44 protein-coding genes are annotated in these 46,991 nt (G+C 63.5%); 16 read left to right on the plus strand and 28 right to left on the minus strand.

Features of this window, described 5'->3' with window-relative positions; translation table 11 throughout:
* Positions 1 to 364: 364 nt before the first annotated feature.
* Complete coding sequence (locus AC0L27_RS36685) at positions 365 to 1,957, minus strand: porin (RefSeq protein ID WP_275169388.1); 1,593 nt, start codon at positions 1,955 to 1,957, stop codon at positions 365 to 367.
* Between the two features lie 501 nt (positions 1,958 to 2,458).
* Between AC0L27_RS36685 and AC0L27_RS36690 the strand changes: the two genes are divergently transcribed.
* Entirely contained in the window at positions 2,459 to 2,938 is a 480-nt protein-coding gene (locus tag AC0L27_RS36690) for a MarR family winged helix-turn-helix transcriptional regulator (protein WP_275169389.1), read from the plus strand.
* A 38-nt stretch (positions 2,939 to 2,976) separates the two neighbouring features.
* Here AC0L27_RS36690 and AC0L27_RS36695 read toward each other — a convergent pair whose 3' ends face one another.
* Positions 2,977 to 4,053, minus strand: coding sequence for an alpha/beta hydrolase family protein (locus AC0L27_RS36695; RefSeq protein WP_473322622.1), 1,077 nt, complete (start codon positions 4,051 to 4,053; stop codon positions 2,977 to 2,979).
* Between the two features lie 992 nt (positions 4,054 to 5,045).
* On the opposite strand from AC0L27_RS36695, the gene AC0L27_RS36700 reads away from it, so the two are divergent.
* From AC0L27_RS36700 to AC0L27_RS36710, 3 genes are all read left to right on the plus strand, one after another.
* Positions 5,046 to 6,110 (plus strand): ketopantoate reductase family protein, encoded by a 1,065-nt coding sequence (locus tag AC0L27_RS36700; protein ID WP_354060110.1) that lies wholly within the window; start codon positions 5,046 to 5,048, stop codon positions 6,108 to 6,110.
* Between the two features lie 520 nt (positions 6,111 to 6,630).
* Entirely contained in the window at positions 6,631 to 7,449 is an 819-nt protein-coding gene (locus tag AC0L27_RS36705) for a CxxCxxCC domain-containing protein (protein ID WP_354205511.1), read from the plus strand.
* Positions 7,450 to 7,550: 101 nt separating this feature from the next.
* Positions 7,551 to 9,062: an ATP-binding protein gene (locus AC0L27_RS36710; protein ID WP_354204970.1), complete on the plus strand. Its 1,512-nt coding sequence runs from the start codon at positions 7,551 to 7,553 to the stop codon at positions 9,060 to 9,062.
* A 16-nt stretch (positions 9,063 to 9,078) separates the two neighbouring features.
* Here AC0L27_RS36710 and AC0L27_RS36715 read toward each other — a convergent pair whose 3' ends face one another.
* The 9 genes from AC0L27_RS36715 to AC0L27_RS36755 form a co-directional block, all read right to left on the minus strand.
* Positions 9,079 to 10,155 carry a HoxN/HupN/NixA family nickel/cobalt transporter gene (locus AC0L27_RS36715; RefSeq protein ID WP_354204968.1) on the minus strand — a complete coding sequence of 359 codons (1,077 nt, stop codon included), beginning with the start codon at positions 10,153 to 10,155 and terminating at the stop codon, positions 9,079 to 9,081.
* A gap of 165 nt (positions 10,156 to 10,320) precedes the next feature.
* The gene (locus tag AC0L27_RS36720) at positions 10,321 to 11,061 is read right to left on the minus strand and encodes an ABC transporter ATP-binding protein (protein ID WP_354204966.1); all 741 of its coding nucleotides are present in this window, start codon (positions 11,059 to 11,061) and stop codon (positions 10,321 to 10,323) included.
* Complete coding sequence (locus AC0L27_RS36725; RefSeq protein ID WP_275169396.1) at positions 11,058 to 11,891, minus strand: ABC transporter ATP-binding protein; 834 nt, start codon at positions 11,889 to 11,891, stop codon at positions 11,058 to 11,060. The genes AC0L27_RS36720 and AC0L27_RS36725 overlap by 4 nt, the downstream gene beginning before the upstream one ends.
* Entirely contained in the window at positions 11,891 to 13,714 is a 1,824-nt protein-coding gene (locus tag AC0L27_RS36730) for an ABC transporter permease (RefSeq protein WP_354060098.1), read from the minus strand. Before AC0L27_RS36730 ends, AC0L27_RS36725 begins: the two co-directional genes overlap by 1 nt.
* A 13-nt stretch (positions 13,715 to 13,727) precedes the next feature.
* On the minus strand, positions 13,728 to 14,885 hold the full coding sequence (locus tag AC0L27_RS36735) for an ABC transporter substrate-binding protein (protein ID WP_275169398.1): 1,158 nt from the start codon (positions 14,883 to 14,885) through the stop codon (positions 13,728 to 13,730).
* A 60-nt stretch (positions 14,886 to 14,945) separates the two neighbouring features.
* On the minus strand, positions 14,946 to 15,530 hold the full coding sequence (locus AC0L27_RS36740) for an alkylhydroperoxidase domain protein (protein WP_354204963.1): 585 nt from the start codon (positions 15,528 to 15,530) through the stop codon (positions 14,946 to 14,948).
* Positions 15,531 to 15,542: 12 nt separating this feature from the next.
* Complete coding sequence (locus AC0L27_RS36745; RefSeq protein ID WP_354204961.1) at positions 15,543 to 16,169, minus strand: CMD domain protein; 627 nt, start codon at positions 16,167 to 16,169, stop codon at positions 15,543 to 15,545.
* A gap of 47 nt (positions 16,170 to 16,216) precedes the next feature.
* Positions 16,217 to 17,251 carry a putative FMN-dependent luciferase-like monooxygenase gene (locus AC0L27_RS36750; RefSeq protein WP_354204959.1) on the minus strand — a complete coding sequence of 345 codons (1,035 nt, stop codon included), beginning with the start codon at positions 17,249 to 17,251 and terminating at the stop codon, positions 16,217 to 16,219.
* Positions 17,252 to 17,387: 136 nt separating this feature from the next.
* Positions 17,388 to 18,182, minus strand: coding sequence for a MetQ/NlpA family ABC transporter substrate-binding protein (locus tag AC0L27_RS36755; protein WP_473322625.1), 795 nt, complete (start codon positions 18,180 to 18,182; stop codon positions 17,388 to 17,390).
* 392 nt (positions 18,183 to 18,574) lie between these two features.
* On the opposite strand from AC0L27_RS36755, the gene AC0L27_RS36760 reads away from it, so the two are divergent.
* Positions 18,575 to 20,362, plus strand: a complete 1,788-nt coding sequence (locus tag AC0L27_RS36760) for a peptide ABC transporter substrate-binding protein (RefSeq protein ID WP_354204956.1) — start codon at positions 18,575 to 18,577, stop codon at positions 20,360 to 20,362.
* Positions 20,363 to 20,409: 47 nt separating this feature from the next.
* On the opposite strand, the gene AC0L27_RS36765 is transcribed toward AC0L27_RS36760, so the two are convergent.
* The 3 genes from AC0L27_RS36765 to AC0L27_RS36775 form a co-directional block, all read right to left on the minus strand.
* Positions 20,410 to 20,595 carry a hypothetical protein gene (locus AC0L27_RS36765; RefSeq protein WP_275169403.1) on the minus strand — a complete coding sequence of 62 codons (186 nt, stop codon included), beginning with the start codon at positions 20,593 to 20,595 and terminating at the stop codon, positions 20,410 to 20,412.
* Between the two features lie 334 nt (positions 20,596 to 20,929).
* The gene (locus AC0L27_RS36770) at positions 20,930 to 21,193 is read right to left on the minus strand and encodes a hypothetical protein (protein WP_354204954.1); all 264 of its coding nucleotides are present in this window, start codon (positions 21,191 to 21,193) and stop codon (positions 20,930 to 20,932) included.
* A gap of 40 nt (positions 21,194 to 21,233) precedes the next feature.
* Positions 21,234 to 21,428 (minus strand): hypothetical protein, encoded by a 195-nt coding sequence (locus AC0L27_RS36775; protein WP_275169405.1) that lies wholly within the window; start codon positions 21,426 to 21,428, stop codon positions 21,234 to 21,236.
* An 85-nt stretch (positions 21,429 to 21,513) separates the two neighbouring features.
* On the opposite strand from AC0L27_RS36775, the gene AC0L27_RS36780 reads away from it, so the two are divergent.
* A complete protein-coding gene (locus tag AC0L27_RS36780) occupies positions 21,514 to 22,029 on the plus strand; it encodes a YciE/YciF ferroxidase family protein (protein WP_354204951.1) in 516 nt (171 codons plus the stop codon).
* A gap of 88 nt (positions 22,030 to 22,117) precedes the next feature.
* Here AC0L27_RS36780 and AC0L27_RS36785 read toward each other — a convergent pair whose 3' ends face one another.
* The gene (locus tag AC0L27_RS36785; RefSeq protein ID WP_354204949.1) at positions 22,118 to 22,975 is read right to left on the minus strand and encodes an SDR family oxidoreductase; all 858 of its coding nucleotides are present in this window, start codon (positions 22,973 to 22,975) and stop codon (positions 22,118 to 22,120) included.
* A gap of 63 nt (positions 22,976 to 23,038) precedes the next feature.
* Positions 23,039 to 24,850: a malto-oligosyltrehalose trehalohydrolase gene (gene treZ, locus AC0L27_RS36790; protein WP_473302312.1), complete on the minus strand. Its 1,812-nt coding sequence runs from the start codon at positions 24,848 to 24,850 to the stop codon at positions 23,039 to 23,041.
* A gap of 335 nt (positions 24,851 to 25,185) precedes the next feature.
* Between treZ and glgA the strand changes: the two genes are divergently transcribed.
* From glgA to AC0L27_RS36815, 5 genes are all read left to right on the plus strand, one after another.
* Positions 25,186 to 26,595, plus strand: a complete 1,410-nt coding sequence (gene glgA / locus AC0L27_RS36795; protein WP_473322627.1) for a glycogen synthase GlgA — start codon at positions 25,186 to 25,188, stop codon at positions 26,593 to 26,595.
* Between the two features lie 74 nt (positions 26,596 to 26,669).
* A complete protein-coding gene (locus AC0L27_RS36800) occupies positions 26,670 to 26,927 on the plus strand; it encodes a DUF3606 domain-containing protein (protein ID WP_354204943.1) in 258 nt (85 codons plus the stop codon).
* Between the two features lie 43 nt (positions 26,928 to 26,970).
* Positions 26,971 to 29,208 (plus strand): glycogen debranching protein GlgX, encoded by a 2,238-nt coding sequence (gene glgX / locus AC0L27_RS36805; RefSeq protein ID WP_354204941.1) that lies wholly within the window; start codon positions 26,971 to 26,973, stop codon positions 29,206 to 29,208.
* A gap of 103 nt (positions 29,209 to 29,311) precedes the next feature.
* Complete coding sequence (locus tag AC0L27_RS36810; protein WP_354204939.1) at positions 29,312 to 29,605, plus strand: hypothetical protein; 294 nt, start codon at positions 29,312 to 29,314, stop codon at positions 29,603 to 29,605.
* Positions 29,606 to 29,755: 150 nt separating this feature from the next.
* Positions 29,756 to 31,027: a DUF892 family protein gene (locus tag AC0L27_RS36815; RefSeq protein WP_354204937.1), complete on the plus strand. Its 1,272-nt coding sequence runs from the start codon at positions 29,756 to 29,758 to the stop codon at positions 31,025 to 31,027.
* A 3-nt stretch (positions 31,028 to 31,030) separates the two neighbouring features.
* Here the strand turns inward: AC0L27_RS36815 and AC0L27_RS36820 are convergent, their stop codons facing one another.
* Complete coding sequence (locus AC0L27_RS36820; protein ID WP_354204935.1) at positions 31,031 to 34,147, minus strand: DEAD/DEAH box helicase; 3,117 nt, start codon at positions 34,145 to 34,147, stop codon at positions 31,031 to 31,033.
* On the opposite strand from AC0L27_RS36820, the gene AC0L27_RS36825 reads away from it, so the two are divergent.
* Complete coding sequence (locus AC0L27_RS36825) at positions 34,146 to 34,361, plus strand: hypothetical protein (protein ID WP_354204933.1); 216 nt, start codon at positions 34,146 to 34,148, stop codon at positions 34,359 to 34,361. The genes AC0L27_RS36820 and AC0L27_RS36825 overlap by 2 nt on opposite strands.
* A 158-nt stretch (positions 34,362 to 34,519) precedes the next feature.
* Here AC0L27_RS36825 and AC0L27_RS36830 read toward each other — a convergent pair whose 3' ends face one another.
* A complete protein-coding gene (locus AC0L27_RS36830; RefSeq protein ID WP_007595982.1) occupies positions 34,520 to 34,780 on the minus strand; it encodes a hypothetical protein in 261 nt (86 codons plus the stop codon).
* 121 nt (positions 34,781 to 34,901) lie between these two features.
* On the opposite strand from AC0L27_RS36830, the gene AC0L27_RS36835 reads away from it, so the two are divergent.
* On the plus strand, positions 34,902 to 35,633 hold the full coding sequence (locus AC0L27_RS36835) for a DUF3750 domain-containing protein (RefSeq protein WP_354204931.1): 732 nt from the start codon (positions 34,902 to 34,904) through the stop codon (positions 35,631 to 35,633).
* A gap of 247 nt (positions 35,634 to 35,880) precedes the next feature.
* Here the strand turns inward: AC0L27_RS36835 and AC0L27_RS36840 are convergent, their stop codons facing one another.
* The 9 genes from AC0L27_RS36840 to AC0L27_RS36880 all read right to left on the minus strand — a co-directional run bounded on the left by AC0L27_RS36840 (position 35,881) and on the right by AC0L27_RS36880 (position 43,461).
* Positions 35,881 to 36,168, minus strand: coding sequence for a DUF2934 domain-containing protein (locus tag AC0L27_RS36840; RefSeq protein WP_354060063.1), 288 nt, complete (start codon positions 36,166 to 36,168; stop codon positions 35,881 to 35,883).
* A gap of 267 nt (positions 36,169 to 36,435) precedes the next feature.
* Positions 36,436 to 36,597, minus strand: coding sequence for a DUF2934 domain-containing protein (locus tag AC0L27_RS36845; RefSeq protein WP_354060061.1), 162 nt, complete (start codon positions 36,595 to 36,597; stop codon positions 36,436 to 36,438).
* A 157-nt stretch (positions 36,598 to 36,754) separates the two neighbouring features.
* Positions 36,755 to 38,476: an FAD-dependent oxidoreductase gene (locus AC0L27_RS36850; protein ID WP_354204929.1), complete on the minus strand. Its 1,722-nt coding sequence runs from the start codon at positions 38,474 to 38,476 to the stop codon at positions 36,755 to 36,757.
* Positions 38,477 to 38,503: 27 nt separating this feature from the next.
* A complete protein-coding gene (locus AC0L27_RS36855) occupies positions 38,504 to 39,319 on the minus strand; it encodes a sugar phosphate isomerase/epimerase family protein (protein ID WP_275169417.1) in 816 nt (271 codons plus the stop codon).
* Complete coding sequence (locus AC0L27_RS36860; RefSeq protein ID WP_275169418.1) at positions 39,319 to 39,975, minus strand: hypothetical protein; 657 nt, start codon at positions 39,973 to 39,975, stop codon at positions 39,319 to 39,321. The genes AC0L27_RS36855 and AC0L27_RS36860 overlap by 1 nt, the downstream gene beginning before the upstream one ends.
* A gap of 14 nt (positions 39,976 to 39,989) precedes the next feature.
* On the minus strand, positions 39,990 to 40,484 hold the full coding sequence (locus AC0L27_RS36865) for a type II 3-dehydroquinate dehydratase (protein WP_473322637.1): 495 nt from the start codon (positions 40,482 to 40,484) through the stop codon (positions 39,990 to 39,992).
* 32 nt (positions 40,485 to 40,516) lie between these two features.
* Positions 40,517 to 41,797 carry a TRAP transporter large permease subunit gene (locus AC0L27_RS36870; RefSeq protein ID WP_275169420.1) on the minus strand — a complete coding sequence of 427 codons (1,281 nt, stop codon included), beginning with the start codon at positions 41,795 to 41,797 and terminating at the stop codon, positions 40,517 to 40,519.
* A gap of 61 nt (positions 41,798 to 41,858) precedes the next feature.
* A complete protein-coding gene (locus tag AC0L27_RS36875) occupies positions 41,859 to 42,368 on the minus strand; it encodes a TRAP transporter small permease (protein ID WP_354060052.1) in 510 nt (169 codons plus the stop codon).
* A gap of 76 nt (positions 42,369 to 42,444) precedes the next feature.
* The gene (locus AC0L27_RS36880; protein WP_275169422.1) at positions 42,445 to 43,461 is read right to left on the minus strand and encodes a TRAP transporter substrate-binding protein; all 1,017 of its coding nucleotides are present in this window, start codon (positions 43,459 to 43,461) and stop codon (positions 42,445 to 42,447) included.
* 229 nt (positions 43,462 to 43,690) lie between these two features.
* On the opposite strand from AC0L27_RS36880, the gene AC0L27_RS36885 reads away from it, so the two are divergent.
* Positions 43,691 to 44,350, plus strand: coding sequence for a GntR family transcriptional regulator (locus AC0L27_RS36885; RefSeq protein ID WP_275169423.1), 660 nt, complete (start codon positions 43,691 to 43,693; stop codon positions 44,348 to 44,350).
* Between the two features lie 34 nt (positions 44,351 to 44,384).
* Positions 44,385 to 45,281 (plus strand): SMP-30/gluconolactonase/LRE family protein, encoded by an 897-nt coding sequence (locus AC0L27_RS36890; RefSeq protein ID WP_354204921.1) that lies wholly within the window; start codon positions 44,385 to 44,387, stop codon positions 45,279 to 45,281.
* A gap of 48 nt (positions 45,282 to 45,329) precedes the next feature.
* On the opposite strand, the gene AC0L27_RS36895 is transcribed toward AC0L27_RS36890, so the two are convergent.
* On the minus strand, positions 45,330 to 46,067 hold the full coding sequence (locus tag AC0L27_RS36895; RefSeq protein WP_007614048.1) for an SDR family oxidoreductase: 738 nt from the start codon (positions 46,065 to 46,067) through the stop codon (positions 45,330 to 45,332).
* A 223-nt stretch (positions 46,068 to 46,290) separates the two neighbouring features.
* Here AC0L27_RS36895 and AC0L27_RS36900 point away from each other — a divergent pair, with 223 nt between their 5' ends.
* Positions 46,291 to 46,818, plus strand: a complete 528-nt coding sequence (locus tag AC0L27_RS36900; RefSeq protein WP_275169693.1) for a winged helix-turn-helix transcriptional regulator — start codon at positions 46,291 to 46,293, stop codon at positions 46,816 to 46,818.
* Positions 46,819 to 46,991 lie beyond the last annotated feature (173 nt).

A 46,991-nucleotide genomic window follows, 5' to 3' on the forward strand; every position in this document is an offset into this window, starting at 1 on the left:
CGCTGCCGCGTCCACCGCAAGCCCGGCTCGCGAACGTGACGACCACAAGATCGCCCCTCAAGGATGAGCCGGGATGACCGACACATACGCCGTTTCCGAATTTCGGTAAAGTAGAATGTTTTTGCGGCGGCCGATTGACAGCCTTTCAGGTGTTTTGCCCGACGGGTGATGAGCGGCCGTCGCCCGAAGCGAGCGCGCCGCAATTCGAGCAAGGTCTCGCGCCGGAAGAGTGGCCGCGGATCACGCTTGCGCTCGGGCACCGGCTTCCGGCTTCCGGCTTCGCCGCTTTACATCATCGGCCGTGCCCAACAAAAAACACCCGGCGGTTTCCCGCCGGGTGTTCGTTGATGTGTTTCGACAGATCTTACCAGTTGCGCTGAGCGCGGAGGATCATGGCGATCGAGTCCTGATCCTTCAGCTCGTAGACCGCGGCCGGCTTGGCGGTCGTGGCCGACGGGGAGATGCCAACCGTGCCAGAGTACTTCTGGTCGAGATGGGTCCAGGAGACATCCGCCGAGAAGGTCAGGTTCTTGACCGGGGTCCATCGGGTGACGACACCCAGCTGGCCGATCGCGAAGTCCGGGTTGCAACCCGTCACACCCGCCAGGCCGCCGAACACGCCGCCGCCGCCGCCAGCACCGCACAGGGTGGTCTTGGCCAGCGTGCCGAACTGGGCCTGAGCGTAGGCACCGTAGAGCGCGGAGTTCCAGTTGGGATCCCAGTTGTGGGTGTAGGCGCCGCGGAAGCCCCAGGTCTTCACAGTTTCCTGCTGGCTCGGCGTTGCGCCACCAACAAACACCGTGTCGGGAGCATTGGCGAAGCCGATGCTGCCGTAAGAGCCAGCAATGCCCGAGTTGCCGTACAGCGCATAGGAGCTGCCCGACAGATTCTGGAAGTTGTAGCGGGTCGCACCATCGGTGTAGACGCCCTGGATGTTGATCGTGTCACCCGCGCCGGTCGGGATGTTCTTGATCGACAGAGCGAGCTGAACCGCCCAACCCCATTTGTCGTCGGGGTGGCCAGTCGGCTCGGTCGCGCCGTAGTAACCAACGTGGTTGTCATGCGCAGCCACCGACGCCTGGAAGAGACCCCAAGCCTGGTCGACACGCACCATAGCAACGAGGTTCGGCGAACGGGTGCCGCCGATGGCGTTGGTGCCGTACGAACCGCCGATCATGCCGCCCGCGGTCGCGCCGCTCATGTTGAGGTTGCCGGCCTGATAGTAGGCCGAGACGTCTTCAGCCGAGAACGCTGCCGTGATGCCCTGACCGAAGTCGGCGGTGTAGGTGAACTGGTTGACACCAGTGACCGTGCCGCTGCCGCCGACGAGGTTATCGGTGATGTTGCCGGGATAGTTGGTCCAGGGCGCGTCGAACTGCGACACGGCCTTACCCATCGTGAAGCCGGCGAACTGGATGAAGGCATAGTACACGCCGAGCGCACCGGCCGAGGTGTTGCCGTCGGTGCCGTTGACGCTGCCGCTACCATTCGAACCGACGAGGGCGGTGCCCGCGGCGTTGAGACCGAGCGCGCCGCTGTACTGGGTGCCACCCGTTGCCGAACCGGTCGGGGTGTAATTGCCGCTCGTCCAGGTGAAGACGCCGTCGAAGAAGGTGCGGACCACGCCGTACTCGGTCGCAGTGCGGGTGTCGATGTTGAGGTCTTCACGAGAACGGAAGGTGTAGTAGTTCATCATGCGGTTGCGAGCACCGGCAGTACCGCCCTGGTTCGGATTGAAGTCCGAGTTGGAGCCCAGCACGGCGTCAGCGCGCATGTAACCGCCGAGCTTGATGCAGGTGTCGGTGCCCGGGATGTAATAGAAGCCGGCGCCGTACAGCGAGCAGATCTTTACGTATTCGACCGCTTTGGCCTTCACGGGGAGATCGGCAGCGAACGCTCCGGATGCGGCCATTAGGCCGGCAGCCGAGCCGAGAAAGAGTGTCTTCGTCAACTTCATTAGTAAACCTCCAGGTCGGTTCAGGGGGCTCGGCTCCCGGAGGAAGCCGCTTTACCCTCTCAATTTCGCTCAATTCAGATCCGCACGAAGGTCCGGACTGAAACGACAGTGAGGTGCCCCCCCTCCGTCGTGGCTTCACATATAGTTTATAAAAACAACTGCCTCAATTTATTGATTTGATTAATCGACAGTTCGAGCCGCGATGTGTCCTAAGAGCAACAGCGGCGATATCCCCCAGAAGAGCCGTTGCCTGAAACAAGAAAAGCCCTCAGGGGGCATCCCGAGGGCTTCTTGGAGGTCTCGCATCGCTGTCCATCGAGTGGGTCAAGAAAGCGAAATAGAGCACGATAGTCGATAATAAAATTAATTGTTCTTTGCAAGTAATAATTTGGTCTACGATTTCTTCCGCGCGGTACCTCCGTTTGGCCGGCGCGCGATTTTCGAGACGCTTCCAAGATATCCCATTAAAGATAGGCAAGGGATAAACGGGGAGGGAGCCACATGATCGAGAAGAAACTCGACAGGGCGATTACGGACTTCATCTGGAACGTCGTCGAAATTCATTCCCAGCTGGAGGACATCCACACCAGCTGGGCTGGACTGCTGGGCATTACCGAGCCGCAGTGGCTGATCCTGATGGCCATCACCGAATTGGACGAAGGGCGAGGTGTCGCCGGAATCGACATCGCGAACAAGCTGCGCGTCCACCCGGCCTTCGTGACCAACCAGACCAAGAGTCTCGAAAAGGGGGGCTTCCTGTCGCGGCGGCCTGCAGAGGACGACGCGCGCTTCGTCCTGATGTCGCTCACCGCAAAGGCGACCACGGAGATCGAAAAGCTCTCCAAGAGAAAGCTTGCCTTGAACTCGACCATGTTCAACGAGCTCGACGAGAAGACCCTGACAGACCTGAATGATGCGCTCACGACGATTGCCAAGAATGCCCGGCTGGCTGCACGATTGCTGGCGATCGACGTGTCCTGATCTTCCGATGTCCTGAGTGGAATGTGCGTCTGTCACGCCTAGAGGTAGGTTACGGGATCGATCCGACCGGCCGTTCCGAGTTTGCTGTCCAGCCACTGGAAGATGAAATCGTCCACGGAGATGAAATTCTCGATCTCGCCCAAAGGGTACGGGATCCGGTTTGGCACGACGACCGAGCAATCGGCTCCGGCGTGCCGATAACCGGCCTGCAGCTCGAGAGCCTCCGCTTCCCGGACCATCGAGCGGCTCCCGACGACCATGAGCAGCGGGCAAGCGATTTGACGCGACGGCAGCAGCGAGCCTGTCGAGGCCCCGTCAAGGACCGTCTGCTCGACGCCGGTCATCCAGTGAACCGACGCACGACGCTTGACCGACGCCAAGAGGCCGCCATCGCACACCGCGGCAGCTATCCTGCGATCATATAAGGCGAGGCGGGATACATCACTGGCGCACATCCCTTCGCCGTAGACCGAAATCCGCTGTCCATCGACATCCGGCCGAGCCTCCAGATAGTCCAGCCAGCACTGCAGGACGTGCTCCGGCTTGAAGGAGCGACGAGCAGCTGAAGCGCGGGCATCGACAAGCAGGAGTGACACATTCCGGCAGAGTGCGGCCGGCCACAATCGGCTCATCATCGAGGCCAAGGAGCCCTCATCGTCACCGACGCAGATGAGTGCGGGTGCCCCAGGCTCACGACGACAAGCGGGCAAAAAGAGGCCCGTCAACGCTTCTTGATCGAAGCCATCGATCTTCACGCGCTCGATCACCTGACCGGCATCATCCTCGAAGCCTCTCAGGCCGATCCCGGCCTTGTCTGCGAGGTCGAGGCGCGTGGAATCTTCCAGACAAGACAGACTTCGTGCGATTTCGAGGGCTGTCAGCGAGCACAGCCACGCCTCGCGTGAAATCCAGACGGAGCCATCGTCCCGCGCGGATTCGGCGAAGATCCGGTAGTCGTCAGCAATCCTCGACCACTCTGAAACCCAGAGATGCCTGTGCGCCTCACGCGCAAGTTCCGTGACGGACAGGTTCTCGAAAAATTCCGACGCGCGACTGCAAGCGTGCCAGATTGCTACCCGCGCCGTCGCGCGAGCAGCGAGACGAATGAGCACCATCCATGTCAGTCCCCTAACGGCGCCGTGAACGCTTGCCCGGACAGGGACTGCCAGAGACTTGAATTGCAAGGATTTGCCGGCTTCGCTTTCAGCGCAGCGCCATGCACAAGGTACGATCGTGGGCGGGCATGATCGCGACCGTCATGCTTGTGTCCGCCGATGGTGCAACGTGCTTTGATCTCTTTCCCGGCCCTTTGGGCGCGCAGCGAAAGGTCACAATAGCCAGTGTGTTCAGTCTGCGCGGCGACGCCCCGAGGCTGACGATCATTCGGTGTTGGCTCCGCACGAAAACCGGCCGAAACGATGTTTGGTTCGAACGAGCCGGTCTCGATACAAAGTCCACGCGGGCTCCCCTCAATCGTCATACCTCAGCTCCGTTGCTGATACACAGTTTAGGCCCCGCACCACTCTGCCATTTTTTGCTGTCCCGCGTTTGTCGTTTTTTGTTGCTGTGGACGACTAAAATTGGAGCTCATTCGGTAACGGAAAACCCATCGCCTGTGTCGGCTTCCATCATGAATTCCTGATGACGCCGATCCGGCGTGCCACCCATCACGATAGCGATAAAATATGCGGCGGGTTGCCGCCTGATCGATGCCGACGGCCTTCGCCAAAGGGACTTTCCGGCTGTTAGTGCCGCAGGAAAACCGGCGCGACAAATCCTCGAAGGCGCTCATCCGCGCCCGGCGCGCGAGACGTGACGAGGTATAATCGCGTTCTGGGCGAGCCCCGGCGATCGGGAACATACAACATTCCTTACTTCGGTAAGCCAGTTATTTGAGCAGCTCAAGCACCGGCAGGACCCGTCGCCGGTCAGGCGTCGACTCGCTTTTGGCGTCAAGCACCACGCCGCGCCGCTTGCCGCGCCTTCTGCGCCTTGTATCCATTATCCCAGTTGCCATTCCCGCGCACTTTGCCTTACATGCCCGCCAAACTCGCCGCGGATGACGGCCGGGGCTCAAAAATCGCACAATTTGTCAAAGGGACGAGACATGGCGCGTAACATCCTGATTCTCGGGGCTTCCTACGGCTCCCTGCTGGGCACCAAGCTGCTGATGGCGGGGCACAACGTGACCCTGGTCTGCCGCACCAAGACCGCAGAGCTGATCAACCGCGAGGGGACCGAGGTGCGCATCAAGTTGCGTGACGAGGCGGTTCACCGCGCCATCTTCTCGCGCGACCTGCCCGGCAAGCTCGACGCCGTGACGCCGGCCAATGTGGACTTGTCCCGTTACGACATGGTCGGCCTTGCGATGCAGGAGCCGCAATACACCAACCACACGGTGCGCGTTCTCATGGTCAGGATCGCCGCGGCGAAGCTGCCGTGCCTGTCGATCATGAACATGCCGCCGCTGCCCTATCTGAAGCGGATCCCCTCGCTCGCCGACATGGATCTCGAGGAGGCCTACACCAATGCGCAGGTGTGGGAGCGCTTCGAGCCCGGGCTGGTCACCCTGTGCTCGCCCGACCCGCAGGCGTTCCGTCCGCCGGAAGAGGCTGCGAACGTGCTTCACGTCGGCCTGCCCACGAATTTCAAGGCATCCGTGTTCGCCGACGAGACGCACAACAAGGTGCTGCGCGAGCTCGAAGCCGACATCGACGCGGTGACGCTCGACGGCCACGACGTGCCGGTGAAGTTGAAGGTGTTCGATTCTCTGTTCGTGCCGCTGGCGAAATGGTCGATGCTGCTGACCGGCAACTACCGCTGCATCACGCCGCACGAGCCGCAGTCGATCCGCGACGCCGTGCACGGTGATCTCGCGCGCTCGCAGACCATCTACGAGCATGTCGACGCCATCGCCCGCCGTCTCGGCGCCGATCCGCAAGACCAGGTGCCGTTCGCGAAATACGCCAAGGCTGCCGAGAGCCTGCTGAAGCCATCGTCGGCCGCACGCGCGGTGGCGGGCGGCGCGCCCTTCATCGAGCGCGTCGACCTCTTGGTGAAGCTGATCTCGCATCAGCTCGGCGCGCCCAATGCAGAGATCGACCGCACGGTCGAGACCGTGGACCTGAAGCTCAACGAGAAGATCGTGCAGGGCGGATCGGGCGCGCTGTAACGGGCGCTTCCATCGCCATCGAACGCGTCGGCGCTTGCGCTCCCAGGACACCGGGGCTGAGCGTCACCATGCCCTACCCGCAAATCATCTCGCGCGGCACTGTTCCCGGTGTGATTCACACTCAACAGGCGTGATCGCAACTCGTCGATCACGCGATCGTGTCGCTTTCAGTTCCCTCCTGCTTTCACCCGCAAATATCACGTCTGAATGACACAGAGCCATGTTGCCGGTCATGTCTCGACGTGGCGCAGCGTGAAAATGCGGCATTTCCGCTCGAACTGAACCAAAGCGCACAATTTCTCGTCCGCCGCGCGCTTGACCGAGGCCGCGCGCTTCGGGCGAGATCCTTCATTTGCGCAAACGCCGCATGCGCGCGCGGCAGGCTCGTTGTCTTGTCTCGCGGCCAGGGCTGAGCAAGATAGCTTTGGAAGTCAGCTGTCTTTCAAGGGTTTTTCAGACAGGATTTGCAGTCTCCCCTGCGTTCGGAATCCAGACCAGAACAATTGCAGAAAAAGAAGTCATGGACCAGGCGATGCTGAGCGTCGTCCGCGCAGTAGAGGCAGGCGCGACGACGATGAAGGGCGTGATCGACGCCACCGGACTGTCTCGTCTCAGAATCGAACGTGCGTTGAACGCGCTGGAGAAGCAGAAGCTGCTGGTCCGCGACGGTCAGGGTTTTCGCGGAACCGGCCCGACGAGGACAACCCAGCCTGCCCGGCAATGCGGCTCGTGCAATGCCTGCTGCGACATCCTCGAAGTGGCCGCCGTTGACAAGCCGGTGAACCAGCTGTGCGGGCATTGGCAGGCCGACACGGGTTGCACCATCTACGAGCGCCGTCCCCAGATGTGCCGTTCATTCGTCTGCGCCTGGCTGCAAGGCCATCTCGACGACGACTGGTTTCCGGCGAAGTCGGGCATCATCGTGCATTTCAGCCAGGACGCCGTGAACGTGACGGTGGACGACCATTGCCCCGATCGCTGGCGCGAGGAGCCCTATTTCAGCAAGCTCGCCGAATGGTCGCTGAACGGGATCAGGCGAATCGGAAACCGCGGCTACGCGACCCTCGTCGTCTCCGGCGCCGACCGCTTCCTGCTGCTCGGGCGCACCGTCGTTCCCGAGCCGACGCTGTTCGGCACCGCGTTCCTGCCGCTCACGGCCGAGACATTTCGATTCTGGCGGGCGAATTCCCCGGAGCATTTGCAGCGGCTGCACGAGCGCATCGCCGAGATCGAGCGGATGAGGCAGGAGTTCGGCTCCTGCGCCGTCCCGGAGAACGAGGACGACGATCCGCAAGCCCCCTATCGGCCCGCACTTCTACGGCAATCGAATCACGCCTGAACTCCGCCGTGGGCAACGACGCATGATTCTCGCCGTGGCGCTCGACGCGCCGCGGCCGGGTTGATAAGCCCCTCTCCGCGAATGATGGGACTTGAGTCGGCATGACGGTTGCGATCGAGATGGGGCAGACCACGGCGGGCGCCGCGGCAGCCATGGACCTCGAGGAACTGCTGGCGACCCGCCTCCTGGTGCAGGGCAATTCGGGCTCCGGCAAATCACATCTGCTGCGGCGGCTACTGGAGCAGAGCGCGCCCTGGGTGCAACAGGCCATCATCGATCCCGAAGGCGATTTCGTCTCGCTGGCGGAGCATTTCGGCCATCTCGTGATCGAGGCCGAGGATCACACCGAACGCGGCCTTCAGGTTGCCGGCGAGCGCGCGCGGCTGCATCGCGTCTCCACCGTGCTCAATCTCGAAGGACTCGACGCCGAGAACCAGATGCGCCGCGCCGCGGCCTTCCTCGGCGGGCTCTTCGACGTGGACCGGGACCATTGGTACCCGATGCTGGTGGTCGTCGACGAGGCGCAGCTGTTTGCGCCTGCGGTCGCGGGCGAAGTCTCGGATGAAGCGCGAAAGCTTTCGCTCGGCGCGATGACCAATCTGATGTGCCGCGGCCGCAAGCGCGGACTTGCCGGGATCATCGCGACCCAGCGGCTGGCAAAGCTCGCCAAGAACGTCGCGGCGGAAGCGTCCAACTTCCTGATGGGCCGCACCTTTCTCGACATCGACATGGCGCGCGCCGCCGACCTGCTCGGCATGGAGCGGCGGCAGGCCGAATCCTTTCGCGATCTCGAACGCGGACAATTCATGGCGCTCGGCCCCGCGCTGTCGCGACGCCCCCTGCGTTTGAATATCGGAGCGACCGAAACCCAGCCGCGCAATTCCACGCCGCGGCTGATGCCGATGCCCGAGGCCACGCTCGAAAATATGCGCGCCGTGATCCTGGCAGCGCCGCCGCCCGATGCCAGCCGGCCGCAGCGCCGGCCCGCGCCCGATCTGCTGGAGCAACTCCGCGCCGCGAAGGCTGCGGCACCGGAGATCGGCCCCGAAATGATCGAGGTCCCGGTCAGTGCCGAGGAGCTCGCAGAGCGGCGCGAGCGCGTGGATCGAACCCTTCGTGCCGTCCTCGCCGCGCCCGATGCCGGTTTCCGCGCGGTCGGCGTGCTCTACCAGGAGTTCGTGGTCCGCTGCCGCATCGAGGGCCTCGGCTCGGCGGTGCCCGACCTCACCGAATTTCGGCGCATGCTGACACGCGCACGCGCCGGGCTCGGCGCCGAGCACGCCGAGGACGACGCCTGGCAGGACGTATCGCTCCGCGCCTCAATCCTGCCCGACGACATGCAGGGCGTGTTCATGATGATCGCGCGCGCCGCGAAGGAAGGCTGGCCCTGCCCCGGCGACGCCGCGATCGCCCGCGCCTACGGCTCGCATTCGCTGCGCCGGGCACAACGCCTGCTCGGCTACATGGAGGAGCAGGGCCTGATCGTCTGTCAGCTCGACGGCGCCGGCCGCCGGATCGTGACGCTGGTGGAACTCGCCTGGGCCACCGCGCCGGGCGATCCCAATGCCGACGACCTGCCGGCAGAGCAGGTCGCGAGCGCGGCGCCGGCTTGAGCCAGCGGATCGTCGTTCAGGCCGCTTCGGTAGCATCGGCGCCGACAAGCGCATCCGCCGCGCGCCGCCGCTCAACCCCAAACATGCGCCGATAGAGCACGACCGAAACGAGCCATGCGATCACGAACAGCGCGATCACGGCGAAGCCGACATTGGCGAGCGAGTCGTTGAGTGCGTCGACCAGGGCCCACACGCCGCCGGACAGGTCGAGCCGATCCGCGATCAGCCCGAGCGCCTCGATGCCGCCGATCAACAGCGCCACCGCGACGGAGGCGCCGGTGATGGTGAGGTTGTACCAGAGCTTGCGCAGCGGATCGACGAAGGCCCAGCGATAGGCACTCACCATCAGTGCCGAGTCGGCGGTATCGACCAGCGCCATACCCGACGCGAACAGCGCGGGGAAAACCAGGACATCGGCAAACGAAGCGCCGCGCGCGGCTTCGCCGGCGGAGATGCTGAGCAGGCCGATTTCGGTTGCGGTGTCGAAGCCGAGCCCAAACAAAAAGCCGAGCGGGTACATGTGCCAGGGTTTTGTCACCAGGCGGAACATCGGGCCGAGCAGCCGCGCCAAGAGGCCGCGATTGGCAAGCAGGGCTTCGAGGCCCTCCGCATCGTGAATCCCCCGCTCCCGCGCCGCGCGAAACGTTCGCCACAGACCGGCGAAGATGACGAGATTGATGGCCGCGATCACCAGCAGGAACAGCGCCGAGACCGATGTGCCGATGAAGCCGCCGATCTCCTTGAGCAGGCTGTCGCCACCGAGGCTGACGACGCCGAGCGCGAGCAGCATGGTCGCGACCACGACGATTGTGGAATGGCCAAGCGCGAAATAGAGACCAACGCTGCGCGGCGAGCCGCCTGCCTGCATCTGCTTGCGCACGACATTGTCGATGGCAGCGATGTGGTCGGCATCGACGGCGTGGCGCAGGCCGAACACCCAGGCGAGCAGCGCGGTCGCCATCACCGTCGGCCTGTCACCGAACGCCGCGAAGGCCCAGGCCCACGCCGCGATGTTGGCCGCGATCAGTCCGCCGAACAGCAGCACCGTTCCGGGCTCGACCGCCCGCAGAGATAATTTCGTCACGACCATCATTCCGTCCGCTGCACGCACCAACGCACGAGCGGTATGATCTTTTCACAGGATGGTCATACTGACCAGACCCGGCGGCCGCCTGATGATCGCATATGCGGATTTGCGGGAGGTCGTCATGCCCGGCTTGTCCCGGCCATGACGATGAGGAGACGTCGGCGCACTGCATCACGCCGCCTCGGAGCCGCCGAGATAGGCGTCGCGAATGCGGGGATCGTCCTTCAGCGCGCGGGCGGAGCCGGAGAGAACGATCTTGCCGGTCTGGAGCACATAGGCCTCGTGCGCGATCTCGAGCGCGAGGCTGGCGTTCTGCTCGACCATGAAGACCGAGACGCCCTCCTGGTTGATGGTGCGAATCAGCTCCAGCACGCGGTCGACATAAAGCGGCGACAGCCCCATGGTCGGCTCGTCCATCACGATCATCCTGGGACGGCTCATCAGCGCGCGCGCCATCGCGACCATCTGCTGCTCGCCGCCGGAGAGCGAACCGGCGCGCTGCGATAGCCGCTGGCCGAGCTTCGGGAACAGCGTGAGCATCTTGTCGAGATCCTGCGCGATCGCCTCGCGGTCGTCGCGCACGAAGGCGCCCATCAGGATGTTTTCGCGCACGCTCATGTCCGCGAACAGGCGCCGTGCCTCCGGCACCGAGGCGATGCCGCGGCGGACGATCTGGGGCGTGGTCAGCCCGAGCAGCGAGGCACCGTCGAAAGTCACATCGCCCGAGCGCGGCTTCACCAGGCCCAAAATGATCTTCATCGTCGTCGATTTGCCGCTGGCGTTGCCGCCGAGCAGGCAGACGATGTGGCCGCGCGGAACTGATATCGACAGATCGAAATGCACCTGGGCCTGACCGTAGAAGGTGTTGACGTCGGTAAGCGCCAGCAGCGCATCGGGCGGCGTGTTCGTCATGCCGCGCTCTCCTGCTTCGTTGTCAGGCCGTGGCCGAGATAGGCCTCGATCACCTTGGGATCGCCGCGCACCTGTTCACCCGGGCCTTCCGCGATTTTCTTGCCTTCATCCATGACGATGACGCGATCGGAGAGGCGCATCACCATTTCGAGCTTGTGCTCGATCAGCAAGATCGTCAGTCCTTCGGCCTTCAGCTCGGCGACAAGGCCCTGCATCTCAGTGGTTTCGGTCGGGTTCATGCCGGCGGTCGGCTCGTCGAGCAGCAGCAGGCGCGGCTTCAAGGCGAGCGCACGCGCAATCTCGACGCGGCGGCGGTTGGCGTAAGAGAGGCTGTAGGCCGGCTGGTCGATGCGCGGCAGCAGCCGCTCGCCGAAGCGCGCGAGAATGACCTTCACATCCTCGCGCAACCGCTCCTCTTCCGCCTTGACGCTGGCGGGGCGCAGCAGCGCCAGACCCAGTTCCAGCAGCGGGCCGATCACCGGCACTGCCGGCCTGACCGCACGCAGCCGCGTGTGGGCACCGATCAACACGTTGTCCATCACGCTGAGATTGCCGAAGACACGGCCGAGCTGGAACGTGCGCGCGATGCCTTCGGCGGCGAGCCGTTCCGGCGAGAAACCCGTGATGTCCTGATCTTCGAAGCGAACCGTCCCGGCGTCCGGCCGGTCAAGCCCGGTCACGAGATTGAACAGCGTCGTCTTGCCGGCCCCGTTCGGGCCGATGATGCTGATCAGCTCGCCTTTGGCGAGATCGAGATCGATGGCGTCGACCGCGGTGAGGCCGCCGAAGCGCCGCGTCAGCCCGCGCAGGGACAGCATGGTCGTGCCCATCACATCGTCCCCAACAGGCCCTGCGGCCTGAACCGCACCAGCAGCAGCAGCACGATGCCGTAGATCAGGATGCGGTACTCCGCCGCGATCCGGAACACTTCCGGCAGGCCGACCAGCGCGACCGCTCCGACGATGGCCCCGACGACATTGCCGAGTCCGCCGAGGATCACGACCGTCAGCGCCAGGATGGATTGCTGCGTATTGAAGGTCTCGTGGTTGATGTAGGAATAGAGATGCGCGGCGATGCCGCCGCTGACGCCGGCCGCGAACCCGCCGAAGATGAAGGCCAGCGATTTGTAGCGATTCAGGCTGAGCCCATAGGCGCGCGCGGCGATGTCGTCATCGCGAATGGCGCGAAAGCTGCGGCCGAGATGCGAGCCGAGCAGGCGTCCCTGCAGCAGCGCCAGCACGACCATCGCGATGAAGCTGAACCAGTAGATCGAAATCGGGCTGACCAGCTCATAGCCAAACAGCGACAGCGGCGGGATGCCGGAGATGCCGATCGGCCCGCGCGTGACGCTCTCCCAGTTCAGGATCACCAGCGAGACGATCTCGCCGATCGCGAGCGTCGCGATCGAGACATAATGCCCGCGCAGCCGGAACGACGGCGAGATCAGCGCTGTGCCGAGCGCCGCGCTCATCAGGCCGCCGCCGATGATGGCGAGGCCGACGGGAACGGAGAAGGTGAGCGACAGCAGCGCGGAGGTGTAGGCGCCGATCGCGAGCAGCGCGGCGTGTCCGAGCGACACCTGGCCGATCGTGCCCGCCACCAGCGTAAGGCTCAGCGCGAGCATGCCGAGCAGCCAGGCGTTGATCAGAGTCTGGAGCACGTAGAACGACACCGGCAACAGCGGCAGGATCGCGAAGACCGCGGTAGCGATCAGCAGAGCCCAGCGCGGAATGCGCACCGGGCGGCTCGGCGCGATGAAAGTGCCGGTGAGCGGCTCGGGCGGCGCCTGCCGTGCGCTGGCGAACAGGCCGTTCGGGCGCAGCACAAGCACCACGACCAGCAGCAGGAACGCGAACAGATTGCGGTAGCTGGTGCCGAACACGGCGACGCCGTAGCTCTCCACCAATCCCAGCAGCAGGCTGCCGATCACCGCACCCGGCACGTTGCCGGCGCCGCCGACGACTTCGGCGACGACGCCCTTGAGCGTCGCCTGCAGGCTCATCGCGGTGTCGATCTGGTTGTAGTACATGCCGACCAGCAGACCGGAAATGCCGCCGAGCGCAGCCGCAATGCCGAACACGGCTTGATTGACGCGGTTGACGTCGACACCCATCTGCATCGCGGCGTCGCGATCCTGGGCCGTGGCGCGGATGGCCCAGCCAAGCTTGCTGTAGCGCAGGAACACGAACAGCAGCAGCGCGCTGGTGATGCCGACGCCGGCGATCAAGAGATCGAGCGGTCCGATCGTGCCGCCGCCGATCTGGAAGCGGACGTCTGGCAGCTGGCTCGGCAGCGCGCGCGGATTGGGGGAGAACGTCAGCATCACGAGCTGATCGAGCACGAAGCTGATGCCGATGGTCGCCAACAGCGGGGCGATGCGCACCGAGTTCTGCAGCGGACGCAGGCCGAACCGTTCGATGATCAGGCCAACCAGCGCCGCCGCCACCGCGACCACGATGATGGTAAGCGGCAGCGGCGTATGCAGCTGCACCACCGCGACCCAGCCGATATAGGCGCCGACGAGGTAGATCGAGCCTTGCGCAAAGTTGATCAGCCGGCTGACGCCGAAGATCAGCGCGAGCCCGACCGCAACGAGGGCGTAGACGTTACCGACGATCAGCCCGTTGATCGTGTAGTCGAGCCAGGAAGACACGCAGGAGATCCCCTCAGGTCGGCTTGCCGTCCCAGAGCGCGAACTGGCCCTTGCGCACGACGAGCTCGGCGTTCATGGCGCCCTTGACGCGCCGGCTCTCGACGTCGAACGTCGCCTTGCCGAAGATCACGCTCGAGACATCCTTCACTTTCGTAAAAGCGTCGCGGATCGCGCGCCGGTCGGTGCCGCCGATCTTGACGACGGCGGCCGCCATGTTCATCGCGTCATAGGCGTAGGCGTTGAACGCGTCGGGCTCCACCCCGTTGTATTTCTTCTTGAAGCCCGCGATGAACGTCTGCACTTCGGGGCGCGGGTCTTCGGGGAAGTAGCGCGTGCCGACATGGACGTCCTCGACGGCCTCCCCGCCGAGCTCCAGGAATTTCGGCGAGTAGACCGAGCTCGCGGCGCAAATCACCTGCTTCAGCCCGACCTGGCGTGCCTGACGCGCGATCAGCGCACCGTCAGAATAATAGGAGATCAGGATCAGCCCGTCCGGATTGGCGTCGCGGACACGCACCAGCGTGGAGCGGAAGTCGCGCTCCTCCGCGATGTAGCCTTCGGTGACCGCGATTTCGGCGCCGTGCTCCTTCGCGGCCTTGACGAAATAGTCGCGGCTGGTGCGGCCCCAATCGGTGTTGAGGTGCAGCACGGCGAGCTTCTTCAGGCCGAGACGTTTCACGGCATAGGCCGCCAGCAGCGGCTGCTCGTCGGCCTGGCTAACCGAGGTGCTCCACATGAAGTCGCCGCCCTTGGTGAAATCGGGATGCGAATTGGTAAATCCAAACTGCACCAGGCCGCCGCGCTGATAGATCGGCGAGGCCGCCATCGAGGCGGGGCTGGAGAAGTCGCCGAGCTCCATGACGATCCTGGGATCGGAGACGAATTTCTGGGCGATCGCCACCGACTGGCGCGGGTCGCTCTGGCTGTCCTCGAAACTATAGGCGAGCTTGCGGCCGTTGATGCCGCCCGCGGCCTGGATCTCGTCGAGCGCGAGATCGAAGCCCTGCTTCCATTGCGTGCCATATTGTGCGTTCGGCCCGGTCAACGGACCGCTGACGCCCAGCAAGATCGGTTCGGACGATTGCGCGAAGGCGGCGCGCGAGAAGGCTGCTCCCGCCATCATGGCGGCAAGCGAGCCCTTGACCAGGGTACGACGATCGATGTTGCTCATGGACGGCTCCATCCTGTCAGGTGTTGAAACAACCAGCAATTTCTATGCCGGTGAGATTGCCTATTTCGAGGGCTCGCCGAGCGACAGCATCAGCCGGTTCGCCCAGTTGAAGAACGACGCGCCGTTGATGACGTCGACGATCTCCGCATCGTCGAGACCGGCACGGCGCAGCTCATCGACATTGTCCGGGCCAAACGCGATCGGCGTCGCAGCCAGCGCCACGGAGGCCTTGACGACCGCATTCCAGCGCTCGCCGAGATCGGCGCCAACGCCTTCGTCGAGCAGGCGCTGCACATCATCGCGGCGCTTGGAATAGGTGCTGGCGAAACGCGCGTGCACGGAGGCGCAGTAGATGCAGCCGTTGTGGCGCGAGGTCGCAGCTGCCGCGAGCTCGCGCTCGGCGCGCGGCAGGCCGTCGGCAACATTGTAGAAGATGTCCTTGTCGGTCTTGGTGCGGGCTTCCAGCACCTCGGGATCGCGCACCAGCAGACGGAAATACTCGGACTTGGAACGGGAGCGATCGACGAGGCCGGCGAAATGCCGCTCGGTCAGCTCGGCTTCGGGCAGCGGATCGATCCACGACACCCAGCCCAGTTCATCCTGGGTGAAGGCGACGGGCGGATTGACATTGCTTGCAGCGGTCATGATGCAACCTCCTTACGCGCCGGCCGCGGCGTTCGCGGTGCGCCCGAGCGAGGCACCGAGCACGCGCAGTGCGGTGACGACGCGCACCTGGAACGACAGGAACGCAACAAGCTGAGAGAACGTGACGATCCCGGTGTTCGACCAGCCGGCGGCGAGCAGCGCCTTCATGTCGGCCGCAGCCGCATCGCGCGGGCGGAACACCAGCAGATGCGCATGCTCGAACGCCACAACGAGCCGGCCCCCGAGATCGGCCTTGCGCTCCGCGCTGACGCGGTAGATCAGGCCCGCCTTGTTCTCGACCGACAGCGGCCCATCCGGAAAGGCACCGTAGGGGCCAGAGGTCTCGCCCCGCACGATTTCAACCTCGATCGCCTCAACCAAGCGTGCGCCGTCGGCGATCGCAGCTAACTTCGCGCGATAGAAGGCAGCTACAGTCGGCTCGCGGTGAAGGCCGATCACGAAGAGCGCGACCGCGGCGCGCTCGACGAGCGAGAAGTCACTGGCGTCGATCGGCTCGAACAGAGAGAGATAGCTCTGCTGCGCGTTGTCGCGCGCCTGCAGGCGGCGCCCGCGAATGGTATCGAGCGCTGAACCCCGTTCGATCCCGGCGAGCGTGTCGATGATATCTTTCGTAGCCATCATTGAGCCTCTTGCAGCCTGGTGCAACGCGATTCCGTTCATTCCGACTATCCCGCCAGCGCCACGTCGGGCGCCGTCCGCGCCCAGCCCAGCGCTGGCGCGACCTTCTCCGCGACCAGCTCGATCGAGCGCAGGATATGGGGATGCGGGGCATCGACGGAATGCGCCTGGAAGACGAGATCGGTCACCCGCTCCAGCGTGGCGTCGGCGCGGAGCGAAGCGATGACGTCGTCGGCCGCGCCGACATGGGTGTCGAAGGCCGCGATCATCTCCTCCAGCGTCTCGCCCGGCTTGGCGTGGCCGCCCTTGAGGAATTGGGGCAGCGCGCGCCGCAGCCCGATATCGGCAAGGCGCAACGCCTCAGTGCGGTCGTCGGCGACGAAGATGGTGCGCGAAGCCATGATGCGGGGCTCGCGTCCCGGCGGCAGTGCTTCGAGATAGGCATCGATCACCGGGTTCTGAATCTCGGCCAGCGTTGCCTTCGGCGCTTCCGTAGTCCGGGGCTGGGTGCGCGACAGCAACAGGCCATCGCCCGCCTTGCCGGCACGCGCGCCGCCCGCCACAGAGAACGTCGCCTGCCAGATCCTGTCGTCCAGTTGCGGCCGCTGCGGATAGAGCGTGTCGCCACCGTCGAGCGGCTTGCCCACCAGCGCCGTGCGGACGACCTCCAGATTGCGCGCAAAGATCTCGTTACGCTGGGCGCTGTCGAGGCCGAAGGCAGCAAAGGCCGAGGGATTGCCGCCGGTGCCGACACCGAGTTCGAAGCGACCGTTGCAGAGCAGATCGAGCACCGCGGCGTCCTCGGCCACGCGCACCGCATTCTCAAGCGGCAAGGTGACGATGCCGGTGCCGAGCCGAATGCGCGAGGTTTGGGCTGCGACGTAACCGAGGAAGGTGAAGGGCGACGGCAGGCCGCCCTCGCGCTCGTGGAAATGGTGCTGCGCGATCCACGCGGAATCGAGGCCCGCCTTCTCGGCGCGCACGATCTGCTCGGCCGCGAAGCGATATCGGTCGGCGGGCGGGGCCTCGTCGAGAAGCCGCGTGAAAAACCCCAGGCGTTTCAGGTTTGCTAAGCGTTTCATACGACCCCTGTCGGACGAGGATGGGCCCCGATGATGTCGGTTGCCGCAGCTCCAGACAAGCGGGCATTGCGCAGGGCTAGTACGCAAGGCTGCCCGCCGGGATCGCCCTGAGCTGGACTTTGACTAGGCAGACTGCCTACCAGCTCGGCAGCACCGCGCCCTTGAACTTGGTCAGGACGAACTCCTTGACCTCCGCCGTGTGGTAGCTGTCCACGAGGATCTTGACCCAGGGCTTGTCCTTGTCGACCGTGCGAATGGCGATGAGATTGACGTAGGGGCCCTTCGGGTCCTCGCGCAGGATCGGATCCTTGACGGGATCGAGGCCCGCCTGGGTTGCATAATTGGTGTTGATCGCGGCAGCGTCGACATCGTCGAGCGCGCGCGGCGCCTGCGCCGCGTCGACCTCGATAAACTTCAGCTTCTTGGGATTCTCGGTGATATCAAGCACCGTCGGCTTGAAGCCGGTGCCGTCCTTCAGCTTGATCGCACCCTTGTCGCGCAGGAGCAGCAACACGCGCCCGCCATTGGTCGGATCGTTCGGGATCGAGACCTTGCCGCCCTCCGGGATATCGGCGAAGGCCTTGCGCTTCTTGGAATAGACACCGATCGGGAAATTCACGGTCAGGCCGACGGCTTCGATCTTGTAGCCACGGTCGGCCTTCTGGTTGTCGAGATAAGGCTGGTTCTGGAACGAATTGGCGTGGATTTCGCCCGCATCGAGCGCGGCGTTCGGCACGACGTAGTCGGAGAATTCGATGAGCTTGATGTCGAGACCCTGCTTGGCCGCGATCGGCTTCACGGCCTCAAAGATCTGGGCGTGCGGCCCCGGCGTCACGCCGATCTTGATGGTCTCGCCCGAAGCGGCGGCCGACCAGGCGGCGAGCACGATCGCGAGGATCAGGGTGGAACGGAACGGCATCTTGGTCTCCATCACTCGGGCAATAATTGGAACCGTATTCGCTTCTCCGCGAGGCGAAATCAATGAAATGGAAATCCATATTGGCCGGCTGACGCGGACGACACTTCTCCGTTCGATCGCATGTGGGGAACGAATGCACCCGCGCAAGCGTGAGGCGCATCACGGCAAAACGGCACGGATCGTTGCCCGTAGTCCGATGGAGCGAAGCCCGACTCGGGACGCCGCCTGCGCGGCAGGACTTATCCTGGTTTGCGCTCGGCTCCATCCGGGCTTCAAACCTCCCCCCACACGTTCGTCATTTCGCCGCAGGGTTTTCTGACCCTGTCGGCATTGCCGCCTCGCCCATGATGAAACATGATGGGCCCTGGCCGGTGACGACTTGTCTGTGAAGTGGGGATCATCCGATGAACGAGAACGAAATCCGCAAGTCCATCGCTGAGGTGAAGCAGGGCAAGCTGTCGCGACGCTCCTTCATGCAGACCATGGCTGCGATCGGGATCGCAGCGCCGGTCGCGAGCCAGATCCTGGTCTGGAACGACGTGGCGATGGCGGACGCCACGCTGCCCTACAAGCCGACCAAGGCCGGGGGCGGCGGCCCGCTCAAGATCCTGCTCTGGCAGGCTCCGACGCTGCTCAATCCGCATTTCGCGCTCGGCACCAAGGATCAGATCGCCTCGCGCGTCTTCTTCGAGCCGCTCGCCGGCTGGGACAAGGAGGGCAATCTCGTCCCCTGCCTCGCGGCCGAGGCCCCATCCAAGCAGAACGGCGGCCTTTCCCCGGACGGCCTGAGCGTGACCTGGAAACTGAAGCAGGGCGTGAGGTGGCACGACGGCAAGCCCTTCACCGCCGATGACGTCGTCTTCACCTGGCAATACGCCTCGGATCTCGCCACAGCGGCGTACACCACCGGATCCTACAAAGACATCACGGTCGAGAAGATCGACGACCACACCGTCAAGGTGCTCTTCAAGGCGCCGACTCCGTTCTGGGCCGACCCGTTCGTCGGTTCGGTCGGTCCGATCCTGCCGAAACATCATTTCGGCGACTATGTCGGTGCGAAGTCGCGCGAAGCGCCTGGCAATCTGAAGCCGGTCGGCACCGGTCCCTACAAATTCGTCGAGTTCAAGCCCGGGGACCTGATCCGGGCCGAACGCAATCCCGACTATCACGTCAAGAACCAGCCGCATTTCGACACGCTGGAGATCAAGGGCGGCGGCGATGCGGTGTCCGCGGCGCGCGCCGTGCTGCAGACCGGCGAATATGACTATGCCTGGAACATGCAGGTGGAGGAGGAGGTCCTCAAACGCATGGAGGCCAGCGGCAAGGGCAAGCTCGACGTCACGCCCTCAGGTAACGTCGAGTTCATCATCCTCAACACGACGGACCCGTGGACCGAGGTGGACGGCGAGCGCTCCAGCCCCAAGACCAAGCACCCGGCGCTGTCCGATCCCGCCGTTCGCCGCGCGATGAACCTGCTGATCGACCGCGAGTCGATCCAGAAGTTCATCTACGGGCGCGGCGGCGTCGCCACCGCGAGCTTCGTCAACGCACCCAAACAGTTCAAGTCGCCGAAGCTGAAATACGAGTTCGACATCGGCAAGGCCAACAAGGTCCTCGATGAAGCCGGCTGGGCCAAGGGCGCGGACGGCATCCGCGAGAAGGACGGCAAGAAGCTCAAATTCGTCTTCCAGACCTCGACCAATGCGCCGCGTCAGAAGACGCAGGCGATCATCAAGCAGGCTTGCCAGAAGGCCGGCATCGAGATCGAAATCAAGGCGGTCACGGCATCGGTGTTCTTCTCGTCCGACGTCGGCAACCCCGACACCTACTCGAAATTCTATGCCGATATGGAGATGTACAACACCACGCAGCCGCAGCCCGACCCGGAGCGCTTCCTGAACCAGTGCGTCTCCTGGGAAATCTCCAACAAGGACAACAAATGGCTCGGCCGCAACGTCTCGCGCTGGTCCGATCCCGAGGCCGACAAGGCCTACAAGGCCGCGCAGAACGAGCTTGATCCGGTCAAGCGCGCCGCGCTGCTGATCAAGGTCGACGAAACCTTTTGCGAGGCTAACGTGTTCCTGCCGCTTCTATCCCGCAACATCGTCAACGCAGGGGTCAACGACCTCATGGTGGACATGTCGGGATGGGACGTTACGACCTGGAATCTGGCGGGTTGGTACCGCAGCTGACGCCGGAGAGGCTGAACGCTCGATCTCCGTCTCGGCAGACCACCAGCTCAATCCCTGCCCGCGAATTGGCGGTCGAGGTTTGACGCCGTGTCGGCGCTTCTCAGCCGTTTCATCAGCTCATCCCTCTCCTTGCCGTCCGGCAACGACTCGGCCTTCTCACGGATGGTCCTGGTGAACTCCGCAAGCCGCTCTTGAAGCGTGGTGGTTTGCTGAACGCGATGCCGCCTGAGCACGATCGGATCTCCATGTCATGGCACGATGCGGTGCCTTTCTGGATGGCCAATGATAAGAGCGAGCGCAGCCATATCTATATCAAATGATATAGTTCAAGCCATTTGGTACCGACGCACTTTGTTCACATGTGAACAGTTCGAGCTGCCTTCAGCTGCGGTCCGGAACGAAGATGACGGCTGTTTCATTGATGCCGTGAGACAACACGGACGCGCCATGGGCAAGATACTGATCAGCACCGCCGTCGTGAGCCTGGCACTCATCATTGCCTTCGCGGTCTATGTCATCACTCTATGAATTGCCGACAGCAGAGCGAATGATGGTGCGGCTCGGAAATCAACCGCGCGCGCAGCAATCGACCAACAGGTCCCAGATCCGCTCCGCATCGCCCGATGCGCGGGTTTCTGGCCCTTTCTCCGGGTTGGATTGCGAATAGCCCGCCACCGGGCGCGCCTCGCGCGGCACGATCCATCTCTGGGAGATCGGGTCGTACCATTTTCCGATCATCATTTCAGTCACGCCGATCGACTCACCGATTTGATCCTGGGCGGAGCTACGGCTCGCGGACTTCGTCGAATCCCGTTGGCCGCGCATCCACATTTTACAAATCGGCTTCTTGCCCGATCGTTCCTGCCGCGACTCAGCCCGGCCGCGCCGGATGAAGCGTACGGGGATGCCTCTCGTGCAGCAGCCGCGCAAGCTCTTCCCGTTCCGCGGCACGTCCCTTCATGGCAGTCTCGAACAGCGCTTCCTGGATGTCGCGCGGCATGTCGCCCCACACGTCCATCGCCGCTCGTCCGAGCAGGCCCGCAAGATGATCCACTCCATCGCTCATTGGGCTCTCCTGATCTGGTCCGGGGATGGAACAGCCGTGGCTTTGCGGCGTTCCAGTTCCATCATTGTGAAAGGAGACATCATTTATGGGATTCTTCACCAAGGATATCAAATCGATGGAAGACCTGCTGCTGCACGGCCTGCAGGATATCTATTACGCGGAACAGCAGATCCTCAAGGCGCTGCCGAAGATGATCGACAAGGCGACGAACAAAGACCTCGTCGCCGGGCTGAAAGCTCATCTGGAAGAGACCAACAAGCAGGTCGACAGGCTCGGCAAGGTGTTCGCGAAGCTCGGCAAGGAGCCCAGCGGAACGCACTGTCCCGCCATCGACGGCATCATCAAGGAGGCCGACGAGACCGCCGGCGAGATCGAGGACAAGGCCGTGCTCGACGCCGCGATCGTGGCCAACGCACAGGCCGTCGAACATTATGAAATGTGCCGCTACGGCACGCTGATCGCATGGGCGGAGGAACTCGGGCACGACGACATCGTGCGCTTCCTCACGACGAACCTGAACGAAGAGAAGGCCGCCAACACCAAGCTGAATACCGTAGCGCTTCGCAAGGGCGTCAATGCCAAGGCGTCCAGCGCCGCTTGATCGAGACGTGCCAGTTAAGACGTGCTGGTGAAGTACTGGACGTGGCGGCCCCGCTCGCGGAGCTGCCACGTTCTCGTTGCACGTTCGGTCAGATGAACGGCTTCCCGCCGGTGACCGCCAGGGTTGCTCCCGATGTGTAGCTCGAGAGCGGATCGGCGAGCATGACATAGGCGGTCGCGAGCTCGGCCGGCTGGCCGGCCCGCTGCATCGGCACCTGCTTGCCAAAATTCTTGACCTTGTCCTCCGGCATGGTCGACGGAATCAGCGGCGTCCAGATCGGCCCCGGGGCGACCGCATTGACCCGAATGCCCTTCGCCGCCAGCATCTGGGCGAGCCCGCCGGTGAAATTCTGAATGGCGCCCTTGGTCGTCGCATAGGCGAGCAGGGTCGGATTCGGCATGTCGGAGTTCACCGACGCGGTGTTGATGATCGCCGCTCCCGGGCGCATGTGGGGCACCGCAGCCTTGGTGAGATAGAACATGGCGTGGATGTTGGTCTCGAACGTCCGCTGCCATTCCTCGTCGCTGATATCAGCGATCTCCTTGAACGTGTCCTGATGGGCCGCGTTATTGACGAGGATGTCTATTGCGCCGAACGCCTGGACGGTGCGGGCGACGATCGCGCGGCAATGATCGGGATTGCGGATGTCACCGGGGATCAGGACGACCTTGCGTCCCTCGCGCTCCACCAGCGCCTTGACCTCGGCGGCATCCTCGTCCTCGTTCAAATAGGCGACGACGATGTCCGCGCCTTCCCGGGCATAGGCGATCGCGACCGCGCGGCCGATGCCGCTGTCGCCTCCGGTGATAATCGCTTTCTTTCCGGCCAGGCGCCCGGCGCCTTTATAACTCTCCTCGCCGTGATCCGGTCGCGGATTCATCGCGCGCGTCGAACCGGGCATCGGTTGCTGTTGCGGAGGATAAGGCGGCTTTGGATATTCGGTCATGAAGCGGCTCCAGAGATTTGCTCCGCTAACGGAAAGCTTTCGGAAGCGTTCCTCGCCGTTCCATCACGCCTCCTGGCCAAGCCGCACGATGATGTCGTTCGGCAATAGGGCTGGCGCGTCGCCGGCACCCAATCGCCATAGGCTCTCGCCCGCAACCAGTGCCGGCATGGGCAGTTCGCGGTCGGCGAAATTGGTAACAATCTGCAAGATGTCTCCCTTCTCCGTCCGCCAACGGGCATCCAGGCCGCCCTTGCGCTGGTCCTCCCCCAGCAACTTGCAATCAGCCGACACGAAACCCCGTTTGATCAGCGGCACGATCTTCTCGCGCCGTATCTTCAGCAATTGGGCTGTCAGGCCGCGAAACCTGGCGCTGGCGGGAGAGCGATCGATGCCGGTCCAGTCGAGCTTCGATGCCTCGAAGGTCTTTTCATCGCACGGATCCGGAATCCTGGCGCGCATGTCAGGCGTCGAGAATGCCTTGAAGTGAGAAAACTCCTTGCGCCGCCCTTCCCGCGTCAGCTCGGCCGCTTCGCCCGACCAATCCGCGAAGAACAGGAACGGCGTCTCGGCCGCGGCTTCCTCACCCATGAACAACATCGGAATATGCGGATTCAAGAGAACCAGCGCCATGGCCTGATCCAGTTTCTCCGCACCGACCAGTCTTGAAAGCCGCTCCCCCAACGCGCGGTTGCCGATCTGGTCGTGGTTCTGGGCGAAGAAGATGGTGGCCTCGGGCGGCAGATGCGCGCTCGGCTCGCCGCGCGGTGCGTCATGCAGCGGAAAGACTTCGCCCTGATAGGCAAAGCCCTCAATGAGCGCTCGCGCGAGATGTTCGAGCGGCCTGTCGGCGAAGGCGCGATAATAGCCTTCGTCCTCGCCCGTCAACAGGACGTGGAGCGCGTTGTGAAAATCATCGCCCCATTGCGCATCATAGAGCCGGGTTGGTCCTTGCGCTCGGTCGAGCAGGCGGGCCTGATTGGCCTCGTTCTCCAGCATCAGATGCACGCGCCGGCCCGGCAGCTGACGGCGAACCGTCTCGGCAAGCTCGACCAGGAAATGGCGTTCGGAATCGTCCTTCAGGGCATGGACCGCGTCGAGCCGCAAGCCGTCGAAGCCATAGTCGCGCAGCCACATCAACGCGTTCTCGATCAGGAACTCGCGCACGAACGCGCCGTCGTGTCCCTCGAGGTTGACCGCAGGCCCCCAGCCGGTGCTGTGGCGCGCGGTGAAGAAGCTCTCTGCATAGAGGTGCAGATAGTTCAGCTGCGGCCCGAAATGGTTATAGACGACATCGAGATAGACCATGATGTCGAGGGCATGCGCCGCGCGTAACAGCCGCTTGAGGTCTTCCGGCCTGCCGTAGCGTGCATTTGGCGCATTCAGCAGCACGCCGTCATAGCCCCAATTGTGCCGGCCGGGGACGTCATTGAGTGGCATCAGCTCGATCGCGGTGATGCCGAGATGGCGCAGATAGGGCAGCTTCTTCTCGATGCCGGCATAGCTGCCTTCCTCGCTGAAGGTGCCGACATGCAGCTCGTAGATCACGGCCTCCGCCCAGGGGCGGCCGGGATAGAGCACCGGATCCCGGAACGCCGCGGTGTCGACCACCTCGCTCGGCGCCCCGACGTCGTCGGGCTGGAAGAACGAGGCGGGATCGGGAACGACCAGATCTTCGTTGATCCTGAACTGATAGCGCGTGCCGACGCGCGCGGTGGGGCTCAACCACTGGTACCAGCCGTCGTCGTCTCGCGTCATCGGGCGGGGCGGCTGGCCGGCTTCGAGCAATTCGACCGAGCGCGCCGTCGGCGCCCAGAGATTGAAGCAGACCCCGTGATCGAGGCATCGAGGACCGTGGTGTCGCGCCTGCCCGGCCATTCCCAATCTGTGACTCAAACCTGGCCGCCTTTACCTGCATGGCTGGAAGTGACGACACGCTTCGCGAGGCTCGATTTTACGATCGCTTAAGCATGCTCAGGACGAATGAAGCCGAGATGCGGGCATTCGTTCCTCAGGCGAGCGCCGCACCCGGCGCACACGCTCTATGTGCACTTTTGGACCGAGGACGAAAAAAGTCTGATCGGTGGCGAAAGTTAGGAACGTTTGTTGCGGTGCGGAATTCAGGATTTGCGCTCCGTTGGGGAAGCGCAATTGGAATTTCGAAGATGGTTGGCAGAGGCCGATGTTGTCCCTTGGGCCGGGGGGCCTAGCGCATGCGGATCCTTTTCGCGACGCCTGAAGTATCAGACTTCATTCAAGTGGGTGGACTCGCCGCCGTCTCGGCGGCTCTCCCGCGCGCCTTGCGCGATTTTGCCGACGTCCGCGTCATCATCCCCGGCTATCCGGCTGTCCTGCGCGGGTTACAAGACCTTACGACCGTCGGATGGTGCCAGCCATTCGCGGCCCTTCCGGCCTTCGCGATCGATCTCGGGCATACCGCCGACGGCATGACCTATTACGTCGTCCGGTGCCCGGCGCTGTACGAACGAGACGGCACCCCCTATGCCGATGGCCGCGGGGCCGATTGGGGCGACAACAATGTCCGGTTCGCGACCTTCTCTTATGCCGCAGCGCAGGTCGCGAGAGGATTGGTCGACAAGGATTGGGCCGCCGATCTCGTCCATGCCAATGACTGGCAATGTGCACTGATCCCCGGTTATCTGGAATGGCAGTACGCGCACATTCCAACTGTGTTCACGATCCACAATCTCGCCTATCAAGGCGTCTTCGACCGCAGCTCGCTCGCGCCGCTGGGCATTCCCGAGGCGAGCTTCAACATCGACGGCGTGGAATTCTACAATCGTCTGTCCTTCATCAAGGCCGGCCTGGTCTACGCTTCCCACCTGACGACCGTCAGCCAGACCTATGCCCGCGAGATCACCACCGCCGAGTTCGGCTGCGGTCTCGAAGGGCTGTTGCGGCAACGGGCCGATCGCAACCAGCTTTCCGGCATCTTGAACGGGATCGACGAGAGCTGGGATCCGCGCACCTGCCCCTCGCTGTTCCAGCCGTTCGGCGCCGGGGACTGGACCGAACGGTCGTTGAACGCCGACGACGTCAGGGAGCAGTTCGGACTGGCGGTCTCAAGAGGTCCCCTGTTCGCGCTCGTGGAGCGCCTGGTGCACCAGAAGGGCGTCGACCTCGTGATCGAGAGTGCGCAAGCGATCGTCGATGCGGGCGGCCAGATTGTCGTGACAGGCAAGGGCGAAACGCGGTTCGAGGAAGCGCTGCTGCAGGCGCAAGTGCGCGCGCCGCGCTCGATCGCCGTGAAGATCGGCTTCGACGACGCCGAGGCACGAAAGATCTTCGCCGGCAGCGACTTTACCCTGATGCCGTCGCGCTTCGAACCCTGCGGGCTGAGCCAGATGTACGCCCAGCGCTTCGGTTCGCTGCCAATCGGCCATCGTACCGGCGGCCTCGCCGAGACGATCGTGGATGGCGAAACGGGCTTCCTGTTCGACCGCGCGTCAGCCCCCGGCTTCCTTGGAAGCCTTTGCCGGGCCTTTTCCACCTTCGGCATGAAGGATCGCCTCGATCACATGCGGCGCGCGGCCATGGCACAGGCCTTCAGTTGGACCCAGTCGGCCAAATCGTACGCGGCGATCTACAAATCTTCGATCTAGACGCGCAACTGCAAGGCAAGCAGGGAACGGAATCACTTGGGGGGCGGTTGCAGCTCTACACAGGAGTTTTCGCCATGCGCCGCTCGAAGCCACAACCGATCCGCAACAAGCTCGACCTGGCCGACCGTACCCAGGTGCGCCTCGTCAGAAAGCGTCTCGGACTGTCCGACGCGGAGCTGACCAGCATCGTCGAGCGGACCGGCAACTCGATTGCGGCCATCAGCAAGGAGGCGGCGCTGCAAAGGGCAACCACGCTGCCCAAGCCGGACGATGTGCCTCCTGTCGCCGTGATCGCTTCGGCGAACGTCGGCGAGCAGGCGACGCGGAAGTGACGGCAACTGCACCAAATTCTTGAAGGGCTGTCCGGGGGGAACGATGGATCAACAAGTACATTCGGATGACGCCCTGACGCGAGCGGCCTCGAGCCTGCGCCGCTCCCGGATCAGCGAGGGCAAGCCGTTTCCGCTCGGCGCCACTTGGGACGGGCTCGGCGTCAATTTCGCGCTGTTTTCGGCCCATGCCACCAAGGTCGAGCTCTGCCTGTTCGACGACGACGGCGAGACCGAATTGGAGCGGATCGAACTCCCGGAATATACCGACGAAGTCTGGCATGGCTATTTGCCCGCCGCCCGTCCAGGCACCGTCTATGGCTACCGCGTTCACGGCCCGTACGAACCCGACGCGGGACACCGCTTCAATCCCAACAAGCTCGTGCTCGATCCCTACGCCAAGCAGCTGGTCGGCCGGTTGCGCTGGGGACCGGAGCTGTTCGGCTACCAGCTCGACCATGCCGACAAGGATCTCTCCTACGACGAACGCGACAGCGCGCCCTTGATGCAGAAATGCCGGGTCATCGACCCCGCCTTCACCTGGGGCGCCGCGCGCAAGCCGGAAGTGCCGTGGGAGCGGACGATCGTCTACGAGATGCACGTCAAGGGCTTTACCCAGCTGCATCCGCTGGTGCCGGACGCAGACCGCGGCACGTTCTCCGGTCTCGCGCACTCGGAGGTGCCGGCCTATTTGCGATCGCTCGGCATCACCAGTGCAGAACTGTTGCCGATCCATGCCTTCGTCGACGACAGCTACCTGGTCGAGAAAGGCCTGCGCAATTACTGGGGCTACAACTCCCTTGCCTTCTTCGCGCCGGAGCCGCGTTACCTCAAGACGCCGTTCGCGAACGAATTCAAAGCCATGGTCAACCAGTTCCACGCCCATGGCATCGAGGTCATCCTCGACGTCGTCTACAATCACACCGCGGAAGGAAACGAACTCGGCCCGACCCTGTCGTTCAAGGGCATCGACAACGCCAGCTATTACCGCCTGCTGCCGGACCAGCAGCGCTATTACATCAACGATACCGGTACCGGAAACACGGTGAACCTGTCACACCCGCGCGTGCTGCAACTGGTGGCGGATTCCCTGCGCTACTGGGCGACCGAGATGCGGGTTGATGGCTTCCGGTTCGACCTCGCCACCATTCTGGCACGCGAACCCTACGGGTTCGACGAGGGCGGCGGCTTCCTCGATGCCTGCCGCCAGGACCCCGTGCTCTCCAGCGTCAAGCTGATCGCCGAGCCCTGGGACATCGGTCCTGGCGGCTATCAGGTCGGTCAGTTTCCGCCGGGATGGGCGGAATGGAACGACAAGTTCAGGGACACCGTGCGCGCTTTCTGGAAGGGCGACGAAGGATCGATCGCGGACTTCGCCAAGCGCGTGTCTGGATCCGGCGATCTCTTTAACAAGCGCGGCCGCCGGCCGTGGGCCAGTGTCAACTTTGTCACCGCCCATGACGGTTTCAATCTCAATGATCTCGTTTCGTACAACGACAAGCACAACGAAGCCAATGGCGAGGACAATCGCGACGGCCACAGCAACAATCATTCCTGGAACTGCGGCGCCGAGGGACCGACGGACGATCCGGACATCATTGCGCTGCGCGAGCGCCAGAAGCGCAATTTGCTGGCAACCATGCTGTTGTCTCACGGCACGCCCATGCTGCTTGCCGGTGACGAATTCGGACACACCCAGCACGGCAACAACAACGCGTACGCCCAGGACAACGAGACCACATGGCTCGACTGGATGGGCATCACCGCGAACGGCCGCAGCCTGCGCGAATTCACGCGCAAGCTGATCGCGACGCGCAAGGCATTTCCGATTCTCTACCGCAGTCGGTTTCTGGTCGGCTCGCACAACGAAGAGCTGGACGTCAAGGACGTGACGTGGCTCGCGCCGTCCGGAGAGGAAATGACGACGGAGCAGTGGCAGGACGGCAACGCCAAATGTTTCGCTTTGCTGCTCGACGGCCGCGCCCAGGAGACCGGGATCAAGCGCCGCGGCTCGGACGCAACCATGCTGCTGATCTACAACGCCCATCACGACGTCGTCAATTTCACCTTGCCTGCCGTCGCCGAGGGACGCAGCTGGGTCGGGTTGATCGACACCAATCAACCGGAAGGGCAGATGCCCGCGTTCGACTTCGGGCACGTTTATGCGATGACCGGGCGATCCCTCGTGGTGTTCGGTCTCGCCACCGAGAGCATCGCCACGCGCCGTTTGCGACAGGGCCTCGGCGCGCTGCTGGACGTCGTGGAGGCGCCGTTGCCGGGATAGCTCGGCGTGACACGGTGCCGATGCTGTCGAGTTGATGACGACGGGGAACGCACGCAGGTTACCGGCGTTCGAGTAGATGGGGCATCAGTCGGAGAACACCGAGATGAAGTTCACAGGTGCCGTTATCCTCGCCGCTCTCGCGCTGCCTGGAGCAGCCTGGGCGCAGGCCAGCAAGCCTGACGTTTCGTCCGCGCCGAGTGCGCAGAATTCGGGTGCCGGCATTGCCGGACAGCCCGGCAACAAGAACGGACCGGCCGCCAAGCCCGGTGAAACCGTCGGATCGAGTTCGACGAATTCGACTGGCAACACCGCCGTGCAATCGCAGGACCCGTCGAATATTAAGGGCGCACCAGGCAACAAGAGTGGGCCGCCCGCCAAGCGTCCGGACCAGCGCTAAACGAACACGCTCGCCATCCTACCGCTCGACATCCAACGACCCGCGCCGGACATCACTGGCGCGGGTCGTATCAATAGGAACGAACGCTGCAGCCGCCCGTTCGGGACTCACCTTCTTTCCACGCCCCCTCCAGCACCCGAGAGTCCCTCCATGTATCACCACGTCAAGAAGTTGATGTTCACCGTTCGCGTCGACGAGCCGGATCCCCGCTTCGGCAACATGCTGCTGGAGCAGTTCGGCGGCGCCAATGGCGAGCTCGCCGCCGCGATGCAGTACTCGATCCAAGGGTTGAACTGCGAGGATCCCGATCGCAAGGACCTGCTGATGGACATCGGCACCGAAGAGCTCAGCCATCTGGAAGTGGTCGGCACGCTGGCGCGGATGCATCTCAAGCCGTCGAAGTTCGACCGCCAGGCGGCCGAAGCCGATCCCCTCATCGCCATCGCCGGCGGCGGCGGGGTCAATCTCTTCAACTCCCAGGGCAATGCCTGGACCGCCGACTATCTGAAGATCACCGGCGAGCTCGACGTCGATCTGCGCAGCAACATCGCCGCAGAGGCACGGGCCAAGATCGTCTACGAGCGGCTGATCAATTTCTGCGACGACGCCGGCAGCAAGGACGCGCTGCAGTTCCTGATGACGCGCGAGATCACGCACATGAAGGCGTTTGCGCTCGCGCTCGAGAGCATGGGCAAGCCGGCTTTCAGCATCGGCCGCATCGCGCCGACGCCCGGCCTCGTCGACCAGTTCTTCAACGATTCCACCGGCGCCGGCGATCATGGCGAGATCGACACGCGCGGCCCCTGGAACGAGGGCGGCGACTGGGTCTTCACGGAGTCGCCGGCGATCCAGGCGGGCGAACCGGGTCCGGCCACAGCCATCGTCACCGAGAGCTCGCCACCGGCGGACGAAGCGGGTCTCGGCGATCTGCTCATCAATGAGCTGCGCGATATCCTGCATGCCGAGAAGCAATTGACCAAAGCGCTTCCCAAGATGGCGGAGGCCGCTCGCTTCGACCAGTTGCGCGAGCTGTTCGAGCAGCACCTCGCAGAGACCGAAGCGCAGGTCGAGCGCATCAACGAGTGCTTCGAAATGCTCGGCAAATCCGCCCGCGCCAAGCCCTGCAAGGGCATGATGGGCCTCGTCGAGGAGGGCCAGGAGATCATGGCCGAGGGCGAGGACAAGGAGGACGCGGCGGCCGACCTTGCTCTGATCGGCGCGGCGCAGCGCGTCGAGCACTACGAGATCGCCGGCTACACCACGGCACGCAACCTCGCCCAGCAACTTCGCCACAGTGCCGTCGTCGCCCTGCTGTCGAAATCGCTCGCCGAGGAGGAGAACGCCGATCAGCTCCTCAACCAAGTGGCCCGCTCGCTGATGTCGGTGGCGAAAATGCCCGCGGCAGTCGAGCAGACCGAATGATCCTCAGGCGTCGAGGAGTTCGAGGAATTCCTCGACGCGCCTGAACGGGTCCTGATCACGGCGACCGGCGTAGACGACGCGGTCGCCGTCGCGTTGTAGCGATCGGCCTTCCGACTTTCCCCTGGATTTCCGCAGCCGCCCCGGCAGGAACGTCGCGGCGACGGCCTCCGGCCCGACATCGAGCCTGACGATGCCGCGCCGCTTGCAATCGATCCGGAGCCTGGCGGATGCGAAGAAGTCGCGGGCCTCCGGCGGCAGCCTGCCGAACCGGCGCGAGATCTCCTCTTCCAGATCTTCCAGATCGTCGTCGCTTCGGCACCTGGCAGCGCGGCCATAGATCTCGAGCCGGACCGCCTCCGATTGCACGTAGCCTTCAGGCAGCATGTCGGCCAACGGCATATTGAGATCGGGCACCCACAGATCGGCGCCGGTATCGCTGTCACGCTCGGACGCCCGCTTCAGCAGGTGACTGTAGAGCACCGGTCCGAACACCTGGACGTGGCCGGACTGCTGTTCCGAGAACAGATCGCCGGCGCCCCTGAGGTCGAGGTCGCGCTCGCTGATCGCAAAGCCGGCACCCGGCTTGCTGAACTCCTCCAGCACGGCCAGCCGCTTCTCGGACTGCTCCGAGGTCGATTCCGTCAGAAGATGAGCAAACGCGCGCGTGCCGCCGCGTCCCACCCGCCCTCTGAGCTGATGCAGCTGCGCAAGTCCGAATTTTTCGGGCCAGCACACCACGATGGTGTTCGCGCGCGGAATATCCAGACCGCTTTCCACGATATTGGTCGCCAGCAGCACATCCGCTTCGCCATCGACGAAACTCATCATGCGGTCGTCGATCTCGTCCACGGGCAATCTGCCGTGAAGACAGACGATGCGCAGCTCCGGTGCCACCGATTGCACACGGGCCAACATCGGCTCCAGATCCTGGATGCGCGGGCAGATCAGGAAGCTCTGACCGTGCCGCCTGCGCTCGCGAAGCAGCGCCGCGGCGATGGCAGCGTCGGACAGCGGCGCGATCCTGGTCACGATGGGAAGGCGATGAACCGGCGGCGAGGCAATCACGCTGAGATCCCTGAAGCCGGCAAGTCCCGCCGCGAGCGTGCGCGGAATCGGCGTGGCGCTCATCCACAGCGAATGGGCGCCCTTGGCGAGGCCTGAAAGCTTCGCCTTCTCCGCCGCGCCGAAATGCTGCTCTTCGTCGATGATGACGAGGCCGAGGTCAGCGAACTTCACGTCCTTTGCCGCAAGCGCCTGCGTGCCGACCACGACTTTCAGCGTGCCGCGCCGCAGCCCCTCCTTGGTCTCTCGCGTCTCCGGGCCTGAACTGGCCCGCGACAGACTTCCCACCTCGATCCCGAGGGGGCCGAACCGTTTGCGGAAGGTTTCGACATGCTGCCGCGACAGCACCGTGGTCGGCGCCGCGATCGCCACCTGCTTGCCCGACAGCGCCACTGCGGCCGCCGCCCGCAGCGCGACCTCGGTCTTGCCGAAGCCGACGTCACCGCAGATCACCCTGTCCATAGGATGGCCCGCCGCAAGATCGTCGAGGACGTCTTGAATCGCCTGGCCCTGGTCCACTGTCGTGAAATAGGGGAACCGCGCGACGAATTTTTCGTAAGCCGGCCCCGGCGGCACCAGTTTGGGTGCACGACGGCGGAGGCGCTGGCTGATGTGTTTGGCGAGTGCCTTGGCGGCGACCTGGATTTCGGCTTCCGCCTCGGTGCGCCGCGCCCACCAGCTGCTGCCGTCCGCCTTGTCCAGCGTCAGCTTGCCGGGTTCGCCGGCATAGGGCCAGATCACGGCAAGATCGGACGGCGGTACGAGCACGGCATTGTCCCCCGCGAATTTGAGCCTGATCATCTCGCGTCGCGATCCCTTGCCCATGTCGAGGGTCTGTAAGCCATCGAGCACGGCTAGCCCGCGTTGCAGATGGACGATGGCGGCGCCCTTTTCGGGCACATCAGGATGATCGAACGCCGGGTTCCAGGCTCGCGCCATCGGCTGGGGATGATGGGCCCGGCTGCCGAGCACGTCGGACGCGGTCACGACAACAAGCGGCTTGCGGCCGGCGCCAATGAACCCCGCGTCGAAATCGGCCAGCAGCGCGCCTTCGCGGCTCCGTGCCTTCGCCACCTCGCTCCAATCGGCCAGGCGCTCCGCCTTGATGCCGCTCATGCGCTCCATCGCGCGAAGGTCATCCTCGACGGCGGCGACGAGCAGCAGCCGCGATCCGCCGCGCTGCATGTCGTCGACGAAGGCGCGAAGCGCCTTGCGCGGCGATGCCAGCTTCGAGAACTCCGGCGTCGAGATGAAGGCGGCCTTGCGCGGCAGCACGCTGATGCGCCTCTTCAGCTGCTTCCAGTCCGCCTGCCCCAGATACTCGCGCTCCGCATCCCTGCGGCCGGCGGCGTCCTCGATCGTGCCCAGCCAGCTCTCGGCGTGTGTCGACACCCCCGCATCCGCGATCCATCGCGCGCGGCTGCAATAATCAGGCAGCGTCGCCCGCTGTCCGCGCGTAGCCCCCAGCGCGATCCGCTCGGACATGGGATCGATGATCAATTCGGCGGTCTCGTAGACGACCTCGTGCTCGATCGGATCGACCGCGACGATCTTGCGGATCGTGTCTCCGGAATGCTCGATCCGGAAGGGAGCGAGCGCGCCGGCGGGAAACACTTCGAACGTCTTGCCGTGGAACAGGACGCCGCCCGGATACTCCGCCTCTTCGTCGAGGTCGTAGCCGAGCGCTTCCAGCCGCGTCTCCAGATCGGGCCCGGAATAGGGCGCGCCCACCTTCAGCGTGAGGCTGGACCGCGACCAGCTCGCCGGCAGCGGCAGCCGTTCCATGATGGCTTCCGCGGTCGACACCAGGAAGACGGGCTTCTTTGCCTTGGCGAGACGCCGCAGCACCGAGCTGCGCCGGCCCGCGATCTCGCGGGATGGCTCAAGGCCGTCGAAGGGCAGCGTGTTCAGGCGCGGAAACACCAGCACATCGACCGCGGGATCGAGGGCGTGGATCACACCGCCCAGTCGCTCCGCCCTGCTCTCGTCGTCGCAGAGGAAGACGAGGCCGTCGCGGCCGGACTTCTCCCACTGCTCGAGCAGATGCAGCGCCAGCATGCCGAGCGGCGATGAGGAGGCGACCGCGGAGCGCGAGGCGCTCTTGTCCGCGCGCTTGCTTGTCGAGCTGGTACTTTTCGAACTCTTGCTTTTCGCGCTCTTGCTCTTCGAGCCTTTGCTTGTTGAGCTCTTGCTTTTTGTCTTTATCGCGCCGGTCGTGGCCCGGGCTTTCCTGGTGGGCGCCAATGTGTATCCAACTTTGTTTCGCAAATAGAGGCGAGCGACGACGAGCCCTCCCGTCGAGCTCCGTCGATAACGCGCCTCGGGCCTGAGCGCCAATGACGTCATTACAATTTTGCAATTGCGTTGAAAAGCAGAGACAGAGGGCGAAGGCAAGCGGCCTTAACGGGCAGAAGGCTAACCGGCAGGCGGCTATTGCAGGACCTTCGGCAGCACCACGACCACGTCCACGCTCTGCGCGAGGATGTGCGTTGCGACCACAGCGAGCTGGTGCGAGAACTCGTCCTCGATCTCGGCCGCGCAGTCTTCGTCGCTGGCAATGGCAAACAGCAGATTGCCGTCGATTTCGTCGAACCGGATACCGGCGAACAGGCGATCGAAAATCTCGGCGCCCGCGATGTACGCGATTCGCGCCTGAATGGCCTGGTCTTCGACGAGCGACAACTTCCTCATGGACGCAACATATGGCCGCACCACCCGAATGCAAGAGCAGGAGAGCGCTGGCGCGGCGTGCCTTGCGAACTATATTGGTGGCATCGTCCTGCCTGACCGCCGTTTGCCCTTGAGGAAATCCTTGATTCTGTTCCTGCTGCTGATCTTCCTGCCGATCGCCGTGTCGGCCGGCCGCTATTATTTGCGCGGCGACAGCCGCGGCAATTGGCAGACGGCGGATCGCTCCAGCGCCGGCCTGCTGCCGCCCGCGTCCGCCAATCCGGACGCACTGATCCGCGTATTCGCCGCGCGCACCGTACGCTGGCGCAGTATTTTTGCCGTCCACACCTGGATCGTCGTCAAGGAGAAGGGCGCCGCGACCTACAGCCGATACGACTACACGGCCTGGGGCGACCCTGTTCGCAGCAACGGCTTTGCGCCCGACGGCCGCTGGTTCGGCGCCCTCCCGGAAACGGTCGTCGCGGTCGACGGCACGCGGGCCGAAGAGCTGATTCCGAAGATCCGTGCCGTCATCGAGAATTACAAGTTCCGCGCCTATGGCGACTACAGCGCCTGGCCGGGACCGAATTCCAACACCTTCGTGCAGGCGGCACTGGACGCCGTTCCCGAGCTGCGCGCGGTGCTGCCGCCGACCGCCATCGGCAAGGACTTTCCCTACAGCGGACGCTGGGCCGGCATCACGGCGTCCGGCACCGGGCTCTACGCCTCGCTGTCGGGCTATCTCGGCATGACCGTCGGCTGGGTCGAAGGGGTCGAGATCAATTTTCTCGGCGCGGTGCTCGGCCTCGACATCCGCCGCCCCGCGCTGAAGCTTCCAGGCATAGGCCGCCTGGGCGTCGCGGCCGGCGCGTAGGACGATGACGGAGCAGGTCCATCAAAGTCGCTGCCCTCCCAAGCTTCCCGACATCGTCCTTCATATGTGTGCTTCAGGTCACAGCAGAATCGAGCGCCTTGGCCTAGAATGAACTTGCATGGCCGCAAACAAGGTAACGGCGGTACGCACGAGGCTGGCGACCAACAGCTACGGACTTTTGAAACCGCCCGGGGAAGTACTCGGCGGTTTTTTCTTTGTGTATCGTTTCGTCCTATCGCTTCGCTTTCTATCGTTTGTCTGAGGGATCCGAGAGCCTCCGCTGATCGCGCTCTTCTTCGATCTGCCGTTCCGCTTCGACCCAGAACTCCACGTCCCGATCGGCCGGACGACCGGCCTGCTCCCAGAGCTCGTACGCACGCGCTCGCACCTTGCCGCGCCGCATCATGCGAAGGAGCTTTTGCTTCAGCTCCTCGGCGAACGTCCTGAATCGCTGGACAGTGGTTTCGTCTTTGACAAGGGCTGCCGCTCGCGTTGCGAGTTCGATCTGGTGCTCTATCTTTTGCCGCTCGTCCACCGCAAACCCCGCCGTAGCCACGGGCCTGCGTCGCAGCCCGTGCTGCTCACAACCTCAATTCCTGCTGGAAGACTCTGTTCCGCCTTCAATGCCACGTCGTGTCCGCTTCGACGATCACCGCCCTTGTTTCGGGATCTTCCGTCGCGTTGCAGGTGCAGGGCATGCCCTCACCACACCGGCAGCCACCCAATTCCTCGCTCCAGGCCCGGAGCGGATGGTTTTCGCAGACCCATCCCAGACCGTGGCAGAATGGGCAGCTCTTGTCGGTCACAGCGTATCCGGCGTCCGCATGGGGTTCGACTTGTCCTCGTTGCGCAACTCCTGCTCGGCCGCGTGCCAGAACTCTTGCTCGCGGCCTTCCGGCTTGCCCGCCTGTTCCCACAAGCGGTGCGCGCGTTCTCTGATGTCGTGATCGGTCGGCTCCGGCATTGCATCTCCTGCGAAGAGACACGGCCCCACCCTGGGGGGTATGGGGGCTTGGAGGCGGGGCCGTGCAGGCCAGCAAATCGGCGGCGACGCTGGCCCGCTGAGTCAAGCCTCGATGGTGCGCAAGAGTTCCTAGCTCGGCGCAGCGAACGACCGGCTTTCAGTTGCCTTCTTCCTGAGCTGAAGCGCCCGCGGCATGCATTGCCGCGCACCATCCGAATACCATCGCAGGTCCGATCATCGTGCCCGGGCCCGGATAGGTGCCTCGAAAGATCGAGGATGAATCGGTACCGACGGCGTAGAGTCCGGGTATGGCCGTCCCACGGCTCGACAAGACCCGGGCGGTTGAATCCGTGCACAAGCCGGCGCTGCTAGCGAGATCCGTCGGCCATACTGCGACGGCATAGTAAGGCCCGGGACCGATCCGGCGCAGGCACGGGTTTGGCATGGTCCGGGGATCGCCATTGAACCGGTTCAACTCGCTTGAACCGCGGCCGAACTCTTCGTCCACACCGCTCTCGGCATAGCGATTGTATCGCTCGATCGTTTGAGCAAGCTCGCCGCCATCGACGTCGATGTTTTCGGCCAGTGCTTCGATCGTTTCGCCTGCCAGCAAATATTTAGCCTTCAAAAATTTATCCAAATCCCTCGTCCCGGGATGAACGAGACCAATGCCATAGTCGCTGACAAAGGCGCGATCGCAAATCAGGAAAGCCGGCGTAGCCAATACGGAAGACGAGTCCGATCGCAACATCGCTTCCACGAAGTCGTGATAGGAGTCGGCTTCATTGACGAAACGGCGGCCGGACTTGTTCACCGCAAGCAGTCCCGGCTTGGCACGATCCAGCATAATGTGCGGGAATACCGAGACGTGGCCGTCCGCTTGCGTCATGACCGAGCTCGGCATCCACAAGGCGGGGCTGTCGAAATCGCGCTCGATCACCGCGTCGACGCGTTCGGCCGCGAGCAGGCCGTCCCCGGTATTGCACGAAGGCGCGAGTGAAAATCGGTGCGCGGCCTCGGGGAAAAACCTTTCGCGGAGTTCGCGGCTCCAGCCGATGCCTCCCGTTGCCAGCACCACGCCTTTGCGGGCACGTATTGCCAATGCTCCTGAGGACGATGACAAAACGGCCCCGACGACTGCGTCGCCGCTACGGATGAGCTCAGTGAGCTTGGTCTCATATCGCAGATCCACGCCGGAACGACGGAGACTGTCAAACAGCCTCGCGACGAGAGCGTTGCCCATGATCAGACGTGTTCCGCGGTTGTAGCGAAGTCGATCGAGCAAATGCCGACCGAGAAGGCCAACGACATGCCTGAAGTTCGTCCAGTTGCGGAATGGCGCCAGCAACGCCGGAATGTCCGCCTTCCCGACCATCATGCCGCCGAGGACCATGAACTCTCGCCGCGGGGGCCTAATGCGCTCGAAGTCCTTGCCAAGCTTGCGGCCGTCGAACGGAACGGCGCCGAGAGCACGACCACCGATCGCTGCCCCAGGAAGATTCTTGTAGTCGGGATGTACCGGTGGCGCCGCAAACCGTACGCTCGTCCTCTGCCCGAGATAATCAAGCATGAGAGGACCCACCTTGAGAAATGCATCCACGCGCGGGTCCGCGGCGTGTTCGCCGAGCAATGCTTCAAGATAGACCCGCGCCGCCTCGGTGGAGTCTGACATCCCTGCAAGCAGTCCCTGCCGATTGCCCGGAATCCAGATGGTGCCGGCGGAGGTCGCAGTCGTACCGCCGACCGTGTCCGACTTCTCGCAAAGGATCACGTCGAGCCCCTCAAGGGCAGCCACCAGCGATGTCGTCATGCCGGCGGCACCCGCCCCGACGACCAGGAGATCGGTCTCGACGTCCCAGGAGCGATCGGCTTGCGGCATCCCGAACTACCCTTCCGTCCCGAATTCTCACCTCTGGCTGCGCGCCCGCTCCACGACGGCTTTGCCCGCCGCCAACGCCCGGCGTGCTCGCGACGCGGCGTCGACGCTCTTTGCCAGTTGAACGGTCGGAACCTCGATGCTGATGGTCAGGTCATGCGGCATCGCGCTTGCAAGCCCCATCAAGTCTATTCCGCCCTCGCCCGGAAACATCCGCTCCTCGCGAGCGGCATGGATGAGCTGCTCAGTGGTCGATGGGCGTTCGGCGGGGCCATCGCATAATTGCCAATAGTGAAAGCGTTGCGCCGGGATGGCGCGGAGGTCCGCAAGCGAGCTCTGCGACCGATCGAAATGCAGCGCATCGACCAGAATGCCGGCTCCGGGACGATCGACGTCGCCGACGATCCGGATCGCGGTCTTCAGGTCTGGAACGCTCGTCCAGGGCATGAATTCGAGGTCGGAGGTGAGGCCGTAGCTTGCTGCCGCCTCACAAAATTGCTGGTAGCGATCCGAAAACCGCGCCAGATCCGGATCATAGGCCGCGACGAGGATGTGTTTGGCGCCGAGGCGCGCACCTACCTCGAAGAAGGGCGTAAACGAGGCCATCTCGGTTTCCGGTCTGAACGCCACGACCTCGAGATCGGCGACAGTCACCCCCGTCAACTCCAATCGCCGGAGCGTCTCCCGCAGGAGCGGCGCATCGTCCATCAGGCGATAGGCAACACCGCCAGGCGTGGCAGGCAACAGCCTGAGCCCGACTTTTTCGTAGCCGCAATGCGCCGCCAATTCGATCATCTCGGGCGGCGCAAGCTCGAGCACGGTCAACGCGGCGAGCGAGAACGTCATCAGCCGAAATCCGCGATACGGGCGTCGAGCGCAAACATGCTTTGATAAACTTCCGGCTCGCTCGCCCCGGCCATGGCGTCGGGCGCAAGCTCGCTCGCCCGCTGCAAGGCAGCCCGCAACGACGCGACGTCGAGCGCCTCGATCAGCAACAGCCCGGCGAAAAAGCCCTCGTTCTTCCGCATGCCCTTCTCGGTCGTCCGCACCGACGTCCGCGCCTCGTCGGTCGCGCCGATCTGCACGGCGGCAACCCCGTCGCACCCAACAAGCGCCTGAGCCAGACCCCGAGGATCTTTCGGCAATGTCTCGATCCGGAGCGCCACGACCGAGGCGCCCTCGCCTCGCCCTCCCCGCGCGATCATGACGCCGCCGCCGCGCATGAAATTGCCGAGCTTCGGCATGATGCGCTGTGACCACGGCGTCGGTGCGTTGAGGCGCGCCAGATAGGCCTCGCCGTCGAGGACCTCCGGCGTCTCCAGCTCATACAGAATGAAGAAGCGGTTGATGTCGTCCCTTGCCACGCGGAAGACACGCGATGCCAGGAAGCCCCTCGTCGTCACGCGCTCGGTCGTGTGCTCACGCGTCAGCCAGTGCCGGTAGTCGGTCAGGTCGTGAGCCTCGACGTCGCTCCAGATGGCCAGAAATCCCGTGCCGCGCATCCCGCCCTCCATGCCTACGCCTTGCCGCCGGCCGCAAGCCCGTGCAGAGCCGGTGCAATGGTCTCAGGCGATTGCCCCAGCCGTTGGACGGCCGCGAGCATCGCGGCGAGATAGCCATACGAACCCAGTCCGCAAATGACCGCCGTGCAGGCGCTCGACGTGATCGAGTGGCGGTGCAGCTCATCCCGCGCGTGAATGTTGGAGATATGCACCTCGATCTTCACACCCTCGAAAATCTTCAGCGCATCGATCAGCGCGATCGAGGTGAATGAATAGGCCGCGGGGTTCATGATGAGGGCGTCCGCGTTGCCCTGAGCGGACTGGATCAGGGTGACGAGTTCGCCCTCCATGTTCGATTGATGGAACGACATCGAAACTCCGAGCTGATCAGCCAGCGCCTGGCAGCTCGCCTCGATCTCCCTAAGCGTCGTCGAGCCGTAGATGTGGGGCTCGCGGATGCCGAGGAAATTGAGATTGGGTCCGTTGAGGATCATGATCCTTGCGGCCATTTTCGTTCTTCCTTCGTTTGCTGCCGACGCATCTAGCCGGCAAACCATTTGGCCGGGATCGTCACCAGTCCCGGGAATAGCACCATCGCGAACAGGACGATCAATTGTGCAATCAAGAAGGGCCAGACGCCCTTGACGATGTCCTCCATGCTGATCCTGGAGACACCGCAAACCACATTGAGCACGATGCCGACCGGCGGCGTGATCAGGCCGATCGCATTGTTGATGATGAAGAGGACGCCGAAATAAACGGGATCGATTCCCGCCGCCTTGACGATCGGCATCAGGATCGGCGTGAGGATGAGGATGGTCGGTGTCATGTCGAGGGCCGTTCCCACGATCACCACCACGACCATGATCGCCAGCATCAGGAGCGTGTTGTTGCCCATGAAAGGCTTCAGCAGGGCGACGATCTGTGTCGAAATCTCGGACACGGTGATCAGCCAGGACGACACCAGCGCCGCTGCCACGAGAAACATCACGATGCTCGTCGTCAGGGCCGAGGAGACGAAGACCTGATAAAGCTGCGACAGCTTCAATTCCCGATAGATGCAGGTCGCGACGAACAGCGAATAGACGGCGACGACCACTGCGGCTTCCGTGGGCGTGAAGATGCCGAAGCGCAGGCCGACGACGATGATCACCGGCAGCATCAGCGCCCAGAAGCCGTCGACCACTGCTTTCACCATTTCCGAGAGCGATGCTCTTGGCGGGGGCGTCAGGTTCTCCCGGCGCACCACCCACCACCAGGCCAGGCAGAGCCCTGCCCCGAGCAACATCCCCGGGACGATCCCGGCCAGAAACAGTTTTGAGATCGACACGCCCGCGGCGACACCGAAGATGACGAATCCGATGCTGGGCGGAATCACGGGCGCGATGATGCCGCCGGCCGCCACCAGGCCCGCCGCATAGGACTTCTTGTGGCCCGCCGCCACCATCATCGGCACCAGCAGGGCGGCGAGCGCCGCGGCATCGGCCGCCGCAGAGCCCGAGAGCGACGCGAGGATGCAGGACGCGAGGATCGTGACGTAACCGAGTCCGCCCCGAAAGTGTCCGACGGCGACGAGCGCAACGTTGACGATTCGCTTGGCCAGACCGCCCTTGTTCATGACCTCGCCGGCCAGCATGAAGAAGGGAATGGCCATCAGCGGAAAGCTGTCCGCGCCGTTGATGACGTTCTGCGCCACGATCTGGGCGTCGAACATGTCGATCGTGCTCATCAAGGCCACGCCGCAGACGATCAGCGCAAAGGCGATCGGCATGCCCAGCGCCATGGCGCCGAGCAGCGAGAAGGTGAAGACGGCAATCGTCATGGCGTGATCCCGGTGATTTTCAGGATGTGAGCGCCGGGCGGCACGATACGGGGAGACAGCATCAGTGCTCCTCCGATTCCCTGACGGCAACCATGTCGGCTTCGCTGGCCTGTCCGGAGATGACACGGAACAGGTCGTAGAGAAGGATCACTCCGGCCGAAACGCCGAAGATCACGCCGACGCCATAGAAGATGCCAAGCGACAGGCCGGTCGCCGGCGCGCGGTCGTCGATATTGATGATCGTCTGCCGCCAACTTCCCGAGAGCAGAAGCCAATCGGCGAACAGCATCAGGCAGTAATTGATGATGAAGCAGAAGCGCTTGCCGACGGCCGGCAGCATCCGCACGATGGCGTCGACTCCCAGATGGGCGTGCTCACGCATTGCCACGACCGCACCGAGGAAAGTCAGCCAGACCAGGAGCCAGCGTGACAGCTCCTCGGAAATCGCGATACCGGAGTTGAAGCCGTAGCGCAGAACTACGTTGCCGAACACCAGCACCACCATCACCGCAAGAAATGCGGCGATGGTGCCCTTCAGCAGGGTGCAATAGAGGTCGAGCAATCGTGCCATACGGGCCGTCCAGGCAAAGTCAATTCGAGAGCCGGCCGACCGGTCGGCTCCGCCTCTTGCATACTGACGAGATCGACTACTTCACGTCCTTGCGGATGCGCTCGAGTTCGTCGTTGAACAGCTTGACCGCCTCCGGCTTGAGATTGGCGGCAATCTTGTCGACCACCGGCTGCGCCGTCTTGCGCATCCGATCGAGCTCTTCCGGCGCGACGGTGTTGTACTGCATGCCCTTCGCCTGCAGTTCCGACAGGGCCTTTTCGGTCTGAAGGCGCGTCTGCTCCTTCTGATAGCCTCGGCTTTCCTCGTACGCCTCGCGCATCAGGCGCTGCTCGGTCGGAGAAAGCTTGTCCCAGAAGGCCTTGCTCACCAGGATGATGTTCAGTGTGAAGGTGTGATTGGTGGCGGAAACGTATTTTTGCACTTCGTAGAACTTGTTGGAGAGAATGACCGTGAAGGGGTTCTCCTCGCCATCGACGGTGCGCGTCTCCAGCGCCGAATAAAGTTCGCCGAAGGCCATCGGAACGGGATTGGCCTTGAAGGATCCGAAGGTCTCGAGGTAGACCGGATTCGGAATGACGCGAAGCTTGAGGCCGTTGAAATCCTCGACCTTGGTGATCGGCCGCGTGCTGTTGGTGACGTTGCGGAAGCCGAGGCCCCAATATCCCAGACCGATCAGCCCCTTCGACGGCAACGTATCAAGCATTGACGTGCCGAATTTGCCGGTCCCGAGCGCGTCGGCCTGCTCGATGGTCTTCACGATGAATGGAAAGTCGATGAGGCCGAACTCCGGCACTACGGTTGCGAGCGACGTCGTCGAGGCCGACAGCATTTCCTGGGTACCGCCGCGCAGTGCCGATTGCTGCTGCAGCTCGTTGCCGAGCTGCGAGGCCGCGAACTCACGGACCTTCATCTTGCCCCCGCTCTTCGCCAGCAGGATCTCCGCAAATTTCTGCACCCCCGCGCTGACGGGGTGATCGGTGTTGTTCAGGTGTCCCCACCTGATCGTCCGCTCCTGAATCTCCTGAGCGGATGCACCGACCGTCAGCGCCACGCAGATCGCCGTCGCAGACAGCGCCCGTACCAACAAGCTCATCGTTTCCTCCCTGTTCGGACGGGCACGAACGACGGCTTAAGCCATTATTTTTCGTACCCTCAGCCTATTTAGACACCACACATATATTTCCATGTCAAATGATGATACCTATTTCATATGATGATTTGCAGTACGTCATACACCGAAAATCTGCTATAGTGCTGGCAACATTGATGGTTCGGCCGCCCTCCGAAGTGGCCGGCGATCGGGACAGGCGGGATCAGAAGGCATGACGTCACTCGAGGAACGGCCCCTGTCGGCAGGCGACAGCGGCTATCAGCGCATCCGGGCCGACATCATTTTCGGAGTGCTCACGCCATCCGGACGCCTCAAGCTCGATGCCATGAAGGAAGATTACGGCCTCAGCGTCAGCACACTGCGCGAGATCCTCAATCGTCTGACGTCCGAGGGATTCGTGGTTGCCGAGGGCCAGCGGGGCTTCGAGGTGGCGCCGATATCCATCCAGAACCTGCGTGAGCTCGCTGGTCTCCGCATCCTGCTGGAGCATCATGCAATGGCCGAGTCGTTCCGCGCCGGCGACGTGGAGTGGGAAGGCCGCGTGGTGTCGGCGCATCACAAGCTGGCGGCGACCGAACGCACCGTGCTGAGCGAAGGCGACGATCCCGAGCTGCGCAAACGCTATGACGGCGAATTCCACCAGGCGCTGATCTCGAGTTGCGGTTCGCGCGAGCTGATGCAGACGCACGCGGTCGTGTTCGACAAATATTTCCGCTATGCGCTGCGCTACCGCGGCGCGGAGACGATCAATCAGCACAAGGCGCTGCTGGACTGCGCCCTCAAGCGCGACATCAAAAGCGCCAAGGCCGTGCTCACCGAGCACATCAACGGCTGCGTCGCGCACGCCCTCGCCTCCTGGAACGAGGGCTGATCGCCAGCGCTCGTGGCTGCAATCGGATAGCGGAATGACTCCCCACATGGTCCCCGCGCATCGCGTCGAAACGGCGGTCGCCGCAGGCGATACCCTCGGCGAGACGCCATTGTGGTGCGATCGATCCCGCAAGCTGTGGTGGGTCGACATCGACCGGCGGCTGCATCAATCGTTCGATCCGGCAACAGGCGCGCATCAGGTTGTTCCGTACGCATGCAACTTCCTCGGCAGCCAGGCTCTGACGGCGGATGGCTCCCACCTGCTCGCGCAGGATCTGGGCCTTTATCGCCGCGCGTCCGGTGACGGTGCTCCAGGTCAGCTCTGCGAAATCGAAAGCGGCCTCGACAACCGCCTGAACGACGGACGCGTCGACGCCCGGGGCCGGCTATGGATCGGCACCATGGACAACCAGCTGCATCGGCCGAACGGGGCGCTGTATCGCGTGGACGCCGACGGCCGGACGCGTATGTTCGGCGATGTCGTCGTGACGAACGGCATCGCGTTCTCACCTGACAATCGCACACTCTATTTCACGGATACGAGGCGTTACCGCACCTGGCAGTTCGACTTCGATCTCGATGACGGCGCGATCCGCAACAGACGGTTGTTCGCGGATTACAGCGCCTCCGGTGAGCGGCCCGACGGCGCGTGTATCGACGTTGCCGGCGGACTGTGGACCGCCTTCTTCTCCGGCGGCCGGGTGATACGCTATCGGCCGGACGGCCGGATCGACACCGTCATTCCAGTGCCCGCGACCAATCCGACCTGCGTGTGCTTCGGCGGAACCGATCTGAAGACACTGTTCGTGACGACGGCCAGAAAATTTCTGGATCGCGAGCAATTGAGCCGCGAACCCCGAGCGGGTCATGTTCTGGCCATTGATGGCATCGCACAGGGACTTCCAGAGCACCGCTTCGGCAATTCATTCTGAACCCTTTTCAGTCTGAACCCTTGCACGGGCCATCGTGAACCGGCTTCGCTACCATTTCTCGCCGAAGGGACGAATCTCCAGCTCGAAGGTCCAGGCACTCTTGGGTTGCTGATAGAGCATCCAATAGGATTCGGCGACCGACGATGGCGGCATCAAGAGGTCGGGATTATCCAGCGCGTTCGGACCAAGCGCCTCGATCCGCCGTTGCCGGACCCATTCGGTGTCGACGCCGGAATCGATGATCAGATGCGCCACGTGAATGTTCTTCGGGCCCAATTCACGCGCCGCGGCTTGCGCGACCGCCCGCAGGCCGAACTTGGCGCTGGCAAAGGCCGCATAGCCGCTGCCGCCGCGCAAGCTCGCCGTCGCACCGGTGAAGAAGATGTTGCCCTGGCCACGGGGCAGCATCAGGCGCGCGGCCTCGCGGCCGGCGAGGAAGCCGGAATAGCAAGCCATTTCCCAGACCTTGCGGAACACCCGTTCGGTCGTGTCCAGAAGCGGAAAGTTGACGTTGGCGCCGACGTTGAAGATGCAAACCTCGAGCGGGGCGTGCTTGTCGGCATCGCCGAGAAACGAGATGATCTGGTCTTCCTTGCGCGCATCGAGCGCGCGCGCGTGAATTTCGCCGCCGGCCTGCTCGATCTCCTTGACGAGTGGTTCGAGCTTGGCGCCGTCGCGGCGCCCCGCGAACACCGTAAAGCCCTCGGAGGCGAACTTCTTTGCAATCTCGCTGCCGATAAAATCACCGGCGCCGATCACGGCCACGGTCGCATTTCTCTTTTGCAAGGGTCTTCTCCCGGTCAGGTCTGAATCCGGTCATCGGACCATCATCCAAGCCGCAGACTATTTCTACAGTTCTAAAACAGAACTGTCAATCTTGGTCGATTTACTGCTGAATTCGGTATCATAGAAACATTGTCTCGCAGTAAGTGCCGATTTAGAATGGTCCTCGGACCAAAGGATTCCTGGACGATTTGCGCAGAAGCCGCGGGCAGAGTGGAGATCTGGAATGAAATGGGGTGAGCTGGAGGACGAGCCGTGTTCGATGGCCCGAACCATCGGCGTGATCGGCGACCGCTGGACCCTTCTGATCCTGCGTGAATGCTTCCTGCGCACACGCCGTTTCGAGGGGTTTCAGTCTTCGCTCGGAATCACGCGTCACCTGCTCGCCGAACGGCTGAAGAAGCTGGTCCGGCAGGGCGTGCTGCGTCGTATTCCCTATCAGGACTCGCCCAAGCGGCACGAATACATCCTCACCCAAAAGGGGCTCGATCTCCATCCGATCATGATGGCGATCGTGCACTGGGGCGACACTCATATGGTCGACGCGCGCGGACGACCTTTGCTGCATCAACACCGCAAATGCGGCAAGGACTTCGATCCGGTCATGGTTTGCTCCGAATGTGGCGAACCGCTTTCGGCCAAGGAGGTTCATACCCACCCCGGTCCCGGTGCTCGAGGCACCCCGGTATCGGCGGCGCCGGAGAAGAAGGCAAAGCGAGAGACAAAGTCAAAGACCCAGCGCAGCGCCGCGTGAGATGGCGGCGTGGCGCGAGCAACGTTCGACATATCCCGGGCTGATCTTTCAACAGCGGACATGAGCTCTCGTTCTCGCGGCGCAATTCGACCGAGTTTTGCTTCGTCACTCCACCCTCTTATCCAAGAGGGCGCAGGGAAGGCCGGGTGCCGGCTGGCACCCGCGGTCCGCTG

It is taken from the genome of Bradyrhizobium sp. Ken51, assembly GCF_055807435.1.

What these genes read in the sequence shown, in the direction of transcription:
- AC0L27_RS36890 (WP_354204921.1), top strand. Translation starts at nt 44,385, where the DNA reads ATGACTCCCCACATGGTCCCCGCGCATCGCGTCGAAACGGCGGTCGCC.
- AC0L27_RS36810 (WP_354204939.1), top strand. Translation starts at nt 29,312, where the DNA reads ATGAAGTTCACAGGTGCCGTTATCCTCGCCGCTCTCGCGCTGCCTGGA.
- AC0L27_RS36885 (WP_275169423.1), top strand. Translation starts at nt 43,691, where the DNA reads ATGACGTCACTCGAGGAACGGCCCCTGTCGGCAGGCGACAGCGGCTAT.
- AC0L27_RS36855 (WP_275169417.1), bottom strand. Translation starts at nt 39,319, where the DNA reads ATGACGTTCTCGCTCGCCGCGTTGACCGTGCTCGAGCTTGCGCCGCCC.
- AC0L27_RS36705 (WP_354205511.1), top strand. Translation starts at nt 6,631, where the DNA reads ATGGACCAGGCGATGCTGAGCGTCGTCCGCGCAGTAGAGGCAGGCGCG.
- AC0L27_RS36700 (WP_354060110.1), top strand. Translation starts at nt 5,046, where the DNA reads ATGGCGCGTAACATCCTGATTCTCGGGGCTTCCTACGGCTCCCTGCTG.
- AC0L27_RS36720 (WP_354204966.1), bottom strand. Translation starts at nt 11,061, where the DNA reads ATGACGAACACGCCGCCCGATGCGCTGCTGGCGCTTACCGACGTCAAC.
- AC0L27_RS36785 (WP_354204949.1), bottom strand. Translation starts at nt 22,975, where the DNA reads ATGACCGAATATCCAAAGCCGCCTTATCCTCCGCAACAGCAACCGATG.
- AC0L27_RS36880 (WP_275169422.1), bottom strand. Translation starts at nt 43,461, where the DNA reads ATGAGCTTGTTGGTACGGGCGCTGTCTGCGACGGCGATCTGCGTGGCG.
- AC0L27_RS36715 (WP_354204968.1), bottom strand. Translation starts at nt 10,155, where the DNA reads ATGATGGTCGTGACGAAATTATCTCTGCGGGCGGTCGAGCCCGGAACG.
- AC0L27_RS36820 (WP_354204935.1), bottom strand. Translation starts at nt 34,147, where the DNA reads ATGCTGGCGCTGCATCTGCTCGAGCAGTGGGAGAAGTCCGGCCGCGAC.
- AC0L27_RS36710 (WP_354204970.1), top strand. Translation starts at nt 7,551, where the DNA reads ATGACGGTTGCGATCGAGATGGGGCAGACCACGGCGGGCGCCGCGGCA.
- AC0L27_RS36690 (WP_275169389.1), top strand. Translation starts at nt 2,459, where the DNA reads ATGATCGAGAAGAAACTCGACAGGGCGATTACGGACTTCATCTGGAAC.
- AC0L27_RS36755 (WP_473322625.1), bottom strand. Translation starts at nt 18,182, where the DNA reads ATGGAGACCAAGATGCCGTTCCGTTCCACCCTGATCCTCGCGATCGTG.
- AC0L27_RS36695 (WP_473322622.1), bottom strand. Translation starts at nt 4,053, where the DNA reads ATGGTGCTCATTCGTCTCGCTGCTCGCGCGACGGCGCGGGTAGCAATC.
- AC0L27_RS36865 (WP_473322637.1), bottom strand. Translation starts at nt 40,484, where the DNA reads ATGGCCGCAAGGATCATGATCCTCAACGGACCCAATCTCAATTTCCTC.
- AC0L27_RS36760 (WP_354204956.1), top strand. Translation starts at nt 18,575, where the DNA reads ATGAACGAGAACGAAATCCGCAAGTCCATCGCTGAGGTGAAGCAGGGC.
- AC0L27_RS36775 (WP_275169405.1), bottom strand. Translation starts at nt 21,428, where the DNA reads ATGAGCGATGGAGTGGATCATCTTGCGGGCCTGCTCGGACGAGCGGCG.
- glgA (WP_473322627.1), top strand. Translation starts at nt 25,186, where the DNA reads ATGCGGATCCTTTTCGCGACGCCTGAAGTATCAGACTTCATTCAAGTG.
- AC0L27_RS36825 (WP_354204933.1), top strand. Translation starts at nt 34,146, where the DNA reads ATGCCGAGCGGCGATGAGGAGGCGACCGCGGAGCGCGAGGCGCTCTTG.
- AC0L27_RS36815 (WP_354204937.1), top strand. Translation starts at nt 29,756, where the DNA reads ATGTATCACCACGTCAAGAAGTTGATGTTCACCGTTCGCGTCGACGAG.
- treZ (WP_473302312.1), bottom strand. Translation starts at nt 24,850, where the DNA reads ATGGCCGGGCAGGCGCGACACCACGGTCCTCGATGCCTCGATCACGGG.
- AC0L27_RS36780 (WP_354204951.1), top strand. Translation starts at nt 21,514, where the DNA reads ATGGGATTCTTCACCAAGGATATCAAATCGATGGAAGACCTGCTGCTG.
- AC0L27_RS36800 (WP_354204943.1), top strand. Translation starts at nt 26,670, where the DNA reads ATGCGCCGCTCGAAGCCACAACCGATCCGCAACAAGCTCGACCTGGCC.
- AC0L27_RS36875 (WP_354060052.1), bottom strand. Translation starts at nt 42,368, where the DNA reads ATGGCACGATTGCTCGACCTCTATTGCACCCTGCTGAAGGGCACCATC.
- AC0L27_RS36750 (WP_354204959.1), bottom strand. Translation starts at nt 17,251, where the DNA reads ATGAAACGCTTAGCAAACCTGAAACGCCTGGGGTTTTTCACGCGGCTT.
- AC0L27_RS36725 (WP_275169396.1), bottom strand. Translation starts at nt 11,891, where the DNA reads ATGGGCACGACCATGCTGTCCCTGCGCGGGCTGACGCGGCGCTTCGGC.
- AC0L27_RS36850 (WP_354204929.1), bottom strand. Translation starts at nt 38,476, where the DNA reads ATGCCGCAAGCCGATCGCTCCTGGGACGTCGAGACCGATCTCCTGGTC.
- AC0L27_RS36770 (WP_354204954.1), bottom strand. Translation starts at nt 21,193, where the DNA reads ATGTGGATGCGCGGCCAACGGGATTCGACGAAGTCCGCGAGCCGTAGC.
- AC0L27_RS36845 (WP_354060061.1), bottom strand. Translation starts at nt 36,597, where the DNA reads ATGCCGGAGCCGACCGATCACGACATCAGAGAACGCGCGCACCGCTTG.
- glgX (WP_354204941.1), top strand. Translation starts at nt 26,971, where the DNA reads ATGGATCAACAAGTACATTCGGATGACGCCCTGACGCGAGCGGCCTCG.
- AC0L27_RS36685 (WP_275169388.1), bottom strand. Translation starts at nt 1,957, where the DNA reads ATGAAGTTGACGAAGACACTCTTTCTCGGCTCGGCTGCCGGCCTAATG.
- AC0L27_RS36830 (WP_007595982.1), bottom strand. Translation starts at nt 34,780, where the DNA reads ATGAGGAAGTTGTCGCTCGTCGAAGACCAGGCCATTCAGGCGCGAATC.
- AC0L27_RS36900 (WP_275169693.1), top strand. Translation starts at nt 46,291, where the DNA reads ATGAAATGGGGTGAGCTGGAGGACGAGCCGTGTTCGATGGCCCGAACC.
- AC0L27_RS36870 (WP_275169420.1), bottom strand. Translation starts at nt 41,797, where the DNA reads ATGACGATTGCCGTCTTCACCTTCTCGCTGCTCGGCGCCATGGCGCTG.
- AC0L27_RS36740 (WP_354204963.1), bottom strand. Translation starts at nt 15,530, where the DNA reads ATGACCGCTGCAAGCAATGTCAATCCGCCCGTCGCCTTCACCCAGGAT.
- AC0L27_RS36745 (WP_354204961.1), bottom strand. Translation starts at nt 16,169, where the DNA reads ATGGCTACGAAAGATATCATCGACACGCTCGCCGGGATCGAACGGGGT.
- AC0L27_RS36735 (WP_275169398.1), bottom strand. Translation starts at nt 14,885, where the DNA reads ATGAGCAACATCGATCGTCGTACCCTGGTCAAGGGCTCGCTTGCCGCC.
- AC0L27_RS36860 (WP_275169418.1), bottom strand. Translation starts at nt 39,975, where the DNA reads ATGCGCGGCACGGGATTTCTGGCCATCTGGAGCGACGTCGAGGCTCAC.